Source organism: Candidatus Poribacteria bacterium (assembly GCA_028820845.1).
GTDB lineage: Bacteria > Poribacteria > WGA-4E > WGA-4E > WGA-3G > WGA-3G.
This window is the reverse complement of record JAPPII010000112.1, coordinates 1-45,835: the sequence shown is the minus strand read 5'-3', so window position 1 is coordinate 45,835 and position 45,835 is coordinate 1. Positions and strand designations below refer to the sequence as shown.

Genomic DNA, 45,835 nt, shown 5'->3' with positions numbered 1-45,835 from the left:
TCGTGCATTTCGCAGCTATACTCATTACTGCTAAAAAAATGTAAACACTACCTAAACACTATCGACTTTTGAAAAAGACGATCAAAGTACCGTTATCATCCTTAGTGATTATTACGTTGTTGTTGGGCGGCATAATTATTGCTCTTTTTTCAACGTTTTCTGGATTGATGTCAATATCTGGACGCGTTTTTAGCCAATCTGCACTTTTCTGCGTATATCCCTCGTCCCTCCAACCCTGTATCCTCTTTTTCCAAGATGTTTGATCCATTTTATCCGAATCGTATTCCGGTTTGAGAGCCGCAATCCACAGCGCATTCTGATAATAGGTCACTTGATGTCCATGAGTGACGAGTCGATCGTCCTCATAGAGAAAGTAAAACTTGCTATTGCCCTGTCGTTTTACTGTATACTCCTTTTGTTCTAACCAACGCTTTGCGTTCTCCCCTCTCAGAAAATCAGTTGTGTTCTTATACGGAATAAACAGCGGAGGTATATCAGGTCGCGACTTCTGTGAAGCGACAGGTGACTTCTGAGGTATTTCCGGTGGACGTGGCTTCACTCGCTGAACCTTGAAGGGTGGCTTCCGTCGGCTCACTTTTGAGCTCTGTTGATAATGTATCAGCAGCAAACACGCTGCCAGAAAAACACAAAGCCCGAAGAACAAGAACCTTTTCATCTCTTATATTCTCGGTGTGCAAACCCCTGTCTTTTCCTCTTTGGCAAGCCTCAGGATTTTGCCAGTTTCAGAGGCGAACGGCTCTGAAACGAGACCTTTTGCTTGGAAACCTTGGCAAGCAAAAGTGGCAAAATCTGCCAGCAAACTCCATTTTGGCAAGTTTGGACGGCTTCGCTGTCCAAACGGTACCCTTCGCCACTTGTTGCAAAGGGTACCAAAATGGTAGAAGTGGCAGATAGTAACGGTTTTCTTCGGAAACCTTCGCCAAACAAACGACGGAGTCGGAAACACTGCTCCTTTATTTTTCTTGACAAAAGAGGTTAGAAATAACGACTTCTGCCAGTTAACTTTTTGTTATTTTATCGGGGTGTGCAAGTAACTTTACCTTTGATTTTAAGGATTTTATCGTCTAAATCCAAATGAATTTCTGTAGGTTCTAAAGCCTTATAGATATAATTATTATTCCAGAGTACAGTTCCCCCTTTAATATCCAAACTTCCAGATGTATTCTCACGCTTTTCACCTCCCTCTATTACGATTACGCCTTTAGAGTCTTGAGTAACTCCTCCCATTGTTCCTGTATACCAGAACTTGTCGCCAACCTTCAAAACTTCATCGGGAGGCGGTGGCTTTGGAGGCAATTCCCTGGCTTTGCCATTCAGATCAACCGCCTGATCAGATCGCAAAACCAAGCGATACCTACCTTTCGGATCAACCGCTATCTGAGTGCCAAGACTTCAGATAGTAAACTCAAAGGAAACTCTGATATAGTATAGGGTTTCCCGAACGCAATTTGATTCGGGATATCTATTTCGTCCCTATATTTTTCTATCCACGCCTCTGATTCTAGAACATTCAGCACTTTGTTCCCCAAACCATGCTGTTTCTCAACCCACTTTTGCCATACTTCCTCAGGCCGCGGAGGCGGGGGTACTGGATTGTCATTTGATGCCCATTCATTATACGCATAAAAAACAACACCCAAAAGTAAAAAAAGAAATACTCTCACAATTTTCCAATACATAAAAACCTCCTCGTAGTCCTTCAACTTTGAACTTGAGGGATGGTTCGTAGTAGTGCGATTTATCGCACGTCCACAAGTCAATAACGGGTAATGAATTGCCCTACTACAAACAGGATCCCCTATAAACTCAATATTGAACGACTACTCGTTTCACTTACTGGACAACGAACATCGTTTTAGTTTCGAGGGTTTTCGGTAAATTGATGAGATAGAGATCCCTCATACCGTTCTTGTCCCGCCTCGCCCAATTACCATACGAGGGTATAGTAGACTCTGGTATTTCAAGTGTGAAGATATCAATATGAATATGCCGCACTGGTTGTCAAAGAAATCATTAGACATCCTGCGCCTACAAGCGTTCTCGTTAGACACCCCATGGCAGCTGTCTGAAGTTGAAGGTTTTGCAGTTCTGATACATATGTATCAGAATAGGAAGCAACATATTCTGGAGGTTTCTCCAGGAGCACCGCCGCGGGGACAGAGGGTTTGAGGAAATAAGTACCTAATATTAACGGGTTCACATTTTTCGGTTTTACGGTAACCTACCATCTACGTGTAAAATTCATTCGACCCGTAAGTCCGGTTTCATCTTCGCCCTTTTGGGTCTCATACCCAACGTATATGCCAAGCGTGTTATTCTCACCATAGCCGATATTTATACGCCCACCGAAATTTAAAGCCCACAATCCACCACCATCACCAAGACCGAGCACAGATTCAAACTGCGGACCGATAGCGACGGTGTCATTAAGAGCATAAGTGAAATACGTACGATTGTAGAGTTCGTTTAGGCTTTGGTCATCAAATATGGAAGAAATTGTACTGATCGTCCAATGGAAACCGAAGATTTTACCAGCCGGTAGGATCGCAAAGATTTGCGGATATAAGGCATAGGGACCATCTGGACTGGTATAGTTGAACCCAACGCCGAGCATCGGTGTTAGCAACAGTGCCATGCTATCATTCGCGATCACAGGGAATGAAATCCCCATATCAAACTCGCCCAAATGATCATTAACATAGATATTAGAATCAAATGAAATGCCACCACTGAGCGGATGACTCGCACCAACCAAGAAATAGGTACCCAAACTATCAACATCAATTTGAAACCATCCGGTAATTTTGGGTTTTTCTTCCATTGCCTCACCTTCAGTTTCATGCGCATCAGCGAAGGCAGTCGAGAAACTCACAAAAGATAACATACAAATTAGGACTACAACAGTGGTTAACCGAAATAGATTATTGAACATCTGTGCATGGTAGACAAGACAGTTCTTCATAAAAGGCTCCTTTTTAATTTGCTTGATTAACCTGTTCCATCAGTTGTTCGAGTTTACGTGGATCCTTGATACCCTTTGATGCCTCAACGCCGGAACAGAGGTCAATCCCGTGTGGACGGATTGTCTCAATGGCGGCTTTAACATTTTCTGGACGGATACCACCGGCGAAAAAGACCGGCAGCGGGCTTTCCGCAATAAGCTCAGCAGCGACATTCCAATCGCAAGTTTTCCCTGTGCCACCGTATCGGGGTTTTTCCAGACTTATATCAACACTATCAAAGAGTAGGAAATCGGCACCAGCCTCTTGATAAGCCTGCATCTCCGTTCGGACAGTAGGCATATCTACATTTTCCGGGCTTCCCGCAGGCAGATAGACAGACTTCCAGAGCTGACATGCCACGGTGTTTTTAAGCTCTTCCACCTGTTGCGGTGGCTCCTGCCCAAGGAGTTGCACGGCAAACGGCTGAACTTGTGAGACAATTTCCTGAATATCGGACGTTGTGCGGTTGTATAGTAGAAGGACAGTCGGGATAGGGCTCCCGTTTGCGATTTCGGAGGTTTGCGTGGTAGAACGCGTCCGTTCTGATACGGCAACATCAACTAACATGCCGACGTAGTTCGCCCCCGCATCGGCAGCGAGGCGAGCGTCGTGGATAGAGGTAATACCGCAGATTTTAACGCTGCAGCGGGATTCTGGGGTATTAAATTTGGATCTTTGCATATCTATAATACTTATCGGAAACCCTTTCGTTTGGCAGGTAATAGTGGCTTAAAAACTTCGGGAGCTCTCTTTTTCAACCGATTTATTTGCCGTCTAATCAGTTTCCGGGTTTCCTTATCTTCCCCTATCAAGGCCAACAAGAGTAGCATCCGGGCCTGTGATTTTTCCGGCACCCCAACCAACCGCTCAAGAATTGCATCTATATTTGCATCCACCTCATCAGGTTTAAGAAAACGGCGCAGTGACCAAGACAACATAACCCCCATATAGATTTCATCTTCAGATTTGGAACTAACTAGCTGTTTCAGCACGCTCTTGGCATGTTCCTGCAAAAAACCGCTGTTAAAAGAGAGATCACTTAAGGTTAGTGCAACAAAGTCAGACACGATGCTAGGGATATTAGAATCTGAGGAATTTATGAGTTCTTGGAATTTATCACGCACTCGCGGCGCGGAACGAACCGCCTTTTCAATACCGTAAAGATGGCGTTGGGCTGGTGAGTGCCATCCAGCCTGCAACAACCGTCCTCCAAGAAGTTTACAAAGATCTTCGGTAGGAGGGAGTTGTGCTCCCAAGTCCGTTATTAGTTCCTCATTGGAATATGAATAAATCCTCTCCAATAACTCTTGACTTATTTCTCTACGTAAACCGATATAAAAAAACGCAACCTCTCCCCAAATATCATCGAAATAAGTGTTCACAATCACGTCGTTCAAATTTTCAATGTCTTCTCTATTTTCGTGAATATAGAATGCGGTGAAGTAATCCAAGAAAGACCTATGTTTGAAAATCACTTCGGCACGTCCATTCAGGATACCCGCCCGCTCTATTTCTCGTACAAAACCCTCAACTGTTTCTGGGCTCCATTGGTACTCCGCTGTGTAAGAACTGAGAAAGCTTTCAAACTCCTCGCGAGGCATCGCCAATCTGTTTTTGCTTCTAAACTCGCGATAAGCAAGGATACCGAGAAATTTCTTTTTGATGAGGTAATCAAACAAAACTCCAATTCCTCTATCTTTATCTTCCCTACCGAGTACCATGTCAAAAAATCGATCATAGAGTTCGGTTACCGAAGCAGGAACTTCCTTATGTTCCTCGACCAACTCGACAAGTAGCATTAAAGAGAGCGGCACCAAGAGAATCTGTGCCTGTATCTTTTCAAGACTCTCTTTCATAGCCTCTAAAGTGTTACGATCAACTATCAATTTGGAAACCATTTTTAGGGCCTGACTGAATTCAAATGGGAGCAACTCATACTTCTCATATTTATGAGGTAATGTATTAAGAATATCAATTTTTCGGCTAGTAAGGATATAGGAACACTCAATTGCGTCCGAGAATCGATCCAATTCATCAATGAAACCCGTTCGGTGGTCGGAGTCGATTTCGTCTAACCCATCAACGATCATAGTACCTACCTTGAAACGGTTTTTAGTTTCTTCAGACTGGAAGTATGCAGTCAAAAAGTCTTCTGCTGATTTTACTTCTAAGAATTCCCTTGCGGTAACAAACACAGGGACAGATATACCTTCATCAGATCCACCTGGTTTTTTTAACAGTCGTTTGTAAGCATCCTGATACATATCAATTGCTAATTTCGTCATCGCGCCCGTTTTGCCGGTCCCCGGGTCGCCTAATAAAATCAATTTTTTCTGATGCTCAGAAGAAATTTTTCGTAGATATGAGAAGGAAAATTTTCTTTTTTTCCAAATTGCTTTTATAGTCTTTTCGTCAAATTCAAGAGGAGCACTAAGCGGTCTAATTAAAGGAGCAACGAAGTACTCAGATAAATTGTTACCCGATTCCCCTCGCCGATGGCTCTCCTCAAGTTCGTTGGTCTTCTTTTGTAAGAAATCCGCAACTTGTCCTTCAAAGAAAATCTGAGGATAAAACTCAGTAAAATTGTTGATGAGCCACTCTATATCGAAAACCTCAATTTCTGAGGCGATTTCACTTGTTAATCTTCTTCGCGCATTTTTACTAAAATCACCGCTAACACAACGAAAACTTTGGAAACAGGTAGATCTTCAAGGATTGACTTTGTTTCGGTAGGATGTGCTAAGGCTTGTTCGATCTGGCTCTTAATTTCCCGAAGTGTTTTCTCGGCACCCTTTGACAGTACAATTTCAGTTCTCGATTTCAAATCATCAACATCACCGAGCGTCTTACCGTTTATACGCCCGCGCTTGACTACTACACCAATAACCTCTTTAGTAAAATTATCAACCTTAAGGATAACGAGATCTTTACCAAATTCCTGTGGACCGTGAGTGATTTCAACGGTGTAATCTGGCTGCATTGCTTGGAACAATTCTTTAAGAAACGTATGCCAATCCGTTTCCTGATAATCCATGATGATTTTTCGCCGTAATGCTTTTGGTAGAGCTTCAGCTTTTTTTCTTAAGTTCATTGTGGTACCTTTTTTGCAAATTTTATCTTAGGCGTGGTTAATGACACCTTAAAATCTTGGGATATTTCAAGTTTTTTTAATAAAGTCGATGCCGCCTTTCGGGGAATCGTTTGTGTTCAGAGAATGGACGGGCACAGAAACCCGTCCTTACTGATCTATCATTAAAAGCAAAAGGCACGCGCTACATAAACACGGTTTGCCTGTCGGCATCGGAATAACAGATAATCATTGTCACAGGTTGCCAACCGGTGTTGACAGCATTGTGTTTGACATTCCGAGGGATGCGCAACATCATCCCAGGTTTGAGCGGGATGACTTCATCACCCAAACTATGATCGCATTCACCGGAGAGGACATAAATGAGCTCCTCACAGTTCGGGTGATAGTGGACAGGATTGCTTTCGCCAGCGTTAATATAGACAACGCCGAAGGTCATCTCAGCCTCTGGGTCAATTTGATCGTTGCAGAGCCATTTAATTGCGCCCCACGGGAATTCGAGGGCACCCGCGTCATTACTATTGGTTAAGGTTATCTCCATAGCAATTTCCTTTCTAACGTGAGAATGAAGTTTAAGAAAATAAATCGGTAATGTCCGGTGCGGTTAGGAATGCACGTCGCATAAATCAACGGTATGAATGCCTGATGGCATTCCCCGGGGCGAGTACGCCGCAAAACCGCACCTACCGGGCCTGGGTGAATTAGGATTACAGTTTATACTACGATATTCAATTACACCTCGAAACAAGCCAAACATCGTGAGGCATACGCTTCTAACCCAATCTTAGGTTCTTCATATAGATAGCCGACAGGGGCGCAGATAGCGCGTACACTCCGAAGCTGCATATCAATAGATTGATGGACATGCCCGAAAAGTGCGTGCGTGACAAGGGGTTCCCGCAAGCAGCAGTCCCCAAAGTGTTTACTCCCCATAAATGCTCGAAAGAAGTCCCACGGCAATTCGCCTCGGTATTGGAGGCACTCACGGAACGGGACATGATGCGTAACGACAATAATGCGGGATACCGCATCGCGGACGCTGGCAATTTGCGCCTCAAGTGCGACTTCAAAACGCTGAGTGACATTGCGATCCGTATCCGACCATTTCGCGTATCGCTTGTCATTCCAGACTGCCCCCATCAATTCTTTTTTCGCATATTGTGCTTCGGAGAAATCGTAACCGTCTGGTGCGAAAGTGTAATCGTACCAACCGATAGTCCCGCAGAAAGCAATCTTCTCAGTGATGAAAGGCGCATCCATAAGTGGGTGAAACCCACACTCATAACAGAGCTTTGAAATAATGTCGCATTTCTGCTCGCTTGTAACGTCGGGTGTCTCAATTGCCCAGATGTCATGATTACCCGGAACGAACAATTTTTCACACGCCAAATCTGCGAGTTGAAAAGCGTTGAGGGTTTCAGAAAGTTGCACGAGATGTCGTGCGAGATCCCCAGCAATCACCAAAACGTCAAGTTCCGCCGTCTTTACAGCCTCAAGGAGATGTGGAATGAGTGCTTTGTTCAGGGCCGTGACATCTATATGTAAGTCCGAAACGAGTCCAATTTTCATTGGTATCCGACACCCGACTGCGCGAAGCCCTCCGTTGGACTACATCGATTTTTTATCTAAGTTTCTAAAGAGTTCATCCAAAAAGATACGGATGCCGCTGTCAGGGTCTTGTTGGTATCTTTCACGTTGTCGCTCAAGTGCCCGTATCGAAGGGGCATCGCCAATCTTAGCGATAGCATCAACAAGCGTAAGCCGGATTGCGGGTTCGTCTGCGGTATCGAGTGCATTAATCAGTTGATCCCGTGCCTTAGTCCCGCCAATACCCCCCAGTGCAGAAGCGGCTATGTCTTTGGTGCTGGTATCTTCCGTCCCAAAAGCAGCGATAAGCGCATCAACAGCGGGCTCACCAATTTGACTCAGTGCAAGTCCTGCCTGGAAACGGATGCCGGGGATTTCTGTTGCGTTTTCGAGAACAGTGACGAGATCATCAATTGCCGAAATGGGTTTGAGAATGCCGAGTATCGCGAGACACGCACGCCGAATCTCCTGTTCGGGTTCTACCTGAATCTGAATGTATTGTTGTGCAAGTTCAGCGAGCTGTCCCTCGTTGATTTTCTGATAGAGTGCCTCGGATTTGTGTCTGAATTGTGTTCCGAAAGGTGCTTTGAGCGTAGCAGTATTTTCGGTTCTATCAACAGTCAGCAAACCGAGGATTGAGGCGGATTCAAGTTGGTTCGCTTGAAGGCTATCGGCAGGGAGCTGGTTCACATCCGCCTTTTGAAATTCTTGGAAGAGGTCATTGAGTACGCTTAATTCAACGAGGCGTTGGAGACTGGTAATAGCAGCTTTGCGAAGTGAAAATTCCGTGCTATTTTTGAAGAGGTCTACGAGTGGCTCAATCGCCCGTGCGTCCCCTAAATCGCCGAGGGCACTGACAGCGGCAATTTTCACACCTATTAATTCAGAGGTTCGGAAGACGACGTTGTGTTTGGCGAGTTTTCCGACCGTTTTCTTGTAATCCCCAAGGCTATAAATATTACGCTCATCAACGATCTTTTCAACGATGTCTCCCACTTGAATATCGGCATTTGCGGCGGGTGTTCCCAGTTGAATCTGATTCACACGTACACTGCCGTTCCCTTCAACGGTGAACCCTACTTTATCACCGCGTCTACGAAGCGCGATACGAATTGGAGGCTTATCTTTCAAATGAAGGATGAGGTTATTATCCTCATCAAGTGCCTCCTTCATTGCACTTTTAAAGTCCCCAGCACTTCCGATTGGGTATTCTACGATGATATAAGAGATGAGTTCGCCGGTTTCAAGTTCTGCGTTGTGCGCGGGTCCATTGGGTTGCGTATTTAAAACGACGACGCCACTTGTTGCCCAACGATTCATAAGGTCGCTATCTAACTGTTGAACTTCCATCTTTAAGCGTTCATCGTAATGCCGATTATCGCATCCAAGTCCGAGTGCCAGTGTAAAGAGCGGCAGGATAAATGCGTAACGGGCTATGTTTTCCAATCGTGTTATTTTTTGTAGCATGCTAAATCCTTTCCATCCAATAGTACGTCTCAGCTTATGAGGTGCGTCGAAAAATGCTATCCCGATTTACAATTCAATTAAGAGGGATAGGGACATCTCGACTGCTCTGCTCTCTCAAAGCATTTAAGAGCGGCTCAACCACCTTTTCATCGCCGAGTGTCGCTAATGCGCGTATAGCGTCAACGCGTAGAGACGATCCTTTGTTCTCAACAATTTTGATGAGTTCCGGAACAGCAGCACCACCAATTTTTCCGAGAGCCTCTACAGCGAGTTGACGGACTTCGGGTTTCTCTCGGTCGCGTTTCCATCTGGCAGAGCCAGATTCGATGATCGCAGCGAGCGCAGGAATTGCGTCTTCACTTCCAATCTCCCCAAGTGCTTTGACTGCGTTCAATCGGGTTTCCTCTCGTCGGTGATCAAGCAGTTTCACCAAAATAGGTACAAGTGTTACGGGGTCGTCTTTACCGAGGTTTCCAAAGACCCAATGTGCGCTGTGTCTATCGCGATTATCCCCGGATTTAATCGCCTTTTGGAGTTGACTGATGAGCCGTTTCTGGTCGCCTTGTTTGTATATATGTCTTAGCGCGTCAAGTGCAGCGTTCTGAATATCTAAATCGTCATCGCGCAGGGTCTCAAAAATCAGTCTTTCAAGATATTTACGGGGCTCTTCCTTGTATGCGAGGAACATGTGTCTGCCGCGCTCGGCGATTGATGCCCCCTCCCAATCAGGGGTGTTGGGTTCATAAAATTCCTGTGAATTGTAAAACCCAAGGAGATAGTGTGCTTCGGCAGTATCGGTCGGTTGTTGGAGTGCGAGCTTAAATTCTCGGACAGCGCGCTCCTCTTTCCGGCGTTTATCCGATTTAATTAATTCCTTGCCCTTAGCGAGGTTCTCGTTCTGAGTGCCGCACCCCATCACAAACAGGGCGAGTACGAAGGCGAGCGAGAGTTTCTTCATTGTGTATCCCCTAAGTATCTATCAAGGAGGTTGCCTTGTTCATCACCTGTTTCAGATGCCTCTACTTGTTCCGTGTCTTCATCGGCATCATCCGCCTCCACTTCTATTTTCTCCTCTGCAGTTTCTGCTGCAGCTTCTGCTTCACCAAGTACTTTTTGGAGGATGACAACGGGTTTCTCGGCGAACCCCCATGCCTTATATCTCTGAATGACGCTCGTTTCTGAAGGGCTTAACTCTATTTCAAGGGACTTCACACCATTCTCAGTTGCAGTTGCCTCAGCCGCTTCCATAAGGTAATCGGCGACACCTAACTGTCTAAAGGGTCCCGCGACTGCAAGACTTCCGACCTGGGCGATTTCCGAATTGACGGCATCTTTCTTGACAGTGATTTGTCCGATCGGGTATCCGCTGGCTTCGGCGACGAGCCGATACGTGCCACTTTCGGCTTCCAGATCGGTTTTTAATTCTTCGGTAACCTGCTCTATGGTTTTTTCAGGAAAACAATATGCGTGCAAATTCACTGCATCATTTTCTGCAGCCGATCGTACTTTAATAGCTCCGATTAAGTTGAAATCTTGATTTGCCATAGACCGTCTCCTTTGTAATTGGTTCTTAGTTATAAGTTATAAGTTAAGAGGGTTTTTTGGGAACAACTCACCGCGCGGTGACTAAGTCCTAATTATTGTAATACAATTAATTTCTCATTACAACGACTTTCTTTCGAGCGTTGGCGTTGAAATGCCCTTCCTTAGGAACGTGGCGTTTCATTCTCAATTACAACACCGTCTGTGTGCTCAGAGTTCGTCGGCAGTGGTATCTCAGTAGCCACAACGTCCTTTCTGGCTGCGTCATCAAGATTCTCCTGTCCAATCCGCAATTGCCGTTCTGCATCAACGACATCTCTATTGATTTTTTCGATACACCGATTGAGTTTCTCAACGAGGGCGGTGTGTTGACTCATGGCGCGACGAATTTGGCGGAGTTGATCAATAACAAGTCGAAAAGTTCGGACAAAATCACCGGGATCGACCCGCGCATATCTTTCAAGTTTGTCAAAGTCACAACCGCGGCTCCAAGCGAGCATCGCAGTGCAAAGCCGAAGTTCCAAAAAGGGTGTGGTTTCCGTAACCTCGTGCTCAACCTCTAAATACTGGATAAGTGAAATCTCGTTACTGACTGTATAGAGTATTTCCAACAAGCGTTCGTCTTTGAGAGGTTTAAAATATCCATCCTTACGGGGTTCAGAAATAATCGCGACCATGAGACAGTTAATCTCATCTTCTGTGAGTCTTTCAAAAAACCCGCCAAAGAGCAATTGGGTCAATTGGAGTTCATATCCGTAGATATGTGCAGCGGTCCTTCCGCGCGGGAGAAGCGTTTGCGCTTCAATGTAGCCGAGTTCTTCAAGCACCCTTAGACGTGCTGCAATTTGCTCTCTGGGGCTGTTCTCAATACGTGTTGTCCGCTTTTTGAGTTTTTGGATCCGGTTTTCTTCCCGACGGATGGCTTTGTACCTTCCGCTGCATGTGCTAAAATGCTGACATTCGTCACAAAGACTGCGTTCACTTTTTGTCTGAAAACGCTGTATCTTGCGTTGAACAACGTTTAATCTTTTAACTCGCTCTTTTTTTCGTTTTTTCCCTCGAGTTTGGGATTTGATTTGCGATCTCTCAGCATATAAACGCTGGAGATTTTTTTCCCGCTCTCGGTTCAGGCGATTGTAGTGTTCAATCTGTGTGCTGCCGTCAATTCCTTCATGGATGCACTCAGGTTCAGGCAGTGTTTGGAGTTTCTGAGTGTTAGCCTTAATCTGTGCGTTGAGTTCAGCGACGCGAACGTAGTTTTGATGGTTGCTCAAACTCATGGTGTAAACATCGTAAATGTCATCTCCATACTTCTGATACAGATTAAGAATACTGGAATAGGAGAGATTAAACTGGCTCTCAATAGGTTCTATTTTATTAGCAATAACGTCTCGAATCTCTTTTGAATCAGCATAAGCAGGTATAATTTGGGAATAGACATAACCGATGGTATCAATACCACGTCTTCCAGCGCGCCCCGCCATTTGGTGATATTCACGCGCCTTGAGATGACGGAACCCGATCCCATCATATTTTTCAAGACTATCAAAGACCACAGTGCAGGCTGGCATATTAATACCGACAGCGAACGTTTCAGTGGTAAAAAGGAGTTGGATCAGCCCAGACGTAAACAACCTCTCTACGACCTCTTTGAGTGTCGGTAACATACCTGCATGGTGATAGGCGATACCGCGACTAATTAACCTGCGAAAATCATTAATTTTCTTTTCGTCTACAATGTCAAATTGGACGCAGAGTGCATCAAATTGTTCCAAAATCTGGGTTTGCTGTCTTTTACTAAGTAGCTGCAGGTGCGATCCATAGACGAGTGCGTTGGCGTTTTCCTCACAGCCCTTCCGACTAAAACAGAAATAGAGACACGGTAATTGCTTTTCACGGCGCAGATGTGGGATAAGTCTTGTTTCTATAAAGTCAGACGGCAGAGCGGGTGCGGGCTCATCATCAGCGTCGTATTTTCGTTTACGTGCCTTACGTTGTGCCATGCTACGGATGTGCGGAATATGCTTTAGATTCCCGATACCGTAATCTTGAAAATAGAGATGATGCTCTAAAGGCACGGGACGGTTCAATTCCTCGACCATTTCAATATCTATATCCCGCACGCTCTGCATCCACTCTGTGAAAGAGTCAATGTTTGGAATTGTAGCACTCAGACAGACAAACTTGATATGTTGGGGTGCAAAGATGAGACTCTCTTCCCAGACGGTACCACGTTCAGTATCGTTAATATAGTGGATTTCGTCGAAGATGACGTAAGAAACATCTTGTAAGCGTTCAATATCATCAAAAATAGTATTTCGGAAAATCTCAGTGGTCATCAATAGCACTTGCGCATAAGGATTTAGGACCACATCGCCGGTAACAATACCGATTTTGTCTCCGTATTCAGCGTAAAAATCCCGATATTTCTGATTACTGAGGGCTTTGATTGGGGCGGTGTAGATAACGCGGCGGTTTTCTTCGATGCACTTTTCGACAGCATATTCAGCGATGACAGTTTTGCCCGCACCTGTCGGAGCGGTGACAATGACTGAAGCATCGCGGTCAATTGCCTCGATCGCTTCTTCTTGAAATCGATCAAGTTGTAAGCCCTTATAAAGCATTCAACTCTCCTTTGCACGCTAATCCCTCTTTGCATAACCTTATGCAGTCTGAGATGTGATATTACTCTAAAGTAATTGTAATAGACAGGGTATTTTTTGTCAAGGGTATTTCTGGGCTTCGCTCCGTTTACCCTTGACATCCGCTATACTCCGTGTTACTATTAAGTATGAGAACGTCTGAAACCCGCTACCGGAGGTGGAGGTACAAATTATGCAAGATGTTGAGCAGATACAAAGGCAACACAGATCTCCTTGGTGGAAAGGTCTCTTTGGGATCCTGGTGTGTGTCGCGCTTTTCAGTGTTATCGCGTGGGCACAAAACAATAACAACGAAAACCAGAAAGGTGTCACCTTGGCTGATCTCGGCGTGTCAGAAGCGCAGAAAACCCAAATCGAAGCACTCTGGGAACTCAAACGCCAGAAACAGATTCAGGCAGTCGCTGATTTGAAGACGTTGAACCGGCTCGTAAGGGATTCGCTTGCCGCAGATGTGGAAATTCAAGAAAAGTTGGATGAGTTCCGCGTAAAACGTAAGGAGATGCAAAAACGGATTGACGAAACTGAGGAAGGACTGATTCAGACGTTGCCTACTCGGGCACAACTCCATCTGACGGTTTTAGGGGTCCTGGACAATGGTATCCCGCGGAAAATGGCGAGATCGCAAAGCGGTCAGAAAACAGACGAAAACGCTGCACCCTCTCTGGAGCAAGAGACGCAATAAAAAAGGTGGAGGATACCAGACTTGAACTGGTGACCTCTTGCATGCCATGCAAGCGCTCTCCCAACTGAGCTAATCCCCCACTTGACTATTGCCTTTAATTATATCATACATCTTCAGGGAATGCAAGAAAAAATTGCTTCTTTAGAAAAATGGCGAAAAATCAGCAAACCGATCCATTTTTTTCCTTTGCCAAACGTGAGGATGCCGAGATGCAACTCGCAACGGGCGCGCTCCTCATCGCACAAAGCGAGTACATTTCGCTTAAGATTGAGGACTATCTCTGCCGGTTAGACGAAATGGCGAGTGTTGTTCAAGAACGGATTCAGGACACGACGCTCGCTGAACACCATATCGCTGCGTTGAACCGTTACCTTTTTGAGGAAAACGGATTTACAGGAAATACCGAGAACTACTACGCTTTGGGGAACAACTTTCTGAATGCTGTGCTTGACAACAAAACAGGAATTCCGATCACGTTAGGCGTCGTCTACATCGAAGTGGGTAGGCGTGCGGGGTTGCCGCTTGTCGGTGTTAATTTTCCGGGGCATTTCTTAGTCAAATACCAGTGTGAGCATTTAGATATTCACCTTGATGTCTTTAAAGCGGGACGCTTCATGTGTGAAGACCTGCTTCAGGCAAAACTCAAGGAAGTGGTCGGGAAATCGGTGCCATTAGAACCTCGCATGTTAGCGGAAGCCTCGGATCGGGAGATTTTAGCGCGTATTCTACGGAATTTGGTGCGTGCCTATACGCTGCTTGAGCGTTACGATAAAGCACTCATCGCGGCGGAACGCATCACGTGGTTGCTGCCTCATGCAGCAACCGATTATCGTCTGCTCGGTTATCTGCATTACAAAAACCACGCCTACGGTGAAGGTATTGCAGCTTTTGAGAAATACCTTCAAATCGCAGAATCGCCACCAGATGCGGCGGCAATTGAACGGGACATACAGCATCTTCATAAACTACTTTCGCGGTTGAATTAAAACTCGCTGTAGTAGCGGGCTTAGGATCTGCTCACTAAGGAACGGAAATAATACAGATCGGAGGAAAAGAGAAGAACATGTTTGCCAAAGTCCAAATCGACGCAGAAAAATTAAATCCAGATTCACAATTTTTTAAGAATGCTCTCGCACCAACTTGCGATGAACCAACTCTTTTGTCTCTACTTGATAATCTCGGTAAATTACCAGCAGGATTCAATGGTGAACTTTTCGTCCCTCTACTCACACATACGAACCCTAAAATTCGCACGCTCGCCGCAAAAAACGTAGGAAAACTCAAAAACTCCAGATTTTTACGCGAACTCTCCCAACTCGCCTCCACTGAAAAAAACACACTCGCCCGTCGCGAGGCAATTTCTGCAATCGGACGTATGAGGCATGAAAAGGCAATTCCAGTTTTGATGCAGCATCTTGCAGACGCAGATCCAAAGGTCATCCTACAAGCACTGCGCGGGCTACTCTACTTCAAGGAAAAACCCGAAGTCCAAAAGGCATTAGACTCGCTACATGAACATCCAAATGAACTCATCCGAGAACACCTTGCTAGCGAAGTGAAGGACAAAAGTGCACGCTCACAAAATGCCAAAAAAGACCCTTCACATCCATCCAGTCCGGATGCTCTTAAAAATGCGATTGTTCACGCCGACGTGCAGAAGGCATTAAAAGTGATTCCAGACGAGTCAATCCATCTCACCTTCACATCACCCCCTTATTACAATGCCCGCGACTACACAATTTATCAAAGCTACGAGGCATATCTTGACTTCCTAACCGCTGTTTTTAAGGAAACGCATCGTATTACCAAAGAAGGACGTTTTTTTGTTCTTAATACATCACCTGTTATCGTGCCGCGCATTAGTCGAGCACATTCAAGTAAGAGATATGCTATCCCTTACGATATGCACCCGCGCCTTACTGACATGGGATGGGAGTTTATAGACGATATTGTTTGGACAAAACCTGACTATGCCTCCAAAAACCGAAACGGAGGATTTTTCCAACATCGTAAGCCCCTTGGTTACAAGGCGAATTCTGTCACTGAAAGCGTTATGGTGTATCGAAAGAAAACAAACAAACTCATCGATTGGAATATTCGGCAATACGACAAAGAAATAGTTGAGGCGAGCAAAGTTATGGGGGAGTATGAAAAAACGAACCTATGGCATATTAATCCGGCAACAGACAAAGTTCATCCGGCAGTTTTCCCACCTGAATTAGCAACGCGTATTGTGCGATTTTATTCCTTTAAAGGAGACCTTGTCTTTGATCCATTTGGTGGTAGTGGAACAGTCGGATACGTTGCGCTCACTCATGAAAGGTATTTTCTCCTCTGTGAAAAGGAAGCCGAATATGTTGAACGTGCCAAACAACTGTTTGATGTCAACTTGTTTACTGATGCAAAGCCTCGGTCTCTATTACTTACAGAATTAAAGTCTCAGCTTACTGAAAGGAACCAAAATTCATGACCGTTACTGGTGCTGTTATTAAGAACATTATCCGAAAACTCCTTGCAGGACAGGATTACCGGTCCGAAGTCTTGACTCTGATCGATGCTGAGTTCTTGCAATACGTTGTTGACTTTTTTAAACGCGTTGCTTGTGCTAAGTTGGAAAATAAAAATATAACAGTTGATTGGTACAAAAAAGAACTCCTCTGTTCAGATTCACTCACCAAAGAGGAAGTTGCAGTTCACTCAGGTCTGAACATGAAAACAATCTCAAATATGTATAATTCAACTCGCAAGAAAATTGTGTTGGAAGCATCCTTAGAGCACTACGATGCACTCTACGATGCCATTAACAGTTTGACTGAACAAGGTAGTATGGATGTTGCTCTCACAATAAAATTTCGGGATGTGAGTGTCGATTTGAACATCAACGAGAGTTTGATTGTAATCAATACACTCGCTGTGAAACGTTCAGCACTTCGGGGCGGATTATGGAGTACTGCTGGAAAACAAGTTGAAAAACCTTTGATGATCGCTCTTTGCGCTCTCTTTCAAGTACCGAAAAAATACTTCGATCAGAGAAATCTTCCAGAATCAGAACGTGAATCCGATTTTTACCTGTTTGATGACACAGGCAAAGATTATCCTTGTGAAGTGAAATTAATGGGAAAAGGTAATCCTGAAAGTGCTGACGCAGTATTTGCCCGCAGCGGCCGAGTTCTTGTAGCCAATAAACTTTCTGATACCAATAAACAACAGATGGATTCAGAGAATATTCTCTGGGTTGAACTCCAGATTGAAAATGGATATAGACGTTTTGAAGAAGTCCTAAAGACCTTGTCTATCCCTTACAAACCTTTTACTGGAAACCTTCAAGAAGCGTTAGATAAAATTTTGCCTGTCATTCTGTCTGATGATGTCCAAGACTCTGTAACGCCTGAGGTGGTTTTAATCGAAAGCGAGCAAGATAACGATTCTGGCTCACAATTACTGGTTGAACTTGAATGAAAATTTTAGGTGTTGATACCTCGACTCCAATTGGGAGTGTTGCTTTAATAGATAGCGATAATTTAGTGGCGGAGCATACGCTCGATATCGTCCAAGCACACTCCTCCAGATTGATGCCTGCGATTGATAGCGTCCTGAAATGGGGCAACATTACAGCGGACGATTTAGATGGATGTGCTGTCGGTATTGGACCTGGATCGTTCACAGGTATCCGTATCGGTGTCGCGACAGTCAAATCTATCTGCTATGCTGTTGACAAACCGATCATCGGTGTCTCAACCTTAGAGGCAATCGCTTACAATCTGCGATGGTCAAATAGTATCATCTGCCCACTACTCGATGCGCGGCGTAGTGAAATCTACGGTGCCATTTTCAAAGGAAACACGAAATGGCAACGCCTCAGCGAGGACCTCTGCTTGCCGATAGATGCCTTCTTGGAACGTATCAAAGCAGATACTATACCCGATTACACTATCAACTTTGTTGGGGATGGGTTGGAGACCTATGGGAATGTCGTTCGGGAAAACCTCGGTGAACGGGTGCACTTTGCAGATGCGATTTTCAATGTCCCACGCGGGGCAACAATTGCGCATCTCGGTCAGGAACTTTTAAAGAATGGAGATACTGATAGTTATTGGACTTTGGTACCGAACTACGTTAGAGTTGGATTGTATTAGTCATTGGCTATCAGCAGTCAGCGATCAGCAATAGGGAATGTGTTTGACAGGTGAGAATGATGGATTGTTGCATCAAACTCACGTCAATTAGAAACAGTGAATCGTATTTTTAAAAACACGTCGAGTCTCTTTAGTGCGCATCTTATCAGTCGCCTGGGTTCACTCGTAATAACGATATGGCTTATGCCCCGTTATTTCTCAGAAAGTGAACTTGGCGGCTATTTTGTTGCAATTGCACTCACGAACCTGATTGCAAGTCTAACGGAACTCGGCATGCAAAACCCGCTCATACGAGAAATGACGCTCCATTTGCAACAGACGCGGCATTACCTCGGCAACGCACTGATTGTTCGCTGCATGCTGTCAATCATTGCTTACGCCATCATGATTGTTAGTGGTATATTCCTCTATACCCCGATAATCGTAGAGATGATAGTCTTCTTAGGACTGGCAGAGATTGCGAATTCCTTAGCGCAGTTGTATCGGTGTGTCTTTCGCGCCCACGAAAAGATGAAATATGAAGCGCTCACTGTGATAGCCGAGCGTGGCGTGTTTCTTTTAATCGGTGGCGGCGCGATTCTGTTTAACTATGGACTCATGACTGTCTGTCACGCCATGTTGGTAGCGGGTTGTATGAACCTGATTTTGAGCGTTGGACTGACTCGATTTCGTTTCACACCACTCGCCTTTCAACCGAGTCGAGAGATTGTGACAGTGTTGATGCAGCAGGCATTACCGTTTGCCATCGGTAACCTTTTCAATCTACTCTATTTCCGAGTGGATGCGATTCTGGTGTCGAAACTGAGTTCGGACGGCGTGGATGCCAACACATGGTACGGCTTGGCGTATACGATTGTCAACGCCTTTACGATTCTACCTGGGGCATTCATGATGGGGGCAATGTTCCCTGTGTTATCGCGGGCATGGGAGCGAGAAAAAGGGAGGTTTCCGGGGGCATGGACGTTTGGTATGCGATGGATGGTGCTGACCGGACTCCCGTTCGCAGTTGGGCTGTCAACACTATCTTCAGAAATTACGGGGGTACTGTTTCCAACCTATACACCGGACGAAATAGGCAAAGTATCAAAGGCACTCCAATGGCTCAGTTGGTCGGGTGGACTTATTTTCGTAACAACGGCGGTCCAGTCGGTGCTTCGGGCGACGGATAAACGCCGTGCGTTCTCGGTTCTCATGGGGACCACGGCACTTCTGAACATCTGTCTTAATTTATTTCTAATCCCGCGTTTCAGTCATGTCGGTGCGGCGATGGCGATGGTTATCAGTGAAGGATATCTGCTTGTCGTTGGGATTGGCTATATTTCAAGAAATATTGTCAGATTCGGTGAAACGCCTCTCATACTGCCGACGCTTTTAAAGGCAGTCTTTCTCTGTGGTGTGATGGGTATCGGTTTGACCCTCTTGAAAGGGTTTCTGTCCATTTGGGTATTGATTCCGTTGGCGGTGGTGTTTTACGGTGCGGGAATTGCTATTTTTGGGGAGCTTCGGTCAAGATTTCAGTTTGATTAAGTGGATTTTCGCTCGTCAAGGCGTTCATACTGTAGAAGCATGAGTTGCGATGCCTGTAGTGTCTCTAACGCATACGTCCTGCCTTCCAAATCGCTAAACTCAACTTCAAATACGCCGGATTCATATTCCTCAACAATGGTACCGACCTGTCCGCGGTATAAGTTGAGAGTTGGCATGTCTTCTACAAGGGCAACGGTATCAAGTAATTTCATTAGGTTCCCTTAAAAAAGTTGAGGATATCAAGACGTTTCCCCGGCTTGTTGTAATGCATCCCTGATGAGTGATGGGCTTAGACGTACCCCATTCTCCAGTAACACGTCTAAAAGTGGTGCAACCGCATCAATAAACCCACTTTCCTTTGCTTCCAGCAAAAGACCAACCGTGCCAGTAAAGGGCAATCCTATGCGTTCGGCGTATTGTCGGGCATCCCGATCATCAAGAATCACGAGACGTGCATCGCGCTCTTGGGCAAGGACAAAAACTGCAGCTTCACCCAGATCAACTTCCGCATGCGTTGCTATGTTTTCTGGATTACGCAAACGGACAGTTCTAATCCACGGCGCACTTTTAAGTGCTGCCTCGCGAACTTCCGTTTCGATCGCGAAAAATTCACCTCGAACTTCTTCTGGAATTAATACTTCAGTGTAGAGTTCCCGCAATAGGGGGAAAAGATTGAGAGTCCAAAGACCGACAAGGGGACTCGTATTACTGATGACTGGCTTTTCTGGCACTCTCAACGTCCTTTCGGAGCTCCTCAGCTGTGAGCCTAATGGGAGAGAGTCCATATTTTCCCATCGTATAGATAAACTCCTCGCGAGACATACCGGCAAACCGAGCAGACAGCCCTGTGCTAAGTTCTTCGTTGTCGTAAGCCTTTAAGGCTAACTTTAGTCGTGCGTTCTCCTCAAATTCAGGAAGTTCCGCTTGGGGAATTAGCATAGCGGCGACATCTGCTGGTATCTGAATGTCTGTTTTTTGTACAAAATCTTTAGGACTCTCATAGAAATGATGAAACAGCACACTGACATCCACACGCAAGATAGTGGCAACAGTGAAATCGGCTTTCGCCTTTTTCCAATGCCCATAATGTAACCAAGCCACACCGCACGTTCCGTAAGCTACGCCCGCGTCCGGATTCAACCTGAGTGCCTGGGTACAGTCAGAAACCGCACGGTGAATATCTAATCTGCTGAGATAGAGGCTCCCGCGATTGGCGTAAGGCTCAGCGAGTTCAGGATTCAAACCTATCGCTGTGCTATAGTCTTGGATAGCATAGATCGCTTCACCTTTCTTGTGGTAAGCGATACCGCGATTGCTATACGCTTCAGCATAATTAGGTTTAAACTGGATTGCCCCACTATAATCAGCAAGAGCCTTGTCCACTTCGCCTGCCCTCATATAAGCCAAACCGCGATTGTAATGGGCATTGATATAATCCGGTTGCAGTTCAATCGCTTTGTCAAAAACCTCCGTTGCCCTGTCGTGTTCACCATTTTCGCTGTAGACGATACCGTGAGCGTTGTACACTTCTGCCTCAGCGAGACGCGAGTGTGCCGGCTTCGGCATGCTTTCAGTACGATGACTGGGAGCAAACCCGCAGTGAAGATAGGGATCGATGATTTTTCTGTTTCTGTCTCGTTTAAACGTATTCATTACCCACCACTCCCAATAAAGAGTCGGAGCTGCAAACCTCTCCCACGAATGTTGAAGCACCAACCCAATCCCGCTTCAGTCTTTTAAGAATACCACAAAAATGTGTTAACTATCAACTTTTACGGAAAAAAGAAAAAAGTCGCTCTCAAACGTATAACCCCTCAAACACCAGAAAATAATGAGGGAACGTCTTAGCGACACATTCTGGATCATTGATTCGGATGCCGGGAACTTTCAGACCGACAAGCGAAAATGCCATTGCTACTCGATGGTCTTCGTAGGTATCAATCGCTGCAGGGGTAATAGGGGAGGGTGAAATTTCGAGTCCGTCTCGGTGCTCAACAACAGGCACGCCCAATTTTCGGAGTTCTGTCACCATCGCATGAATCCGATCAGTCTCTTGCCAGCGCGTGTGTTCAATGCTTCGGATGGTTACTTTGCTATCGGCAAAGGGGGCAATCGCTGCGAGGGTTAGGGAGGTATCCGAAATCGTTCGCATGTCTACATCAATTCCCTTTAATTGGCGCGGTCCGGTGACGGTGATGCCCGTGTCGGAAAAGGCAACTTGACACCCCATCTGCTTCAAGATTTGCACAAACTGAAGGTCGCCTTGTGCTGAATCCGAGTGTAGATGTTGGACGGTGACACGGCCACCAGTGAGGGCAGCAGCGGCAAAGAAGTAAGAGGCGTTGGAGGCATCGGGTTCAATGTTATAGATCTGCGGCTGATACTGCTGCCCGCCTTCAATCCGAAAATACCGATAGTCTTCGTTAAGGACCTGTACACCAAACGCCTCCATGACTGCCAACGTAATGTCAATGTAGGGCATTTCGCGTTTACCGATAACCTCTATCTCCATGCCGTTCTTTGCGTACGGTGCGATGAGGAGCAGTGCGGTTAAGAATTGACTGCTCTTACTAACATCAAGTCGGGTTCTTCCACCCGCAAGTCCATCTGCTTCAACAATAACAGGCAGATGTCCGTTGTCAAATTGCGAGCGTGCTGATACCCCAATTTGCGTTAGTGAATCCAGTAAATCCGAGATGGGACGGCCCCGCCGCATCGGTTCATCGCCATCAATGACGAATTTTCCGTGACCTAACGAAACGTAGGCGGTAAGAGAACGTGAAGTGGTGCCTGAGTTTCCGATATAGAGATCCCCGCTTGAAACTGGGATGTTCCCGCCGTTTCCATGGACCTCAAATGTCGCCCGCTTTTCATCGGCATCAATGTGGACACCGAGTTTTCGCAACGATGCAGACATATAGTGGGTATCATCGCTGAAGAGGGCACCGGTCAGCTTTGAAACGCCATTCGCCATGGCGGCAACCAATAGTGCGCGATTGGTATAACTTTTGGAACCCGGAACCTCTATGACGGCATCAATCGGTTTACGAATCGGTTGGACTTCAATCATTCAAGGATCTCCAACTCCGTTAGCAATTCTCGCAGTTCGGCTTTCGCAGCGTCGCTAATCGGGAGCAACGGACTTGTGGTGTAAGCGTTGCAGACCCCCAAGATTTCCAGACACGCTTTCATGCCGCTGACCCCTTGACCGTAAGTATACATTTTGCTGAGCTGGAGCAGCAACTTCTGTAACCGATGGACTTCGTCGATATCGCGTGCCTTTGCAGCGTTATAGAGCGCGACGGATTCTTTTGGGGCGACATTTGAAATGGAGACAACACCACCGTCGGCACCGAATAGCACAGCCGCGCCGATTGCGGTATGTGAACCGAGCATAACAGCGAAATCCGTTCGGTCTCCGAGTAAAGCGAGAAGATTGAGACAGTTTGTCCAATCGCCGGAACTGTCTTTAATACCGACGATGTTATCACACGCATCTGCAAGTTCAGCAACTACCTGCGGTTTGATTGCGGTTTTAACGGTTGAAGGGATATTGTAAATGAAAACGGGGAGTTCGGTGCTGCCAGCAACGGTTTGATAGAATTGAATCAGGTCTGCGTCGTCGGTAGAAGGGTAGTAGTAACCGGGTGTCGCGGCAACTGCATCGACCCCAAACTGTGTGGCGGTTTCAATATTTTCGATGACGCGCTGGGTGCTTGTGTCCATGACACCACAGATAATCGGGACACGACCGCCAACGGCTTTGGTGGCGATGTCCATTGCGCGCTCGCGCTCGGTATTCGTCAATGTTGTAAATTCGCCGGAAGTGCCCAATAGATAGATGCCGTGAACACCGTTGTCAATCAAACGGTTCAATTGGTTAACAAATCCGAGTTCATCAACACGCTCTTTTTCATCAAGCGGGGTTATTGTCGGTGAAAAAATGCCTTCAAATCGGATGCTCATGAATGCCTCCTATGGTTGCAAGTCTTTCTTGTTGGCGTGGACTGGCGAGGGATGCCCCATAAATCTTTTGTCAGACTTAAGTTTCAGTTTAGCAGAATTTGATTTAGATGTCAAGGAGCATTCGGTTTACACATCAAGTTTGGATTTGCAAGGTGCACTGAAATGTGCTATGATTGTATCAAAACTTGACCCTCTAATATCGGCTTGCATGTTCCTCTAAAAGACCCAAATCGGATATAGAAGACAGGTTGTACAGAAGTACTAAAAAGACAGCAAATGAACATCCGTACACAATTGACACTCAGGTACATAGGTATTATGCTTTTAGTGTTGCTCGCTATATATATCTTTCTTGGAACGATGCTCAAGGATTCCATGAGCGATCGAATTACCAGTGAATTGGAAGTTCAAGCAGCATTAACCCGGGAATTTTTCATCGAAAAACTTCCTGCTGAGGGTGACTTTACTTATGATGCGATAGACCCCCTCGTGGATAGACTCGGAAAGACGGGTAAAGCACGAGTAACCTTCATCGGCGTAGATGGAACTGTCTGGGGCGATACAGAACGAGATGGACAAGCGTTACGAGGGATGGACAACCATCTCGCACGTCCAGAGGTCCAAGACGCACTTAAAAATGGAAGAGGCATTCTGGATCGATACAGCGACACAACACAGACAGAATTTCGTTATTTCGCGATGCCAATATATCGCAATACTCACACTGAAAACGCTTCAAATGGAGAAGTTTCCTTGATTGGTATTTGTCGCGTCGCACTTCCGATGGAAGCCGTCAACACAGCAATCGGTAACCTCCGACGAACGGCACTCATCGCGAGCGTGGCGGGATTGGTTCTTGCAATTGTATTCAGTGTTTTTAGCACGGGTGCCATTATAAAGCCGATTGAGAAACTAACGCAGATGACAAAATCCCTCGCTGCTGGCAACATAAATTCGCGTGTTCCCGTCGATTCACAAAACGAATTGGGACAGCTCACGGAGAATTTTAACGTGATGGCAGATAGGGTACAGGAACAGATCGACAAAATTTCTGAAGAACACCGACGCTCCGAGACCATCCTAACGAACATGGGCGAAGGTGTGCTACTCGTGGATGGGGCATCCGAGATTACCTACGCTAACACAATGGCTGTCACTATGCTGGAACTCCCAGACGACTATATTGGCAAAGCATTGATTGAAATCAACCGTATCCCCGAACTACAAGCCCTCCTGAAAAAAGCAGAACAGACAGAAACTGTAGCGTTTGCAGAAATCCAACTCGGTAACCTATATGAACCGGAAGCAGAGGTAACGGTTGTGCCTGTTTCCGCCGGTCAAGAGTACATCATCGTTATCCATGATGTTACGAAGGAACGGCAATTGGAACGTATCCGTGCTGACTTTGTAGCGAATGTGTCGCATGAACTTCGCACACCCCTCACAACAATCCGAGGGTACGCCGAAACGTTACTGAGTGAAGATACCGTTCGGACAAAGACGGGTGAACAGTTTCTCGTGAAAATTCTCAATCACTCCGCTCGCCTCTCAAAATTAGTTTCCGAGCTGCTGGAACTCTCTCGACTGGAGTTGGGTGACAGAGAATTGAGACGCTCACCTTGTCATCTCAATGCTTTCTATGAACCAATTTTAGACTTGTTTGAACCGCTATTAGAAGAGTCCAGACTGGTTCTAAAATGGGAGATCCCTGAAGAACTTCCGAAGGTTAACGTGGACCAACAACTTTTCATGCAGGTTTTCGTAAATCTGATTGACAACGCGATTAAATACACGCCAGATGGTGGAACAATTACGATTTCGGCAGAAACTGACACGAGTAACGTCCTTGAAGGACTCAATATAACCTCGGAAGAAGTCCTCGTGCATGTCCAAGACACAGGGATCGGCATCCCGCTGGAATCGCAATCTCGCGTGTTTGAGCGGTTCTACCGAGTAGACAAGGGACGCGCCCAAGAGATGGGCGGCACCGGGTTAGGTCTGGCTATTGTCAAGCATATTGTGCTTCGTCATAGGGGCAGGATATGGCTGGACAGCATTTTAGGACAAGGTAGCGTCTTCCATGTCGCTGTGCCGTTGCAAGGCTAAATTTTCCATTCTTCTCGCGTATAAGCCATCTCCCAAAAGAGATACTCATAACGACTACTCATCAAGAAGCAGTTTTTAATTCGTTCTTTTGCTGAAGGGCTGTGCTCGGCTGTAAGACCGTTGAGTAGACCCCGTAGCGACTTACCTAACGCGAGGAATTCAGGTGAGGCGTACATATCAATCCATTCCTGATAGAGCGGTGCTGGTGAACCCCCTTGTTCAGCAAGCGTTGTTCCGATTTCGGCATAACCCCACTGACACGGTAGGACACCGGCGACGAGCTCAGCCAAAGTGCCGGCTTCCGCAATATTGAGGATATGTCGGGTATAAGCATGTGTTGTAGGTGCGATGGGTGCAGCCTCCATCTCAGTGGCAGAGATACCAAATTTCTCGCAATACCCGCGATGCAAATCCATCTCGGTGTTCAGCGTCTCGTTGAGGAGCTCCGCAAACATCGCCATTGTCGCTTCATCGTGAGCCTTTATAACACCGTGCGCGAACACGCGACTATAGTCTAATAGGAAAAGATAATCTTGAATGAGATAGAACTTGAACTTCTCTGTCGGTAGCGTGCCATCGGCAATACCGCGAACGAAAGGATGTTTAAGGTCGGCTTCCCAAATTGGTGCCGCAGCGCGTCTGAGTTCATCGGTAAATTTTTCGGTTTGTGCCATAGGTACTGTTGAAACTCCCTATAAGTATGCTATAATCTCTGCTATATATCATACCCGAAAAAGAAAAGGATGTCAAAATGTTTGAAAAACTCGGAATTGTAACCAATATCTGGTCTGAAGAAATAGAAAAGGGTGCGCGCTTCGATGAACTGATGGTAGAATTCGGTGCGAATGGGTTTAAGGATATGGAGGTGCGGGAAGGCGATTACCTCCGTAACTCCGAATTCGGCGAACTCATTGGACAACTCGAAGCAGCGATGTCTGCATACACCGATGCCGAATTCAAAATGATCTGCGACGCTGTTTGGATGGGAAAGACTCACGAAACGAAGCACCCCTCGCTTTTTGAAGCGGTTGCGTCCTTCGTCGAAAAAGCATCCGAACTTACTTTGAGTTACGCTATGTCGCACCCGTGGTTTTCCGCCCCAAAAGATAGGGAGACAGATACACAGCAGATCGTGAGTGCGAAGAAATTGGCGTATCTGCTTTGCCCGGCGCGAGCGCGACTCCGACTTGTCGATCTCGAAACTGAAGGCGATATTGACGAGGCAGCGGCTATCGCCAATCTCAAACATTACAAGGCACTGCTACCAGATTATCCGATGATTTTTGCCGTAGAGAATGCGCGACAAACTGCCACGTTAACCTTGAAGTTAGCAGTCGCTGGTGGCGCGAAACTTACGTATGATGAGACCAATACGTATCTCGCTGATGGTACAACGGTGAATCCGCCGGACGAATTCTGGAGTGCTGTCGAGATGCCAGACCTCACATCCGTGCATTTCAAACAGAAAACGGAAGCCGGTGTTCTCTCAGAGGTAGGTGATGGATTTGTGGACTTCCAAGCAATTGCCGAACACCTGAAAACGCGGCAATATACTGGCGATCTACTTCTTGAGAACACACCGACTGCACATTCGCTGCAAGATGCTGTACGGAGCCGAGAATATCTGCTTAGCTGTTAGGACCAAACCTACATCGCCCCAACCAGAACTCGTTTTCATTTTTAATCTCCCTTTGACAACTGTTTAACCGTAAAACCACTCCACGTCCAACGTTTCTTCTGTGTATAGATTATCTGAGTCAGATGTTCGTCGGTGATCGTGATAGTGTATTGTCTTTCCGCAGACGCATCTGCGGAAGTGAGACGTAGTTCCTGGAATCTCTTTTCGCCGTTTGCAATAAGGTTAATTTCCACGGGTGCGATAACACCGGCGTGGAAATAGCATGTTACTTCATAACTGCCATTGGGGAGTGCGATTCTGAAAACGCCGTCCGCTTCACCCCAAAGGTTATCCTGATACAGAAGGAGATGCGATTCATCTTCTCCCAAGATATCGCGGATGTCTGGTGTAGGTTGCGTGTCTTCTGTATGCCAATATTTGAGTTCAAAACCTCCGCCGCCGGTTTTAAATTCATCCTGAATAGATTTAGACAGCCAGCCATACCTTCCGTCGATATAACCTGTGTCCTTGTATACAGCGATATGTCCAGCGGCACTCTCGCCATCGGCGGGCTGCATGTCGAAAGTGCGCGTTGTTGTATCCTTCCATAATTGCGCATCGGGTACCGCTTTCTTACGCCGATAAAGTCGATTATAGTTTGTTGAATGAATCACTTCATAATCTTGGACGAGGTCGCCGACACCATCATACTCCGTGCGCCAAACGAGGACATAGTCTGGGGTCATTTCCCTGTTCTTGTAGCGGAGCGGAAAATGATCCGTACTCGGTTCATAGTTCTGGAGATAGGCGACACCATTCTCTAACGATAGATAGCCCTCTATATGCTCAAACGGAAGGACGTATTTGAAATCCCAATTCGCCGAATCTGGTGTCCCTCCCCATGAACCTGGACGGCTTGCCAAGACAGTGTGCGGCTCAATCATCTCCGCAGACGAGAGTGCCTCTTTCGCGTCTCTGTCCATCAGATAGTAGGTTTGAACGTGATAACCGAGATGCCATAACGCTAAAACAATCAGGATACTGCTAAAGGCGTAGTCAACGAACCGATGAAAGTTAAAGGTAAAGAACGGAAGCAGCGCGAGTAAAATGTAGATATGTATCCGATCGCTGATCCACATACCACCAGAACGCAAACTCCATGGCGATCTGAAGTAGAGAAAGGTCAGTATGATGGCGACCAGCAAAAACACGTCCCCCTGATTCAAAATTGCAGTAGCACCTCGATAACCCCTGTTTTTGGATTCCGAGGCGTTACGTTGTGCATAGACTTTGCGAACCCTATCGATTACGGTGAGCAAAAAGGCACTGGCAAACACAGCAAGGAGAAGGTTGCCTATTAGACTATGTGCATCCCGAAAAGAGATGATGGAACCGACGGAGAGAAAGTACTGCATCAACCCTTCAAAACTTCGATGGAAGCCGCCCCCTTCCCGTTTCACAAGATAGTAGGTTAGCAGGATTATGTATGCGGGGAGCATAGTCCCTAAAAAGAGGAAGATAGATTTCAGCTGCGCGATTAAACGGGCGCGAGGCGATTCTAAGGCTTCATAAATATATAAGAAAACGCCGCAGACCGTCAGAGATACTGTGAGGAGGGCGTAAGATTGGAAATGTGTGAGGTAAACGACGGTGAGCCACACATAAACCGTAACGAACGCCTTCACACTGAGTTTATCCTTGCATCGCCACCAGCCACCGAGTGCGAAGAAAAATAGGGAGACACTTAAGGCGAAGTTATAGAAACCCATGTGTAGCAGGTAGTTATAGGCAAAAATGAAACCGACTAAGCAGAAAAGGGGTTTGCCTTTTTGAACACTGTTCAAGAGATAGAGGAGGGAGAGCGGTAGGAGTCCTATGCAAAGGCTAAAGAATATCTTTTCGCATACAAGTGGCGGAAAGACAAACATCAGCCCTGCCATAACGACATGGGAAGTCCAATTCGGAAAAAGCGTCGGGTTGCGCTCGTAGACTTCCCGCAAGATGTAGTTTTCGTGATTGTGATATACCTTCAAGACGTGGGCGTTGTGGACATGGGCAGGTCCGTCTTGGGTGGCGGTGTACTTGAACAGCCAAACTGGTAAAATATGTATCACCAGTAGTACAATCACGACGATGTGCTGGATAGAGAATCGACGCGCCTGCATAATTGCCTCACCCCGAATAATCGCTTTTTGGGTGAGTCGGCGAGATTAGGAAACCTCGTCAGCAGCGGTTATCACGAGTCAACGGAATGGACTAAAAAGGATCTTCTTGTGCCTGTGCGGTTTCCGGCTGCGTGCCACTGGGAGCTGCGTTTCCTGAGTCTGCGGACTCCTCCGCGGTTGGGACTTCACTCTCTTGAGAAGCTGCGGTTAGTTGCTTAATCCGCTCACAGAGTTCATCGAGCAATTTGGACGATGTTTCCGCGGCTTTGAGTTCAGCGGAGAGCTGCGTCCATTGCATCTCGGTCATGTCGTTCCGGGACTCTACACTGTATTTACGTTTGATGTAGTTCCAGAGATCTTCTTTCGTAACGCCTTTCTTTTCAAGGGGAGCTGCGAGATTGTTTGCGATAGCGAAAGCGGCTTTTTGGGCATTGGCAATATTACCCCCCGTCTGTGGCAATTGCGGTTGTGGTGCTGCATTCGCGTTGTGGGTCTTCCGATGGAGATAAAAGTTTAACACCTCACGGATAACCGGAACAGGTATCAATTGTTTTATTGCATTACGTTGCGCTTTATGGATTGCTTTGGTGAAAGCGAATGGATCCTGCCGACTCCCAGCCATTTTCGGTTGCTCATACGCCCCATAGCGAGACGAACCGGTAATTGTATCAACTGCTTTGGCGGTCGCAATCCAAGAGTGATCGCGTTCTTCGTATTTGACCTCTTCGATCTGGATGCCGCCGCGGCGGTTGGCAGCCTCGTTAATACCAGCTAACGTCAACCCTTCCACCGTACGTCCACCTTGTTTAAAAGAATAGACGTAATCCTGAATCGTCTGACCTGTCATCAACTCAATAATAGCCTGATCATCCACCTGATCAACGACCTCGTATTCGGCAGTAACTGGAACCATTTCGTCCTTTTTTTCTTCAGCCATGACATCCTCCCAGAAGCGACTTTAGGGGTTTATATTTTTTGAAAAAAGTTGTTACTACAATATATATGATAACATATTTAATAAAAAAAATCAAGTTAATTTTTTATAGAACTTATGTCGCATTCTTGCTGGCGAGGTTAGGAAACCTTGCCAGCGGTCCTAACAGCCAACAACTATTATAAAAACATCTATTCGTTAAATAAAATATAACTAAAAACCACTTTCACGGAGAACGCACAATTCTAAGTTCAGAAACCCAGTGAAATCAAGGGTTCCCAAACAGCTCCGTGAAACCTCCGTGAAAATCCCCGTTAAAATACAATTCTGATTCCAATGAAAAACTTGATTTCTACTGCTAAGGCTGCTATAATAACAGAAAATTGCGTACCAAAGGACTGACGAACCGTGATAGCCCCACTTCTCCACATGCAGGCGATTACCAAAGACTTCCCGGGTGTGCGCGCTTTAGACGCTGTCTCTTTTGAAATAAATCGTGGCGAAATCCACGCCCTCTGTGGAGAAAATGGTGCGGGTAAATCAACACTGATTAAGATCCTCGGGGGTGTCTATCCCTTCGGAACTTATGATGGACAGCTACGTATTGATGGGCTCAAACAGCAATTTCACACTGTGCGTGACGCAGAACGCGCTGGAATCGCTGTTATTCATCAGGAATTGGCACTCATTCCAGAGATGACGGTTGCCGAGAACATCTATCTCGGTAAGGAACCTGAGCGATTTGGCATTATCGACAAACAACGGCTTTATCACGACGCTGGACAACTTTTGTCGCAATTCGGGTTGACACTCCCCTTAGATCGTCCGGTTTATGAACTCGGTATCGGTCAGCAACAACTCGTAGAGATAGCAAAAGCCTTAGAACGTAGTAGGGGTTGGGTCTCCCAACCCGATGGTTTCCTACGGGCAGAGGCAACGGGCAGGGAAACCCTGCCCCTACTGGTGCTTGATGAACCGACGGCTGCCTTGACGGAAAGCGAAGTGGAGATTCTCCGGCGTATTTTGATGCAACTCCGGGAAAAAGGTGTGGCGTGTATTTACATTACCCACAAACTTAAGGAGATTTTTCAAAGTGCTGATCGGGTGACGGTGTTACGGGATGGCAAAACGGTAGCCACGCACGCTGTTGAATCTCGCGAATGCACGGAAGAATTACTCATTTCAGAAATGGTCGGTAGGGAACTAACCACACTCTTTCCGAAACGACACGCCCGCCCGACTTCTGAAGATGCATCGAATCAAGAAGTAGCACTCCGAATAGAAAACTTAAGCACTTACCCTTCGGAACCGCCGCAGCTGGAAGACGTTAGTTTTGAGGTGCGGCGCGGGGAAATCCTCGGCATTGCAGGTTTGATGGGTGCTGGTAGAACAGAACTGATTAGCACTATTTTCGGGGCTTATTCTGGGAAATGGGAGGGTAAAGTTCTTATAGACGGCACACCCGTCGAAATCCACGCGCCACATCAGGCGATAGCGCATGGGTTGGGACTGGTCAGTGAGGACAGGAAGCGTTACGGACTACTTCTGGATGTAGATGTTGTCCGCAACATGACGCTCGCGAGTCTCAATGCCTCGTCGGATATTGTATCGCACGGTATAATTGATGACGATGTGGCATCTGAAAAAAGTGGACGTTATGTGGATTCTCTTCAGATTAAGACGACCTCACTTGATGTTCCCGTGAACCACCTGAGTGGCGGAAATCAACAGAAAGTGGTTCTGGGGAAATGGCTGATGACGCATCCAAAAGTGTTGTTTCTTGATGAACCGACTCGCGGTATTGATGTTGGTGCGAAAACGGAAATCCACGCACTCATGGCGCAACTGGCGCGAGAGGATGTTGCGATTGTGTTCGTATCGTCTGAATTACCGGAGATTTTAGGCATGAGCGACCGGGTTCTGGTGCTACATGAAGGCAAAATTATGGGTGAATTTACCAACGAGAATCTAACGCAGGAAGACATCTTAAGATGTGCGGCTGGAACTTAAACAACAGATGGAAAATAGAAACGAAATCTTTACAACAGAAAGTCCTCGTGAGACACAAGCACTCGGTGAGAAACTCGGTCAAACGCTCAAACAAGGAGATGTCATCGCACTTATTGGTGACCTCGGAACTGGCAAGACCTGTTTAACCCAAGGCATCGCGCGGGGTGTAGGTATCGCACCCAACGAGATTGTCAGCAGCCCCTCGTATATCCTGATTAACGAATATAATGGAACGGTGCCGATCTACCACATTGATCTGTACCGACTTGAAAACAGCGAAGAGATTGCTGAACTCGGACTCAGCGAATATGTAGAAGGCGACGGGATTTGTATCATTGAATGGGCAGAGCGGATGGCAGATGCCTTGCCTGATACCTGTATAAAGATTCACATAACGGTTGAAGAGACAAACATCTCAGATAACTATAACGAAGCAGACGCGTCAATATCACAGAGTCCTGTAGATGAAAATATCCGACACATCGAAATCCAACATCCTATACCTCGATAGCGGTTCAGGTATCGGCGGCGGTCAACGGAGTCTTCTACTGCTGCTAAGCCTCTTAGATAGGAATCACTGGACCCCTTTTGTCGGATGTCTCGGTGATAGTGCTTTCGCAGCGGAAGTCGCAAAGACAGAAGCGAAGATCGTTCCACTGTCTCTACCCGCGGCGCACAATAAAACGGATAAGGTGAAACGGTTTACATTTCGTGATCTGTTGGCAGACTTTCAGCAATTCCAGGTCGTCCTTCAACTCCACCGAGCCGTAAAACGACACGCGATAGATCTTATACACGCAAACTCACTTTCAGTGGCACTCCTCGGCGGGATTGTTGCAAGGATAAATCGCATTCCGATCCTGATGCACAAACGTTATGCAACCTCGTATGGCATTTTAGACCGACTCTGCGAAAGGCTTCTCCAACGCGTGATTCTGGTGTCAGAGGCGACGCGTTGGGACTTTGCGCCTACGGCAAAGCAGACATTAATCTATAACGGTGTAGATTTAGACGCTTTTCAGGCATCGCCAGAGGAGGTAGAAACCCTTCGGAGAGAACTTTTTCCCGATGCCGCTGACGCGTCATTACTCGCCGGGGTCGTGACTCGGATTACACCCGAAAAAGGTATTCATTTCTTAGTCCGCGCGATGGCGGAACTTAAGGGAAAAACGCCTATTAAGCTCCTGATTGTCGGGGGTCCCTATTTCCAAAAAGACGTTGATTATATGGATTCCCTCAAACGGGAGGTTGCGGATTTGGGTGTTGAAGATTCCGTCATCTTCACGGGATTTCTATCGGACACGCGTATCGTAATGAGTTTACTGGACATTGTATTGGTGCCATCTATTATCCCAGAAGCCTGTCCGCGTACGATTATTGAGGCGATGGCGGTCGGTAAACCGGTGATCGCTACGCCGTTGGGTGGTAGTAAAGAACTCGTCACGTCTGAAACAGGAATTTTAGTGCCACCCGAAGATGCGCCAGCAATTGCGAAGGCTGTAGTAGCCCTTGCAACTGACCGAGAAAGATTGAGAACAATGGGAGAAGCCGCTCGCACACGTGCTGTGCAGCTATTCAGTAGTCAAAAAAACACCGCTTTGACGGAGGCAGTCTATACGGAACTGCTAACGGCATCTTAATACACCAAAGGAATTATTATGGATGGAGATAGAAAAAAAACAACCAGCTCACCGCAGGGTGGACAAGCGAGCCAAGGACAACTGCGGCAAGTATCTCGGTTGTTTGGCGAAGGCGTTGGTAACACTGACGAGTGGATTGAGATTCACCGAACTAATGATGAATGGGAGGTGAAGTTGATTCAAGCCACCCTGAGTGCGCAACAGATCCGATGTAGACCGATCGAATTAAAGCCGGAACGCCAAACTGCGCTCCTCGTGGCACCCGAACATGAAGTGGAAGCTATGGAATTGGTAAGTCGTATCGGTGTAGCCGTTACGGATAACGAAATGACAATGCGCGCCGAGGAAACAGCGGAAGCACTCAAACAACGCGATATGGCTGTTGTCCAAGAAGATAACAATCAACAGGTAGATCCTGACGATCCAACAGAACTACTCATCTCCGAACGCGAAGGGGTCGGCAGTGTCGTCTACGTTACCGGGCAAGGTTATGAACTCCGTGTCGGTCCTGAGCCGTACGTCACTGTGGCAGAAAGGGATTGGGAAGAATTCACAGATTTCAGTGCGCAGCGTCAAGAGTTTGTAATCCTTCTCCGTCACGAATACCCGGATCTCTTTGAATGGATTCAAGAGGAAAAGATGCTGGCAGAATTCATCCGGCTCATCGAGATGACGTATCAAGAGGGCGCGCCAATCCCAGCTTCTCACAGACATGGCGGCACCTCCGATGCTGAGGAATTTGATGGACCGCCTTACCACCCGCTTGCGCAATTGAGTTTGACTGTCGCAGTGGTTTCGCTGATTGCGGTGCTTTTTCAAGTACCTTGGCTTGTCAACCTTGTGATGGCTGTCGTGGCAGTTGCATCGGCGGTTGTTGCGAAATATCAGATTGATGCGAGTGATGGAAAATCGACGGGTATTCCGATGGCACTGAGTGGGATTGTGCTTGCGTGTCTTGTCGTTGTGTTTGCGTGGTGGTTGAGTCAGCGTCCGGAACCGGTAGAGCCACAGACACCGCCGGTTCGTGAGATGATTGAGGATCGGTAGAATGTAAAAATTTTGTCAATTGTCTGAATCAGGATTTGCAGGATAATAGGATTTTCAAGAGTGTTTGTTGTGATATGCTTTTTGTCTGAATCACAGATTACGCAGATTTTCAGAAAACAGAAACGGATTGATTTCTTTCCTGAAATGTATTATACTTTTTCAAACACATTCTTTTTCAAATTTTTTCTGAAGTTCTGCCCTTATTTTTTCCCTAATATCACTCGCCATCTTTTCGGACACTTGTTTGATCATATCTTCGCTCATCTCTGTCTCGTGAATACTTTTTCCCAGTTGTGCCTGGAATTCGGCGTAAATCTTTTTCTCTATGGTACTCAGCATTTTAGGCACAATATCTTTCAGAATTAATTCTACATCCGTTCGCTTAAGTTCCTCACCAGCTTCTTGTGTCCCGATAAACGCTTCCCCTTGTAAACGTTTCCGTGCGCGATGGAGCCAACTTTGAATCGTGTTCACCGAGATTCCCAAAAAACGACCAATCTCTCTGGTTGTCATTTCATCAAGATAGTAGAGTGTCATAACCACGCGTTCTCTTTCCGGGAGTTTTTGCAAAAGAGTATCGACGATTTCACAATAATCTTCTATGGATTTTGTCTCGTGCTGCTCGGCTATATAACGTGTATAAGAGATTTCCTCGACCATATCCATACGCGTGTCATCCAGCGATTGCATCGCAGGTTTTTGCTTGCGCAGCCAATCAATGCAGAACCGGTTAGCGATGACACAGAGCCATCTTGCAAAAAGATCGGGATCCCTGAGCGTTGCGAGTTTCTGATATGCTTGTAGGAAAGTGTCTTGTGTAATTTCCTCAGCATGGTGGAAATCGCCGATCTTCTGCCACGCAAGGGCGTGAACAGTCTTTTGGTACTTTTGAACTAAGGTACTGAATGCCGTATCGTCACCTGACAGGACACTGTGAATCAGCTGAGCATCGTCTTTTTTCATCAGGATTCTCCGTGATGATAAGTGGTTTGTAATAGGGTGTGTAAATATTTAGTTGACGTTTCAACTGGTATATGGTAAAGTTAAGAGTTGAAAAAGGGGTTGCGCTTAAGGTATATGCTGATAAGAACGAATTTTAGCAGCGAAAATGGGGCACTGTCGAATTAGGTTAAGACGCGGTCATCCCCAACACCATTCAGTCAGAAGTGATGCTTGTGCGCGGAAAGTTGTCATGTCAGAAGAGAGACATCAACCCCACATCGGAACTGAAACAACTTCACTTCTTCCGCCCCTCACCATCGGTGTGGTCCTAATTTTACTCAACTCCTATTGGATTGCCTTGGTCAGCGGTATCTACCACTCCCTGAATCCTGCCTACGCTTCCCTGTTCATAGCTCCGGTTGTCAATCTCTTTTTCGGGGTACTATTCAACATACTCCTAAAACGGATCCGTCCACAACTCGCTTTGAGTCGTGCCCAACTTCTCTTGGTCTATCAGATGTTGGTTATGCTGTGTGTCGTCTCTGGACACAACCCGATGGACTTTATCTTGGGGATTCTGGCGCATCCGTTCTGGTTCGCTACCTTTGAAAACGAATACGCAACGCTGTTCCACAGATATATTCCATCTTGGTTCACAGTTCAAGATAAAGGCGCGCTCACAGGTTTCTTTGAGGGCAATTCGACCCTATACACAGCAAGACACCTATCAGCATGGATAGGTCCCACACTGCTTTGGTCGTTTGTTACATTTGTTCTTTTCTTTATCTTGATGTGCTTCAATAGCATCCAACGTGTACAGTGGAGTGAACGGGAACGCCTCAGTTATCCGATTGCACAACTCCCGATAGAGATGACGACCCCACGTTTTTTCTCAAGACGGTTGCTATGGCTTGGAATTAGCATCTGTGCAGCAGTAGAACTCCTTAACGGGCTTCATTCTCTCTATCCACCTGTTCCCGGTATCCCTCTTAAAATCCCCGACTTCGGTGCGAAAATTTTTACAACAAAACCATGGAGCACTATCGGATGGCTGCCACTCTTCTTTTATCCGTGGGTCATCGGTTTGACGTTCTTTGTGCCGCTTGACCTCTCGTTTTCGGTCTGGTTCTTCTTTCTGTTCACAAAATTTCAGTTGATTTTAGGGAGCATGGGTGGGTGGAAATCGCTACCGGGGTTTCCTTATTACAACCAACAAGGGGTTGGTGCGTGGTTGACGCTCGGTATCTTAATCTTATGGGTCAGTCGCAAGCACCTCAAAACAGTGTTTTCTACGGCTTTAAAACCTTCAACTCCCACAAACGAACCTTTCCAGTATCGGACTGCCCTGCTCGGCATCTTGGTAGGCACAGCGATTCTGGTTTTTATTTTTCAACAGGCGGGTATGTCTGTTGGGATTCTTCTTGCCTTTCTGTGTCTCTACTTCCTTATGTCAATTGCCATAACTTATGCGAGGGCGGCGGTTGGTGTACCTTATCATGAAGTGATTTGGACACATCCACCCCTGATGCTGGTCTCAGTTTTAGGCGTGCGACGGATTGGTGCAGCGAACTTGACGCTTTTCTCTTTTTTGTATCCTTATGTTCGGGATAACGTCTCGCACCCGATGCCGAGTCAGTTAGAGGGATTCAAAATCTCGGAGCGCGCCTCGGTTTCACAGAAAAAGATGGCGATTGCGATGATCGTTGCGCTATTGGTCGCGATCCCTGCTTCGTTCTGGGCGTATTTGCATCTCATCTATCAACACGGTGCGGCGCGAACTGAAGGTTATATTATCGGTATAGGCTTTGAGACCTTTGAACGTTTGCTGCTGCCGTGGTTGCAACAATCGCATGCTACAGATAGCACAGGATTAAGTTTCTCGGCGTTTGCATCGCTGTTCACGTTGGGATTAATGTTTCTGAGAAGACAGTTTATCTGGTTTCCTTTTCATCCGGCGGGTTACGCACTCGGCTTATCTGCGGGCATGGTTTGGGTCTGGAGTGCGGTCTGTGTGAGTTGGGTCATCAAAGCGGTTCTGCTCAAATTCGGAGGCTTGCGACTCTATCGAAAGGCAGCACCATTCTTTGTTGGTGTGATTCTGGGCGATTTTCTGGTCGGAACGTTTTGGAGTTTAGTGGGTGCCGTGTTCGAGATACCGGTGTATCGGGTTTGGTATTAGAGTCATTTTGTTTTTAGATTGACACTTCAAGCGGTATATGGTAAGGTTAAGAGTTAAAGCACATCCACGGTTACAGTATGAATGTACACTTAAACAAAAGACACCAAAGGACATTAGAGGCTATTTTTAGCACACGAACCTCCGCTACACTACAATGGCGGCGGATTGAATCGCTTTTCATAGCACTCGGTGCTACAAAAAAGGAAGGACGCGGATCTTCTGTGACTTTCAAACTGAAGGGAGAGCCTGTCACATTTCATCGACCCCATCCTCGAAAAGAGGCAAGCAAATATCAAGTTCGTGATGCCCGAGACTTTCTAAAACGAGTAGGAATAACACCATGAAAACAATGACATATAGAGGCTATACTGCTAAAATTATCTATAGTGACGAAGATGAATGCTTTGTTGGGCACGTTGTTAATATTGATCACATTGTTGGTTTTCACGGGGACACTGACGCTGAGCTGCGCGTTGCCTTTGAAGACGTAGTAGATCTCTACATAGAAGTTCTGGAGGAATCAGAGAACCCACCACAAAAGCATGCTGCAGGGAGTTTCTGGGCACGTCTTCGCCAAGCATTCCATCTATAGCATCAGAGTATTTGTAAAACTACAGACGTAAAATCATGAAAACCTGTGTCATTGTTTTTGCTAAGAATCCGGTGCCGAATCAGGTCAAAACTCGGCTTGTCCCAACGTTTTCACCGGAACAAGCGGCGACATTATATACGGCGTTCCTCAGAGATTGGTGTGAAACGCTTGCCCAACTTTCCGGTGTGGACTTAATTGTTGCTTATACACCCGTAGATGCGAAACCCGATTTACAAGCACTCATCGGAGACAATGCCATCTATATCCCGCAGACGGGAACTGATCTCGGGGAACGATTGACTTCAGCGACACAGTGGGCAGTGGAACACAGATACACAAAAATTTTACTCGTCGGTTCGGACAGTCCGACGTTACCGATTTCATACATCTCAGAGGCACTTACACAACTTGACTCGCGGGACATCACTATCGGACCAAGTACGGATGGGGGCTATTACCTCATCGGCTTTTCCGAGCGGAGTGTGGAAACAACAGTACCGTTTGTATTTGAGAACATCGCCTGGAGCACAGCGAGCGTTTTTCAACAAACGCTGGCGCGTATTCGTTCAGTAAAGGCGACGGTGGGACTTCTACCCCCATGGTATGACATAGATACGGCTGAAGATTTGGCGTTTTTGTATGCGCACATATCGGCGACGCGACTCGCCGGCGGAACGGTGCAAGCCGTTAGAACAGAATCTCTATTGACGGAATTATTTTCAAAGATTACACACCCAATGGAGATTAAGAATCTAAATCGGTAATTTCTCAACGTGCGATAAATCGCACTACTACGAACCGCTCTGTTTGTAGTAGGGCAATTCATTGCCCGTCAATTATCTAATCTATTTTTTCATTCTCATACAGTTTCGACTACAGGCAAAAAAGAACAGGAGAAAATAATGGGACAATTAGACGGAAAATTTGCGATTGTAACGGGTGGAAACCGCGGAATCGGAAGGGGGATTGCGAGAGGACTTGCAGCGGAAGGCGCGACGCTAACCATCGCTGCAAGGGATGCCAAACTCCTCGAGGAAACCGCTGACGAATTTCGGGCAAATGGCACAAAGGTGCTAACTGTTGCGACAGACGTAACAGATGAAGAACAGATCAAAGCACTCTTTGCAAAATCGATGGACGAATACGGACGTTTGGATATCCTTGTCAATAACGCTGGGGCATTTAACGGAGGTCCCATAGGTGAACTCGCAACAGAGGATTGGGACTGGGTTATTAATGTGAATCTCCGGGCACCGTTTATCTGTACACGCGAGGCGTTCGCAATTATGAAGGCGCAAGGTGACGGGGGTCGTATCATCAACGTCGGGAGTATCTCGGCACATCGGGTTCGTCCTCGGACTGCGCCTTACAGTGCGAGTAAATTCGGCATCTGGGGTTTGACACAGGTAACGGCGTTAGAGGGAAGACCACACGGGATCACGGCGAGTTGTTTACAACCCGGGAACACCTATGTAGAACGTCATCAAAATCGTGCAGAGCCACCGAGTGAACCGATGATGGACGTTGACGATCTGGCACAAGCGGCTGTTTTAATGGCAACCCTCCCGCCAAACATTAATATGTTAGAAGCGACCGTCTTACCTATTGGTCAACTCTATGTCGGACGTGGCTAATACTCGTGCTTATCGGCACGTAGTCGGAGGCACATTATGAAAGTGAATCGGACGCAATTCATGGAGGAAGGTTATCTCGTTGTTCGAGAGGTAATACCGCCAGAAGAACTCGACGCGCTTCGGGAAAGTTATGAATTGATGGTATCGCGTCAGCGAGAAATCTGGTCACGAGAACGGTCACCAAACGACCCACCCGGCGGCGTATGGGAGACTTCCGCACAACCGCGTCTCCTGCTTGGACGCGACCCACTCGCGGGGCACGTCGATGAGAAAACTGCCAGTGCTATCGAAATTTGGGCGCATGAAAATATGCAAGGGATTAGCAGTGAACTCCTCGGCGCAGCGGACGCCGGTGTTACCGAGATGATGCTTATGTGTAATCCGGTCCGAGACTGTGGACCTGCGACTTGGCATCGAGACCATCACCCCATTGATACAGCACCCTTACTGGGCTATATCGACGATATTGTGGAGACCGGACCGCGCTACGTTCAGTGGAATCTCTCGCTTTATGATGATAGCGTGCTATGGGTGCTGCCCGGCAGCCACTTACGGGTAAATACCGAGGCGGAAAATGAGCAGTTGTTGACAGATCCGAAGGTGCCGTTACTCAGTGCCCTTCAAACACATCTTAATGCCGGCGACGGAGTCGTTTACATTCTGCCAATTTTGCACTGGGGCAGCAACTACAGCAGAAAAATGCGACGCACGATCCATGGTGGTTTCTCAAACTACACCCACTATCCGACATCTGATTATATAGAGTATCTGTCGCCGGAAGTACAAGGGATGTTTGACCGGTGGAATGTGCGCAGCAATCAGATGAAAGTATGGTGTGAAGAAGCACTCCGAGCTGCTATCAAAAAGGATGCAAATGCCTATCACGCCGCTTTGGAAAAACTGCATCCGGACAGAGGTAAGAAAGGGAAGATACTCTCCACCGTCTTTTTGTGTAAAGCTGCGTGCTTTGTGGCGTTTACACACGGTTGTGAACTCGAAGATATTCCCGATGAGCTCAAGAACCGCGGCAAGGGACCTCACGCCATCACGCTGAACTGGGGACCCTCCTTCGCTGAAGATCGGTTTACGAAGGAGGAGGCATCTCTCCTATGGGAACGTTTCAAGCCACTTGACGCGCTTTTGAAAACCGACGAAGAGTTGTATCTACCGGGTTTTCAATCGGGTCCGATGCACTACTATTTCAACGAGATGCCTGCTAATTTCGGTGTTGCGGATTTTATTGAAACGTGGGGTCTATAGCGGTAAACCGAGCATTCCCTTCAGATAGAAGTAAGCCTCTTCTGTATAGCGAGGGAGATTTTCTGGATCTTCGACTTCTAATTCCAAGGTCAGGTCGCCTTGATAGTCTACCGCTTGGAGTGCCTCAATAATCTCTTTGAGATTGAGATCCCCGCGTCCGATGCCGACAGACACAGTGCCGAGATGATCTTTGAGATGCACTGCATACAGACGCGATGCGAATTGACGAATCGCAGCAAGTGTATCAACACCGGATGAATGGAAATGTCCTGTATCTATACAGACACCGACCCGTTCGTCTGGAATCGCATCCAGAATGGTTTGGAAATCCGAGGCTTGCTCAAGAACGTTCCCGTGATGGGGTTCAAGTGTCAATTTGATTTGACTCTCTGCAGGTATGCGTTGCAATACCTCACGGACACAGGCAATAACTCTGTCCAACGCCCCGGGTTCCGTCCTGCGTTGTGCGCCGCTTGTTGTTAGATGGGTTGCGCCGAGTCCCTCGGCGATTTCAACGCATTTGGCGATTGCGCCTGCGCGTGCGTCAACATCGGCAGTGTCCTGTCCACCCCAACCCGGAGGATAGAGTCCTGCACACTTCATGCCAGCGGCATCAATTTTCGCCTTCATACCGTCTATATCAAAGGCAAGCGCGGCATCCACGCTCCAGATAAGGGGTCCATGGATTTCCATGAGACGATAGCCAATCTGTGGCGCATATTCCAAAGTTGCGGCTACCTCGTCTTCAGCGTAGCCTCGGTAACAGATAGAAGCACAGATAATATCCATAAAATTTTCCTATATCCTTTCAAATTAATTAGAAAACCAAGGAGTCCATTGAAAAGTGATTCAACATATCGAAATAACTTTGCCCGAATATCCACGTGGCTTTCATCTCGTTACAGATGAGATTATGAAATCACTCGGTGAACTGCCAAAAGAAGGCATCCTACATCTCTTCATCAAACACACCTCAGCCGGACTGACCATCAACGAGAACGATGATCCGACTGTACGCGAAGATTTTGCGAACAGTTTCGACCGGCTTGTCAAGGAACGAGAACCCTTCTACCGACACACGATAGAAGGCGATGACGATATGCCGGCGCATATCAAAGCATCACTCGTGGGTTTTACCGTCTCCGTTCCGATTACCGACCACCGCCTCAACTTAGGCATCTGGCAAGGGATTTATCTCTGCGAATTCCGAAATAGAGGTGGCAGGCGGAACCTCACGGCGACGCTTTATTTTTAGTAGGTATCGGGGTTACAAACCCCTCCTACAAGACTAAAGCACTATACCCACGATGACCTTAACTCATGTACCTTCAGCGAGACTAACCTCGCAGTCCCACCATCGGCATAAATTCCGATGTCCACATTATTGAGATCGGGTAGGAAATAGGAGGTCATTGAGAGTTCGCCAGCATTGCCAAACGCCTCAATAGAGATACGATCCACCAAAATCTGCAAACTGATTTTTCCACCTTGTGGCGCAAGTGGACCACTCCTTTCAAGAAATGTGAGTTGCTGTTTCGCCACGTCGTAGCGAACGTCCTCTCCACGAATGTTGAACCCTACGGCAGCAGCGTCGTTGAGTGCTATTTCAGCGCGGATATCGAATAACTCACCTGTCAATCCAGCAAGCAGATTTTCACCCGGTTTCAAGGCGAGATCACTCCACGCGTGCGTGTAGGCGTGGATATTTTCTATCTCGGCTACCGGTTCTCGATGTAGACGAATCCCCTCCGAAGTCGTCCGCAGGGTTAAAGCACACGGAAAACTCATCTGCTGATTGAACGGCATATCCGGGGGTTTACTGCCGCTCATCCAAGCGATTTGGATGCGTCTGCCATCGGATTCTGGGACATCGCTCCACGTCTGCGCTGCATAAAAGTTGGCACCGTAGTCGGCGCGATGTGCTTCGTCTTCGGGCGTAAAGGTTGTTCCATCGAAACTACCGACGTAATACCTCCCCGCCGCACCCCAGAAAACCCATTTGGTATTATCGGGATCACCATCCACAGGGAGTTCAAAAATATCTGGACATTCTGTATCGGGAATCTGGAGGTCGGACAACCGAGTCCATTCCTTAAGGTTTGTCGATCCGAACAAGGCATAGTCGTTTTGGTCGAGATAGAGTGCCATCACCCATTTTTGCGTGGGTTCATGCCAGATTACTTTCGGGTCACGATTGTCTCTGACGATATGCGCAATGACAGGGTTGCCCTCATATTTCGTCCAACTCCGTCCGCGATCGTTGCTATAGGCGATGCTTTGGGTAAACGGCACCTCCTTGGGAGCATGGCTACCCGCAGATGTATAAAAATTGACGAGCACTGACTCGTCCCCTGTTTGGAAACCACCGGTATTGTTCCAATCTACGACCCCCGAACCCGAGAAGATTGTGCCGAGTTCATCGGGATGCAGGGCATGTGGAAGCTGCTTCCAGTGGACGAGGTCTGTGCTGATTGCATGTCCCCACGTCATGTTGCCCCAGTCGATGCCGAATGGGTTGTGCTGAAAAAAGAGATGATACTCGCCTTTATAGTAGATGAGACCGTTTGGGTCGTTCGTCCAGTTGGTTTTGGGTGTGAAATGGAACTGCGGACGATAGGTTTCTTTATAAGCTGTCTGGATCATGAAATTGTATCCTTTCCATCAGGTGGACGGCATAACGGCGTATGCCTACTACTTTGCCTATTATTCTATACAGATGCTCGATTTTGTCAAGGATGCTTGTTTATCCACAATAGGACCTACGCATTCCGTCTTAAAGCCCCCCTGATAAGGGATTACAAGACAGAAATTACTGCTTTTTGCGTCCTTAATGTCCGATATTTGCTCAATTTGCGTAAGTCTTGAAGGATACAAAATACAAGAATACTCGGAAACTTAACATAAAATTTGCACAAATTGTCCAAACTTTAATAAATGTGAAAAAGAAAATAAAATTAGACTGTTAGTAATAAAATCATAAATACGAAAAGGACGAACCTAAGGTTCACTTTTACAATTTAAGCGTAAACACAGATTTTTTTGGTATTTATGCACCCTTTCACCTGCAAACTGGTGTCTTTAATTTTAAAAGGTCGGCCTCCTACAAGAGATCGAGTGATTTGAAATGGTTAATGGCACAAACTTTCCATATTAAATTTTTTTGCGGGGATTTTGTTAAAACTGGTGTCAATTAATAACAAAGGGTAATTAGCAGACTGTTACTTAGGCTTTAGTGAGGTGAAAGTAATACGACTGACTAAAAATTGTTCCCTATTACCAAACTGTAAAATAGCATGACTAATGACGCTGAATTAATTCAGCGATTACTAAAAGATACTGATGATCAGGAAGCATACCATCTGATTTTTCAAAAGTACTATGAAAAAGTGTTCCGTTATACTCTTAAATTTTTGAGAAACTACGAAGATGCTGAGGAAATTGCTAATGATACTTTTTCCCGCGCATTCCGCAAGATGGAAAATCTCAGGGATCCGGCAAAATTGCTAAGATGGTTATATACTATTGCACGAAATCTCGCGCTGAATCGGCAGCGTGATGAAGATCGGCGATTAGCCGGTACGGAATTACTGGTCTACGAGGAATCTTCTGTCGAAGAACAGACAATGCTACTTACAGGTGATATCGCAGCAATTAATGCCTATAGAGCCTTTGGCCAATCTCAGGTAAATAGCGAGCGGGAGGTTGTGTTAAGACGCTTAATCCATTTGCTACCAGAGAAAGACCGGCAAATTATGCAATACTATTATTTTTATGATTGGAGGCAAAAAAAAATAGCGGCGTTAATGAACACAACATTCAAATCGGTTGAACATAGATTAGCGCGGACAAGAAATTTGCTGAAAGCCATCGTAAGCCAGTTAGATGATTTGCTATCTCTCCTTTCATCTGAAGAGAGTATGATGATGGGAAGGTATTTATTAGACAGGTTCTCTCATGAAGAAATTGCTGAATTAGTAGGTAGTGTTTACATTGTGTAAGTTATTGACATTTTTGTTAGGTTTTGGTA

The 45,835-nt window shown here is 46.5% G+C and carries 44 protein-coding genes and 1 tRNA gene; 20 read left to right on the top strand and 25 right to left on the bottom strand.

Annotated elements, in window-relative coordinates; translation table 11 throughout:
* Positions 1 to 58 precede the first annotated feature (58 nt).
* The 13 genes from OXN25_20345 to OXN25_20285 form a co-directional block, all read right to left on the bottom strand.
* Positions 59 to 676: a hypothetical protein gene (locus OXN25_20345; protein MDE0427212.1), complete on the bottom strand. Its 618-nt coding sequence runs from the start codon at positions 674 to 676 to the stop codon at positions 59 to 61.
* A gap of 359 nt (positions 677 to 1,035) precedes the next feature.
* Positions 1,036 to 1,362: a hypothetical protein gene (locus OXN25_20340; GenBank protein MDE0427211.1), complete on the bottom strand. Its 327-nt coding sequence runs from the start codon at positions 1,360 to 1,362 to the stop codon at positions 1,036 to 1,038.
* A gap of 32 nt (positions 1,363 to 1,394) precedes the next feature.
* A complete protein-coding gene (locus OXN25_20335; GenBank protein MDE0427210.1) occupies positions 1,395 to 1,538 on the bottom strand; it encodes a hypothetical protein in 144 nt (47 codons plus the stop codon).
* 704 nt (positions 1,539 to 2,242) lie between these two features.
* Positions 2,243 to 2,983 (bottom strand): hypothetical protein, encoded by a 741-nt coding sequence (locus OXN25_20330; GenBank protein MDE0427209.1) that lies wholly within the window; start codon positions 2,981 to 2,983, stop codon positions 2,243 to 2,245.
* A 13-nt stretch (positions 2,984 to 2,996) separates the two neighbouring features.
* Positions 2,997 to 3,704, bottom strand: coding sequence for a phosphoribosylanthranilate isomerase (locus OXN25_20325; GenBank protein MDE0427208.1), 708 nt, complete (start codon positions 3,702 to 3,704; stop codon positions 2,997 to 2,999).
* An 11-nt stretch (positions 3,705 to 3,715) separates the two neighbouring features.
* Entirely contained in the window at positions 3,716 to 5,308 is a 1,593-nt protein-coding gene (locus OXN25_20320) for a hypothetical protein (GenBank protein ID MDE0427207.1), read from the bottom strand.
* 353 nt (positions 5,309 to 5,661) lie between these two features.
* A complete protein-coding gene (locus OXN25_20315; protein ID MDE0427206.1) occupies positions 5,662 to 6,114 on the bottom strand; it encodes a restriction endonuclease in 453 nt (150 codons plus the stop codon).
* Positions 6,115 to 6,295: 181 nt separating this feature from the next.
* On the bottom strand, positions 6,296 to 6,652 hold the full coding sequence (locus tag OXN25_20310; protein ID MDE0427205.1) for a cupin domain-containing protein: 357 nt from the start codon (positions 6,650 to 6,652) through the stop codon (positions 6,296 to 6,298).
* A 191-nt stretch (positions 6,653 to 6,843) separates the two neighbouring features.
* Positions 6,844 to 7,680, bottom strand: a complete 837-nt coding sequence (locus OXN25_20305) for a metallophosphoesterase (GenBank protein ID MDE0427204.1) — start codon at positions 7,678 to 7,680, stop codon at positions 6,844 to 6,846.
* Positions 7,681 to 7,719: 39 nt separating this feature from the next.
* Positions 7,720 to 9,165: a HEAT repeat domain-containing protein gene (locus OXN25_20300; GenBank protein MDE0427203.1), complete on the bottom strand. Its 1,446-nt coding sequence runs from the start codon at positions 9,163 to 9,165 to the stop codon at positions 7,720 to 7,722.
* A gap of 73 nt (positions 9,166 to 9,238) precedes the next feature.
* Complete coding sequence (locus tag OXN25_20295) at positions 9,239 to 10,123, bottom strand: HEAT repeat domain-containing protein (GenBank protein ID MDE0427202.1); 885 nt, start codon at positions 10,121 to 10,123, stop codon at positions 9,239 to 9,241.
* On the bottom strand, positions 10,120 to 10,710 hold the full coding sequence (locus tag OXN25_20290; protein MDE0427201.1) for a GNAT family N-acetyltransferase: 591 nt from the start codon (positions 10,708 to 10,710) through the stop codon (positions 10,120 to 10,122). The genes OXN25_20295 and OXN25_20290 overlap by 4 nt, the downstream gene beginning before the upstream one ends.
* A 161-nt stretch (positions 10,711 to 10,871) precedes the next feature.
* Positions 10,872 to 13,331 (bottom strand): DEAD/DEAH box helicase, encoded by a 2,460-nt coding sequence (locus OXN25_20285; GenBank protein ID MDE0427200.1) that lies wholly within the window; start codon positions 13,329 to 13,331, stop codon positions 10,872 to 10,874.
* Between the two features lie 211 nt (positions 13,332 to 13,542).
* Here OXN25_20285 and OXN25_20280 point away from each other — a divergent pair, with 211 nt between their 5' ends.
* Positions 13,543 to 14,052: a hypothetical protein gene (locus OXN25_20280; protein ID MDE0427199.1), complete on the top strand. Its 510-nt coding sequence runs from the start codon at positions 13,543 to 13,545 to the stop codon at positions 14,050 to 14,052.
* 6 nt (positions 14,053 to 14,058) lie between these two features.
* Here OXN25_20280 and OXN25_20275 read toward each other — a convergent pair.
* Positions 14,059 to 14,131 (bottom strand) — tRNA-Ala (locus OXN25_20275).
* Between the two features lie 70 nt (positions 14,132 to 14,201).
* Between OXN25_20275 and OXN25_20270 the strand changes: the two genes are divergently transcribed.
* The 5 genes from OXN25_20270 to OXN25_20250 all read left to right on the top strand — a co-directional run bounded on the left by OXN25_20270 (position 14,202) and on the right by OXN25_20250 (position 19,715).
* A complete protein-coding gene (locus OXN25_20270) occupies positions 14,202 to 15,038 on the top strand; it encodes a transglutaminase-like domain-containing protein (protein MDE0427198.1) in 837 nt (278 codons plus the stop codon).
* Positions 15,039 to 15,115: 77 nt separating this feature from the next.
* Positions 15,116 to 16,522 (top strand): DNA methyltransferase, encoded by a 1,407-nt coding sequence (locus tag OXN25_20265; protein MDE0427197.1) that lies wholly within the window; start codon positions 15,116 to 15,118, stop codon positions 16,520 to 16,522.
* The gene (locus OXN25_20260) at positions 16,519 to 17,511 is read left to right on the top strand and encodes a CfrBI family restriction endonuclease (GenBank protein MDE0427196.1); all 993 of its coding nucleotides are present in this window, start codon (positions 16,519 to 16,521) and stop codon (positions 17,509 to 17,511) included. The genes OXN25_20265 and OXN25_20260 overlap by 4 nt, the downstream gene beginning before the upstream one ends.
* Entirely contained in the window at positions 17,508 to 18,188 is a 681-nt protein-coding gene (tsaB, locus tag OXN25_20255) for a tRNA (adenosine(37)-N6)-threonylcarbamoyltransferase complex dimerization subunit type 1 TsaB (protein ID MDE0427195.1), read from the top strand. Before OXN25_20260 ends, tsaB begins: the two co-directional genes overlap by 4 nt.
* A 96-nt stretch (positions 18,189 to 18,284) precedes the next feature.
* Positions 18,285 to 19,715: a flippase gene (locus OXN25_20250; GenBank protein MDE0427194.1), complete on the top strand. Its 1,431-nt coding sequence runs from the start codon at positions 18,285 to 18,287 to the stop codon at positions 19,713 to 19,715.
* On the opposite strand, the gene OXN25_20245 is transcribed toward OXN25_20250, so the two are convergent.
* The 5 genes from OXN25_20245 to OXN25_20225 all read right to left on the bottom strand — a co-directional run bounded on the left by OXN25_20245 (position 19,712) and on the right by OXN25_20225 (position 23,681).
* On the bottom strand, positions 19,712 to 19,927 hold the full coding sequence (locus OXN25_20245) for a DUF4926 domain-containing protein (GenBank protein ID MDE0427193.1): 216 nt from the start codon (positions 19,925 to 19,927) through the stop codon (positions 19,712 to 19,714). The genes OXN25_20250 and OXN25_20245 overlap by 4 nt on opposite strands.
* A gap of 27 nt (positions 19,928 to 19,954) precedes the next feature.
* Positions 19,955 to 20,446, bottom strand: a complete 492-nt coding sequence (locus OXN25_20240) for a DUF3368 domain-containing protein (protein ID MDE0427192.1) — start codon at positions 20,444 to 20,446, stop codon at positions 19,955 to 19,957.
* Positions 20,421 to 21,368, bottom strand: coding sequence for a tetratricopeptide repeat protein (locus OXN25_20235; GenBank protein ID MDE0427191.1), 948 nt, complete (start codon positions 21,366 to 21,368; stop codon positions 20,421 to 20,423). The genes OXN25_20240 and OXN25_20235 overlap by 26 nt, the downstream gene beginning before the upstream one ends.
* Before the next feature lie 145 nt (positions 21,369 to 21,513).
* The gene (aroA, locus tag OXN25_20230; GenBank protein ID MDE0427190.1) at positions 21,514 to 22,785 is read right to left on the bottom strand and encodes a 3-phosphoshikimate 1-carboxyvinyltransferase; all 1,272 of its coding nucleotides are present in this window, start codon (positions 22,783 to 22,785) and stop codon (positions 21,514 to 21,516) included.
* The gene (locus OXN25_20225) at positions 22,782 to 23,681 is read right to left on the bottom strand and encodes a dihydrodipicolinate synthase family protein (GenBank protein MDE0427189.1); all 900 of its coding nucleotides are present in this window, start codon (positions 23,679 to 23,681) and stop codon (positions 22,782 to 22,784) included. Before OXN25_20225 ends, aroA begins: the two co-directional genes overlap by 4 nt.
* A 276-nt stretch (positions 23,682 to 23,957) precedes the next feature.
* On the opposite strand from OXN25_20225, the gene OXN25_20220 reads away from it, so the two are divergent.
* Entirely contained in the window at positions 23,958 to 25,787 is a 1,830-nt protein-coding gene (locus OXN25_20220) for an ATP-binding protein (GenBank protein MDE0427188.1), read from the top strand.
* Here the strand turns inward: OXN25_20220 and tenA are convergent.
* Positions 25,784 to 26,461, bottom strand: a complete 678-nt coding sequence (gene tenA / locus OXN25_20215; GenBank protein MDE0427187.1) for a thiaminase II — start codon at positions 26,459 to 26,461, stop codon at positions 25,784 to 25,786. The genes OXN25_20220 and tenA overlap by 4 nt on opposite strands.
* Before the next feature lie 77 nt (positions 26,462 to 26,538).
* On the opposite strand from tenA, the gene OXN25_20210 reads away from it, so the two are divergent.
* Positions 26,539 to 27,426 (top strand): hypothetical protein, encoded by an 888-nt coding sequence (locus OXN25_20210; GenBank protein ID MDE0427186.1) that lies wholly within the window; start codon positions 26,539 to 26,541, stop codon positions 27,424 to 27,426.
* A 41-nt stretch (positions 27,427 to 27,467) separates the two neighbouring features.
* Here the strand turns inward: OXN25_20210 and OXN25_20205 are convergent, their stop codons facing one another.
* Both OXN25_20205 and OXN25_20200 read right to left on the bottom strand, forming a co-directional pair.
* Positions 27,468 to 29,570 (bottom strand): hypothetical protein, encoded by a 2,103-nt coding sequence (locus OXN25_20205; protein MDE0427185.1) that lies wholly within the window; start codon positions 29,568 to 29,570, stop codon positions 27,468 to 27,470.
* A 91-nt stretch (positions 29,571 to 29,661) separates the two neighbouring features.
* Positions 29,662 to 30,507, bottom strand: a complete 846-nt coding sequence (locus OXN25_20200) for a hypothetical protein (protein MDE0427184.1) — start codon at positions 30,505 to 30,507, stop codon at positions 29,662 to 29,664.
* A 405-nt stretch (positions 30,508 to 30,912) separates the two neighbouring features.
* Between OXN25_20200 and OXN25_20195 the strand changes: the two genes are divergently transcribed.
* From OXN25_20195 to OXN25_20180, 4 genes are read left to right on the top strand one after another with little or no spacing between them, the layout of a single operon-like run.
* Positions 30,913 to 32,514, top strand: a complete 1,602-nt coding sequence (locus OXN25_20195; protein MDE0427183.1) for an ATP-binding cassette domain-containing protein — start codon at positions 30,913 to 30,915, stop codon at positions 32,512 to 32,514.
* 7 nt (positions 32,515 to 32,521) lie between these two features.
* Positions 32,522 to 33,025 carry a tRNA (adenosine(37)-N6)-threonylcarbamoyltransferase complex ATPase subunit type 1 TsaE gene (tsaE, locus tag OXN25_20190; protein ID MDE0427182.1) on the top strand — a complete coding sequence of 168 codons (504 nt, stop codon included), beginning with the start codon at positions 32,522 to 32,524 and terminating at the stop codon, positions 33,023 to 33,025.
* Positions 32,979 to 34,154: a glycosyltransferase family 4 protein gene (locus OXN25_20185; GenBank protein ID MDE0427181.1), complete on the top strand. Its 1,176-nt coding sequence runs from the start codon at positions 32,979 to 32,981 to the stop codon at positions 34,152 to 34,154. Before tsaE ends, OXN25_20185 begins: the two co-directional genes overlap by 47 nt.
* Before the next feature lie 18 nt (positions 34,155 to 34,172).
* Positions 34,173 to 35,201: a hypothetical protein gene (locus OXN25_20180; GenBank protein ID MDE0427180.1), complete on the top strand. Its 1,029-nt coding sequence runs from the start codon at positions 34,173 to 34,175 to the stop codon at positions 35,199 to 35,201.
* 159 nt (positions 35,202 to 35,360) lie between these two features.
* On the opposite strand, the gene OXN25_20175 is transcribed toward OXN25_20180, so the two are convergent.
* Positions 35,361 to 36,164 carry an RNA polymerase sigma factor gene (locus OXN25_20175; GenBank protein ID MDE0427179.1) on the bottom strand — a complete coding sequence of 268 codons (804 nt, stop codon included), beginning with the start codon at positions 36,162 to 36,164 and terminating at the stop codon, positions 35,361 to 35,363.
* Between the two features lie 229 nt (positions 36,165 to 36,393).
* Here OXN25_20175 and OXN25_20170 point away from each other — a divergent pair, with 229 nt between their 5' ends.
* The 6 genes from OXN25_20170 to OXN25_20145 all read left to right on the top strand — a co-directional run bounded on the left by OXN25_20170 (position 36,394) and on the right by OXN25_20145 (position 41,808).
* Positions 36,394 to 38,322, top strand: a complete 1,929-nt coding sequence (locus OXN25_20170) for a hypothetical protein (GenBank protein ID MDE0427178.1) — start codon at positions 36,394 to 36,396, stop codon at positions 38,320 to 38,322.
* A 77-nt stretch (positions 38,323 to 38,399) separates the two neighbouring features.
* Positions 38,400 to 38,666: a type II toxin-antitoxin system HicA family toxin gene (locus tag OXN25_20165; GenBank protein MDE0427177.1), complete on the top strand. Its 267-nt coding sequence runs from the start codon at positions 38,400 to 38,402 to the stop codon at positions 38,664 to 38,666.
* Entirely contained in the window at positions 38,663 to 38,914 is a 252-nt protein-coding gene (locus OXN25_20160; GenBank protein MDE0427176.1) for a toxin-antitoxin system HicB family antitoxin, read from the top strand. Before OXN25_20165 ends, OXN25_20160 begins: the two co-directional genes overlap by 4 nt.
* Before the next feature lie 35 nt (positions 38,915 to 38,949).
* Positions 38,950 to 39,678 carry a TIGR04282 family arsenosugar biosynthesis glycosyltransferase gene (locus tag OXN25_20155; GenBank protein MDE0427175.1) on the top strand — a complete coding sequence of 243 codons (729 nt, stop codon included), beginning with the start codon at positions 38,950 to 38,952 and terminating at the stop codon, positions 39,676 to 39,678.
* A gap of 138 nt (positions 39,679 to 39,816) precedes the next feature.
* On the top strand, positions 39,817 to 40,548 hold the full coding sequence (locus tag OXN25_20150) for an SDR family NAD(P)-dependent oxidoreductase (protein MDE0427174.1): 732 nt from the start codon (positions 39,817 to 39,819) through the stop codon (positions 40,546 to 40,548).
* Positions 40,549 to 40,584: 36 nt separating this feature from the next.
* Positions 40,585 to 41,808 carry a phytanoyl-CoA dioxygenase family protein gene (locus OXN25_20145; GenBank protein MDE0427173.1) on the top strand — a complete coding sequence of 408 codons (1,224 nt, stop codon included), beginning with the start codon at positions 40,585 to 40,587 and terminating at the stop codon, positions 41,806 to 41,808.
* Here OXN25_20145 and OXN25_20140 read toward each other — a convergent pair.
* The gene (locus tag OXN25_20140; GenBank protein MDE0427172.1) at positions 41,803 to 42,597 is read right to left on the bottom strand and encodes a sugar phosphate isomerase/epimerase; all 795 of its coding nucleotides are present in this window, start codon (positions 42,595 to 42,597) and stop codon (positions 41,803 to 41,805) included. The genes OXN25_20145 and OXN25_20140 overlap by 6 nt on opposite strands.
* 55 nt (positions 42,598 to 42,652) lie before the next feature.
* Here OXN25_20140 and OXN25_20135 point away from each other — a divergent pair, with 55 nt between their 5' ends.
* Complete coding sequence (locus OXN25_20135; GenBank protein MDE0427171.1) at positions 42,653 to 43,063, top strand: secondary thiamine-phosphate synthase enzyme YjbQ; 411 nt, start codon at positions 42,653 to 42,655, stop codon at positions 43,061 to 43,063.
* A 41-nt stretch (positions 43,064 to 43,104) separates the two neighbouring features.
* On the opposite strand, the gene OXN25_20130 is transcribed toward OXN25_20135, so the two are convergent.
* A complete protein-coding gene (locus OXN25_20130) occupies positions 43,105 to 44,451 on the bottom strand; it encodes a glycoside hydrolase family 32 protein (GenBank protein MDE0427170.1) in 1,347 nt (448 codons plus the stop codon).
* 650 nt (positions 44,452 to 45,101) lie between these two features.
* Between OXN25_20130 and OXN25_20125 the strand changes: the two genes are divergently transcribed.
* Positions 45,102 to 45,806, top strand: coding sequence for a sigma-70 family RNA polymerase sigma factor (locus OXN25_20125; GenBank protein MDE0427169.1), 705 nt, complete (start codon positions 45,102 to 45,104; stop codon positions 45,804 to 45,806).
* Positions 45,807 to 45,835: the final 29 nt, after the last annotated feature.

Bases quoted from the DNA above. Each gene is read 5' to 3' on its own strand.
- OXN25_20300 (MDE0427203.1), bottom strand. From the start codon at position 9,165: ATGCTACAAAAAATAACACGATTGGAAAACATAGCCCGTTACGCATTT.
- OXN25_20210 (MDE0427186.1), top strand. From the start codon at position 26,539: ATGTTTGAAAAACTCGGAATTGTAACCAATATCTGGTCTGAAGAAATA.
- OXN25_20290 (MDE0427201.1), bottom strand. From the start codon at position 10,710: ATGGCAAATCAAGATTTCAACTTAATCGGAGCTATTAAAGTACGATCG.
- OXN25_20280 (MDE0427199.1), top strand. From the start codon at position 13,543: ATGCAAGATGTTGAGCAGATACAAAGGCAACACAGATCTCCTTGGTGG.
- tsaE (MDE0427182.1), top strand. From the start codon at position 32,522: ATGGAAAATAGAAACGAAATCTTTACAACAGAAAGTCCTCGTGAGACA.
- OXN25_20325 (MDE0427208.1), bottom strand. From the start codon at position 3,704: ATGCAAAGATCCAAATTTAATACCCCAGAATCCCGCTGCAGCGTTAAA.
- OXN25_20220 (MDE0427188.1), top strand. From the start codon at position 23,958: ATGAACATCCGTACACAATTGACACTCAGGTACATAGGTATTATGCTT.
- OXN25_20205 (MDE0427185.1), bottom strand. From the start codon at position 29,570: ATGCAGGCGCGTCGATTCTCTATCCAGCACATCGTCGTGATTGTACTA.
- tenA (MDE0427187.1), bottom strand. From the start codon at position 26,461: ATGGCACAAACCGAAAAATTTACCGATGAACTCAGACGCGCTGCGGCA.
- OXN25_20320 (MDE0427207.1), bottom strand. From the start codon at position 5,308: ATGACGAAATTAGCAATTGATATGTATCAGGATGCTTACAAACGACTG.
- OXN25_20185 (MDE0427181.1), top strand. From the start codon at position 32,979: ATGAAAATATCCGACACATCGAAATCCAACATCCTATACCTCGATAGC.
- OXN25_20285 (MDE0427200.1), bottom strand. From the start codon at position 13,331: ATGCTTTATAAGGGCTTACAACTTGATCGATTTCAAGAAGAAGCGATC.
- OXN25_20170 (MDE0427178.1), top strand. From the start codon at position 36,394: ATGTCAGAAGAGAGACATCAACCCCACATCGGAACTGAAACAACTTCA.
- OXN25_20165 (MDE0427177.1), top strand. From the start codon at position 38,400: ATGAATGTACACTTAAACAAAAGACACCAAAGGACATTAGAGGCTATT.
- OXN25_20260 (MDE0427196.1), top strand. From the start codon at position 16,519: ATGACCGTTACTGGTGCTGTTATTAAGAACATTATCCGAAAACTCCTT.
- OXN25_20175 (MDE0427179.1), bottom strand. From the start codon at position 36,164: ATGAAAAAAGACGATGCTCAGCTGATTCACAGTGTCCTGTCAGGTGAC.
- OXN25_20270 (MDE0427198.1), top strand. From the start codon at position 14,202: ATGGCGAAAAATCAGCAAACCGATCCATTTTTTTCCTTTGCCAAACGT.
- OXN25_20315 (MDE0427206.1), bottom strand. From the start codon at position 6,114: ATGAACTTAAGAAAAAAAGCTGAAGCTCTACCAAAAGCATTACGGCGA.
- OXN25_20245 (MDE0427193.1), bottom strand. From the start codon at position 19,927: ATGAAATTACTTGATACCGTTGCCCTTGTAGAAGACATGCCAACTCTC.
- aroA (MDE0427190.1), bottom strand. From the start codon at position 22,785: ATGATTGAAGTCCAACCGATTCGTAAACCGATTGATGCCGTCATAGAG.
- OXN25_20235 (MDE0427191.1), bottom strand. From the start codon at position 21,368: ATGAATACGTTTAAACGAGACAGAAACAGAAAAATCATCGATCCCTAT.
- OXN25_20305 (MDE0427204.1), bottom strand. From the start codon at position 7,680: ATGAAAATTGGACTCGTTTCGGACTTACATATAGATGTCACGGCCCTG.
- OXN25_20155 (MDE0427175.1), top strand. From the start codon at position 38,950: ATGAAAACCTGTGTCATTGTTTTTGCTAAGAATCCGGTGCCGAATCAG.
- OXN25_20180 (MDE0427180.1), top strand. From the start codon at position 34,173: ATGGATGGAGATAGAAAAAAAACAACCAGCTCACCGCAGGGTGGACAA.
- OXN25_20225 (MDE0427189.1), bottom strand. From the start codon at position 23,681: ATGAGCATCCGATTTGAAGGCATTTTTTCACCGACAATAACCCCGCTT.
- OXN25_20345 (MDE0427212.1), bottom strand. From the start codon at position 676: ATGAAAAGGTTCTTGTTCTTCGGGCTTTGTGTTTTTCTGGCAGCGTGT.
- OXN25_20330 (MDE0427209.1), bottom strand. From the start codon at position 2,983: ATGAAGAACTGTCTTGTCTACCATGCACAGATGTTCAATAATCTATTT.
- OXN25_20160 (MDE0427176.1), top strand. From the start codon at position 38,663: ATGAAAACAATGACATATAGAGGCTATACTGCTAAAATTATCTATAGT.
- OXN25_20130 (MDE0427170.1), bottom strand. From the start codon at position 44,451: ATGATCCAGACAGCTTATAAAGAAACCTATCGTCCGCAGTTCCATTTC.
- OXN25_20265 (MDE0427197.1), top strand. From the start codon at position 15,116: ATGTTTGCCAAAGTCCAAATCGACGCAGAAAAATTAAATCCAGATTCA.
- OXN25_20140 (MDE0427172.1), bottom strand. From the start codon at position 42,597: ATGGATATTATCTGTGCTTCTATCTGTTACCGAGGCTACGCTGAAGAC.
- tsaB (MDE0427195.1), top strand. From the start codon at position 17,508: ATGAAAATTTTAGGTGTTGATACCTCGACTCCAATTGGGAGTGTTGCT.
- OXN25_20295 (MDE0427202.1), bottom strand. From the start codon at position 10,123: ATGAAGAAACTCTCGCTCGCCTTCGTACTCGCCCTGTTTGTGATGGGG.
- OXN25_20125 (MDE0427169.1), top strand. From the start codon at position 45,102: ATGACTAATGACGCTGAATTAATTCAGCGATTACTAAAAGATACTGAT.
- OXN25_20150 (MDE0427174.1), top strand. From the start codon at position 39,817: ATGGGACAATTAGACGGAAAATTTGCGATTGTAACGGGTGGAAACCGC.
- OXN25_20200 (MDE0427184.1), bottom strand. From the start codon at position 30,507: ATGGCTGAAGAAAAAAAGGACGAAATGGTTCCAGTTACTGCCGAATAC.
- OXN25_20310 (MDE0427205.1), bottom strand. From the start codon at position 6,652: ATGGAGATAACCTTAACCAATAGTAATGACGCGGGTGCCCTCGAATTC.
- OXN25_20145 (MDE0427173.1), top strand. From the start codon at position 40,585: ATGAAAGTGAATCGGACGCAATTCATGGAGGAAGGTTATCTCGTTGTT.